This is a genomic window from Flavobacterium araucananum (genome assembly GCF_002222055.1).
GTDB lineage: Bacteria > Bacteroidota > Bacteroidia > Flavobacteriales > Flavobacteriaceae > Flavobacterium > Flavobacterium araucananum.
Window position 1 is genome coordinate 1 of record NZ_MUGS01000051.1, and the last position, 57,671, is coordinate 57,671.

Consider the following 57,671-nt stretch of genomic DNA (forward strand, 5'->3'; position numbering starts at 1 on the left):
AGCAGGTTAGGTTAAGGCAATTTAATTTTGATCGCAAATCTAAACTACTTAAAGGTTATAATGTTACGGTTTTACGTACTCCTATAACTTATCGTAAAAAACAAGTGCTTCTACGTAATATTTTACCTGATGAAATGTTTATATTTCTTCTTCTTTGATTTAGAGATAATCTTAAAATAAAAACTTTCTTAATAATTTACGTAATCTAATTTTTGTAAATCACTCATAAAATGGTTCGAGAATTGTCCAGCTAGGGCTACTAAGACAAAGCTTCAGAGAAATCTGGAGCTTTTTTCGTTTTAAAGCTTATTTCATCACAGCAAACACAGGTTCGAGTCTTCGCCGCGGCGAACTACAAAGACAAAGCTTCAAAGAAATCTGGAGCTTTTTTTGCTTTAAGCTAAAACTTAAAAAAGTCAGGAAGCTTTTTAAGTTTTACAATTTCTAAGAGACCAAAAAAAATGCGCAAAGATCACAGAGATATTTGTGCGTTTTTTTACGGGAACACTCTCAATGTCATTAAGTTAATCTTTAAAAAAATAAAATCCGTTTTTATCTGCGTCTTTACGAAGTAAATCTGTTTTATCCGCGTCAAAATTAGACGCTGATTTTACTGATTCGCTAAAGCGAAAACGCTGATAAAAACGGATTTTTCTAATTACTTTTTTGATTAAACTGTTAAGTAATTTTATAGATTTCCCCTTAACTTAATGACATTGGGAACACTCTGGAGAGCGAAGCTCTTACCAAATTGTTATTCTGTCTTTCTTGGGCAAAAACATTTTATTTCCAGGTTGTACCTTAAATGCCTCATAAAAAGGTGTAGTATTCATTAGAGGACCATTAACACGCCAGTTTGGTGGAGAATGTGGATTATTGTTAATCCACAAACGCAGGAATTCATCTTTCATTTTTACTCTCCATATTTTAGCAATAGATATAAAAAAGCGTTGGTCTGGAGTAAAACCGTCAATTTTTACATTCCCTTGTCCTTCCTTGGTCATTTTAAAAGCATCATAAGCAACTGCTATTCCTGCAATATCTGCTGTATTTTCGCCAACTGTCATTGCACCATTAATGTGCAGATCGCCTAAAACGGTATAGGTACTGTACAAATTGATAACCTGTTGTATTCTTGACTTAAACTGTGCGTAATCTTCTTTTGTCCACCAGTTTTTCAAGTTACCATCTTTGTCATATTGAGCCCCCTGATCATCAAAAGTATGGGTTATTTCGTGACCAATCACCATTCCAATACCTCCATAGTTCAGTGCATCATCTGCATTATTATCAAAATATGGGGGTTGCAAAATGCCTGCCGGAAAAACAATTTCGTTTGCTGTAGGGTTATTATATGCCGTAACTGTTGGGGGCGTAGTATACCATTCTGATTTATCTACTGGTTTGCCCAATTTTGCCAATTGAAATTGATATGCAACTGTAGCTGCCGAAACCATATTCTCAAAATAGGTATTCCTCGCTATATGTACCCTGCTGTAGTCTTTCCATTTATCGGGATATCCTATTTTCTTGGTCATGGCAAACAATTTTTCTTTGGCTTTTTGTTTCGTACCGGGACTCATCCATGCTAATTTATCTATTCTTTTGCCATAGGCTTTTTGCAGGTTATTTACGAGTATTAACATACGTTTTTTTGCATCTTCAGAAAAATATTTCTTTACATACAATTCCCCCAACGCTTCCCCTAAGTAATTATCAAGGACATTCGCCATTTTTTCGCCACGTGATTTTTGAACAGCTTGACCAGAAAGCACTTTGGTATACTCAAATGAGGCATCTGCAAAAGGTTTGCTTAAATCATCTGCATATCTTTCTATAGAATTTGCTTTCAGGTAAATTTTCCAATCATTAATAGAAATGGTTTTCAATAGCTTATTAAGAGCATCATAATAAGCCGGCTGACCTACATTGATAGAATCCGTTTTGGCACCTAAATTATTTAAAAAAGTACTCCAGTTAATGTTAGGATGTCTTTTTGCGAGATCTGTCACAGCCGTTTTATTATAATTTGCCTGCACATCGCGAAGTTCAACTTTTGTTTTATGCGCAACGGCGAGTTGTTTATCAATATCGTAAACCAAATTAGCATTCTTTTCAGCCTCCTGAGCATTGCTGCCTGTTTGTTGAAATAATGTAGAGAGGTATTTTTTGTACGATTTCTGTATAGCAACAGTTGATGAATCTGATTTGAAATAATAGTCCCTGTCAGGCAAACCTATACCGGTTTGATAGAGTTGGGCAATGTTCATACTGCTGTTTTTATCATCGGGTGATACTCCAAAAGCTATAATAGAAGGATTGCTTACTTTTACTTCATTAACTACAAAGTTCATTAAAGACGGTAAATCGCTAATTGCTTCAATTTTGGCAAGTAGGGGTTTGACAGGTGCATAACCGCGTTTGTCAATGGCTACAGTATCCATACCTGATGCATAAAAGTCTCCTACCTTTTGTGCTATACTTCCTGCTGCATTCTTGCTTTGCGAAATACTGTCTAATATCCCCTGCAGGCGCATTCGCTGTGGGTAATTCATAAACATATAGGTACCAACTCCGGCTTGAGATGGGGGTATTGATACAGAATCATACCATTTGCCATTTACATATTTAAAAAAATCATCGCCAGGTCGCAGTGTGGAATCTATTCCTGTGATCGCAATATTTTTTTTTGCTTGATGTTTTGAGCACGCTGTAAAAGCTAAGAGTACAATGAAGGGTATTAATGATTTTTTCATAATCTAGATTATTTCTATTAAAATGAACTGAAAAACGTTTGAAGGCAGATGTTTAAAAATGTATATATCTGGCATATACATTTTTAGCATAACAATATACGAATTCAGTTTTTAATTCTAAAATTTTTGTTAGAATGCTTACCGCTACCAAGACAAAAGCTTCAGAGAAATCCGGAGTTTTTTTGTTTCATTGTATCGTCCTGAAAAAAGTTGACTATTATTATACTTAGATTTATAAATAATAAAATTGGGAAACGTTAGAGGTGTATTTTGTAGCGCATAAATAGCGTTTTTATCCTTATAGAACTTAGAAAACATATTTCAATTATTCTTCTACCACATAATCAAAATTTCCTCCTGTCGGAATTTTTAAAATTCCTTTTTCATTCATTTCATTTGTAGATTGTGTATAAATGAAATGATACCACCAAATAAAAAACTCCTCAAAAGATATTTCTTTATTGTAGCCTAGTTTAGTATAAACTTTTTTACTGTATGCTCTTTCGCTTTCTAAAATTTCTAATAAGTCTGGCAAATAGTTTTTAGCCATTTCGTCAAACAAATTATTATCTGATTTAGAAATTATGTTCTGAAATGAATTTGCAATTAGATTTTGCCTGTTATTTCCATAAACACTTACATCTTTATTTTCTATTTTTTCAGATTGGTTTCCATAAATTCCGAAAGATTCTATTTCAGGATTTGTATTTTCACTAATTTTATAATAGTAATATTTTCCATGTCTTAAAGGCCTGTTATCTTGCTTAAGAAATTCTTTTTCGACATCATTAATTTGCCACGAATCCAACAAAACATCACTTAAAACCAGAAATGACCATTTTTGAAAAGATTGTGTTTTCGAAATCTCTGTTTTATCAAACTGTCCTTTTATTTCGCCTAACTTTTTAATTATAGATTTTGTTATTTTTGTCGAAATTGGTTTCGCATATTTATAAAGCAATTCCCCATCTTTTGCATCGGCAATAAAAATTGTTGGTTTATACTGGTTATTAACTTTATGAAGCCAATGTTTAGATTCTAATAAAGTAATTAGATTTAACATTTTTTGATCACTAAACTTAGTGAAACGCTGAAAATCAATTGGAGAGAACCCCTTATGGAGTGCAAATAAAAAGATATCCAAACTGTCTTTATTTGTTCTGAAATCAGGGAAATTATCATCCCGGGAAATTAGAGATTGTTCAATTTTTATTTTAAAAATCTGATCTATTTTATTTTGAGCATTCATACCTGTACCAAATAATAGAAAAATTATTAGGTTTAATTTTAATCTTTTCATTTCCCTTTATAGTTATAGTTACTGTTTATTCTAGCTAAAAAAAAGCCCAACCGAATAAACTCCGCCCTGTCTAATTAACTTTTTTTGTGCTAATATAGAGCTATTTTACTATAAATTATAAACTGATAAATCTGGGATTATAGATAATTATGTACTTTTTACCACAACTATATTTAAGATTACTTTTTTAGGTCCTCAAAATATTCGTTAACAACGGCTACTCAAATTTTTCTCGATTTGCATCATCTTTTAAATTTCTATAAAAAAACTACAACATTTGCTTCTTTTCTATCTTCAGTGAATTGGGATCATATATAAATCTTCAAAAACACAAGGCAAAAACCATAAGAAAAATCTTTTAAAATCATTTTTTTTCAATTTTATTAAAAATTATTCTTTTAATAAATGAAGAAAAACACAGTTCTTTATCTCTTATTTTTACACAAAATAACCAATTATTAATCAATCATATACATTTTATTAACGTAATTTTTTTATGATTCGTTAGTATTAAACAGGATCGTTTGAGAATAATTACAAAAAGTTTTTTCAAAAAAAATGTTGTGAGTTTTAAAATTATTTGCTTCTTTTGCACCCGCATTAGAAAAGTAGGCCCGTTCGTCTATCGGTTAGGACGCATGGTTTTCATCCATGTAAGAGCGGTTCGATTCCGCTACGGGCTACTAAAACAAAAGCTTCAGAGAAATCTGGAGCTTTTTTTGTAAAACAGAGTTTGATGTAGCTATCCCTCATTGGTTGATCTGTTTTACCAATTTATCTCCATTCAATCTATTTTATTAAAGTGAGCGATTGGCGTTATCACAAAAACGAGTAAACAAAAAAGACGACCTTTTTACGGTCGTCTTTTTTTGCTTTCCTTCTATTTTATAAAACTTATTATGATCGCTTAAAAATTACAATTTATACGTTTTATGATTATCTGAAATTGTTGACGTTTTTAAATTTATAAACAAACTCATTGGCTTGTTTATCGCCAGGCAAGTTGTATTTCATTACTATTTCATAGTTTCCGTATCGCATAAACAGGAAATTAGAGTTTTTAAAACGATTTGCAATTGCCTCTATACCCACATCTCCGTTTACATAACCATTAATAATCTGATTGTTTAGATCTACCCAATCTTGTTTGTAAAGTAATGGCATATTGTATTTAAACGGAAAATTCTCTTTTGTCCAGGGTTGGTTTACATTATTTTCTATACTGGTCATATAATATGCATTAAGCGGGATTGCTTTGGCCGGAATAACTCCCAGTTCGTTTGTATCTCTGTTGCTTATCGAATAATTGCCGTTTAAAGGGTAATCTTTGTACAAATACGGAAAAATATCTGTTGCATAATATGCATCATTTAGTTTCGATTGGGCTGTGATTATTGCCTTACTATCGCTGTACGTTACTCCGCTAAGCTCGACTATATCAAATGCTTCCTGGCTTGTAATGGTATTGGTTAAGTAAATAACATCTGAATACAATACTCCAAAATTATTACTCTGTGTGTTTATCGAATTCATTTTTGAGGCAAATGTTTTGTATTTACTTGTTGTAAATGAGTAGGATAAGCGCTCAATACTGCCTTCGGCTTTTGATAATGCATCGGCTTGATTTTCTTTTATTTGTATGTCATTACCACCATTATCAATTGTACTTGTTTTGGTTACGGCTGTCGCATTTCTTGACGGTGTTTGTTTTAAATTACTTACTATCGTAAAGTTATATTTCTTTTCCTGATCGATATTTGGCAAATCATAATACACTTCGTTTGAACCGGTGTTATAATTAAAAGCTGTTGCTTTGGCATTCGACATTCCGTCCTGATCTACTTTGATGCTTGTTTCCCAATTCGAATCTTCAAACAAATAATCCTGACCACGTTTAAGCTGTATATACCCTTTAGGATATTCTTCTTCAAGGAAATATTTTTGATCTACTACGGGATACGAATATTTGATATTGGTAAGCGGAATATAGGTAGGTGCTCCTCCTGTTGTAAATACTCTTTCTTCGTATTCTGTGGCTACTTTTCCGTCTACTTTTATGGGCTGAAATGAACCATTTATCATTTTCTGGAAACTTACCTCAACCTGAACTTTAAGTTCCTTATTTGGAGGCAAAATATCTGTTGAAACAAAATTTGCTCTGTCTTTTGTAGAACTCCATTCCAGAACTCCCGGAATTTCTTTTGTTCCGTCAAAAATCTTAAACTTTTCTAACATCACCTTATAAGTAACATCTCCTGTATCTTCAGGAATTACAAAGGCTTCATTTACTTTTGTTGAAAAAGCGGCTTGTGGTACAGCAAAAACATCTACATCTGTCGAGCTTTGTTTTGGCGTAACATCTGTTATTAATTTAAGCCCACCAAGTGGCGATCCGTTTTCGAATTGACATTCTTCTCCGAGTTCAAACTTAAAGCGGAATTTTCCTTTGATTAGTCCTCCAAGAATATTCATGTTTCCGCCTACATAACCGCGCATCCAAACGGGGTTTGGTAATTTTGCCTGCAATAAAACGGCAGCTCCTCCTGAAATAATTGGAACTTTTAATTTTAAGAATGACAGTTTGATTCTAATTCCTAATTCTCCTTGCAAATAAGCATACGATTGCCCGTTTGCATACCAGCCGTTTATACCCACGCGATCTCCGGTATTAGAACATCTGGCTTCCTGATAATCTTTAAGCATGATATCGAATCCCATTCCTGCCTGAAAACGGGCATAAAAAAGTAAGAAACTCAAATCTCCGGTGTCAAAATCTAAACTGGCCCCAAAGGCTAAACCTCCTCCATTTGCCAATGAATTTTCGTCACGCATATAATCTAATTCCTTGGCATCGACCCCTAAAATTTGTGCTACAATAGGCGGCGGCGGCGGACTTCCCGGTAATAGGGTTCCTGCCATAAAATAACTGGTTGTTTTTAGGTACATTCCTGCAACTCCAATTTTTATACCGCATCTGTCATCTGGTGTCCCCATGTACATGTACCAATCTTTTGGGTCTTTATGAAAAACTCCCCAAACGGCTCTTCCTCCTTCTCCTATCCCTGATAGAAAATTTCCGGGTGTATTAATGTATACATCTGTTGTAGCATGCATCGAATTGTTCTGGAAATCAAACTCTACTGCCGCAGCCATTTTTATACCTACTTTAGCTGATAAATCGCCGGGGATCGATTCTTTGGCTGCCGGAATATATTTACTGGCAAATGAGCCTTTAAGATCACTTTCCGTTACTCCCATAAAACTTTTCTTTGCCGTAATATTCGAAGTTACTTTACTCATTAAGTCTGTAACATTTTTAAGCCCTGGTATCGAAGCCATAACATTTGCTTTACCAAAAATAGCCAGTCTGTTGATTCCTCCTTTTGAGTTAAAAGCAATTTCAAATCCTGCTTCTCCATCACAAACACTTTCTGAACCAATATTAAAATAGATCAAAGCTTTTATTCCTAAGCTTATCTTTTCATCGGGTGTATAACTCAATCCTGAGGGAGAAAAATCGCCAATGGCTACATCCTCATTTCGATGCATTTTATAATAAGCTCCTCCTCCAAAACCGGTAATCATAAAAGGTGCGGGAACCGGTGGCCATTTTACAGCGGCATCAAAATACCAGTATCTAAAAGTAGTGCGCCCAAAAATAGCTTTTGCTTTTACGTTGACTACATCGACAACATCTACCTCCAGATCTGCATTGAATCCGTTACCATAAACGGGGTCTTTTTCCATTAAGATAAGACTTCCCTTAATTGTTAATCCGCTAAATTTACAATTAATACTAATGGCAGATAAATCCAGACCATCATACCTGCTGCGCTGCCTGTAGCCGTCATCATACATTTTACCTTTTATCCCTATTCGGGCTGTGGCTCCTGCTCCTACTGCATCCATCAAATTAATACCCAGATCAAAATCGATTCGGGAATTATCTCCGTTTATGGCAACATTTATGTTACCAATCGAAACCGGGAAATTACCAAAGGCAACTGTACCTTTATACCCCATATTTCGAACAGAAATTATAGGCGAAACGGTTTGCAGTTGCAGGTTTTCAAAAGAAATCCCTTTAAAATCGACTGTCTTTTTTCCTTCTACTTCTTTATCATCAGATGCTCCTTTATTGGTTCCAAAAGAAACGGTTCCGTTTAAATTTGCTTTGGGTAAAAACTTTCCATTTACCAATTTTAATTCAACAGAACTATTGGGTAATAATAAGGCTCTTGCTTTCCAGATATCAAAAGCAATAGAATCTTTTGTTACTACTATTAATTGCTGCTCCTCCATGGATATAAATCCATTATAGGCTAATCCTGCTCTGTTAGTCTGAGCCGGTTTAGCAGGTGTTGTGGCTGTTCCTGTTGCTGTTGTTGTAGCTGGTGTAGTTGTAGTTGGCGCAGCAGTTGTTGTTTCTTTTTTCTCTGTTGCTGCCTTGCTTATTGGCAATAGAATCTGACCGCTTAAATTTGCTTTTACAAAAGTATTGGCAGCAATCGTTACATCGATATGATCTAAAGAATAAGCCCACGATTTTTCCTGACTGGTTATACCTCTGTCAAGCGGAAAAACATTATCTGCGTAGAAAGTTCCCGAAACTCCAAATTTATCTATAATAAGGTTTTGAGCGCCTACATGAAGTCTTTCTTTACTTGAAGCCGTATCTGTGGTTTGAAATTCTTTTGGTAAACCAACATCAAAAGTCTGAACAAATACTCCTTTCCAGGATTCTACACTGGGCACCAAAAGTGCATTTTTTGCATAATATTCGGGAAAAACAACGGTAGGGTCATTTTTTAGATCACTTAAATCCAGCACTGCATTACTGACTAAAAACTGGAAGTTACCATCAAAATCTTTTCCGTTTCGTTTGTCTTTTAACACAAAAGGCTGTAAACTTACATTAATCAAAATATCGTTCCAACCACCTACTTTAAAGTTAAATTCTCCTCTAACCCTGTTAGGTATCTGAACCGTTTTGCCGTTATAATAGGTTTTAGGGATTGTTAGTTTTGCTTCGTCTACCGTTTTACTTACAGGATCAATTGGCAATATGAGGTTTCTGGAAAACTCTACTGCTCCTGAAATTTTCATTTCTTTAAAACCATCACAATCAATTGTTACATAGGTCAAATCTTTGACTTCTCCGGTTTCCATATTAAAGCCACCGTACAATGATACCTGCCATTTATTATCGCTAAACGGAATATCTACATTGCCTAATAAAACTAATTTGGCTTCGCCCATAATACCTCCCTGATGTGATAACTTTACATTATCTGCACCAAAAAACAACTGCATTGGCTGTCCGTTTTTATCTTTTTGCGGAATATCTACTCTACAAAAAACGGTCAAAGTGGTATACTCCGGCGAAAAAACAGCTTTTGTAATCCCAATAGAATATTGGATATTATTGACCGTATTACGAATCCCGATTGGTAACTCTACCAAATCCTGATTTGAGAATTTATCTACCCAGCGGTCAGAGGCTTCGATTTTTTGAATAGCGCTCGAAGCTGCTCCCAGCTCCTTTGGGGCGGCAATATCCTGCCCGTAAGAAAAAACAACCGAAAGCATGATAAATAATACCGATAAATGTATTTTGTAAAACTTTTTCATAAGCAAATAATCCTGGTTTTTTGTAAAATAAAGCATTGTAACTTCTTTAATATTTTATCCAAACTTTTTTTAACGATCCCCTACTCTCTTTTTTATTTTAAAGAGTACCTCTGTTATGATCCTTAATTATTTTTTAAATATTTAAATTCGACTTCATCGTCTTTAACATTTTTAAGGGCCAAATCGTGATAAAACGGAATCAGTTTGATTTTTAATTCTTCGACTACTTCTGTGTCTGTTTTTTTCTCTTTCATCATTTTAAAGAAGTGACTTAACTCTTGTTTATTAAAACTTGAAAGGTTCTGGTTTTGATGAATTTCATCTGCAGAAGTATTGGCAAGTATCGAAATCTCATTGATCATCCATCGGTGAACTAATAAAGGCTGTAGCTTTTTATTTTTTCGCTCGACTAGTTTCAAATACGAGTTATAACTTGTTTTATTGGTTACATCCTGCTCGTTTACGCCATGCAACTTATGTTTATTTACTCTTCCTAAAGCCATAACATAATCGTTTTCGAACCCTTCGTCTTTGCGAATCATTTCTTCTTTTAAGCTTTTTACGGTTTCAAGAATGTATTTATTGTATCGATCTAAGATGTCGTTGTTTAAGTCGTATGCTTTTAAATAGTTTAAAGCCTTTTCTTTAAAACTATCATCATCAGGAGTCAAAGTTGTCAGGGTCAATAAGTGCTGCAATTCGTCTGAATCTTCTTTTGGCATTGGTCGCAATGCCAGTTGAAGGTCTTGCAACTGCTTTATAATTTCATTTCTTGTTCCTTCGTAGGTCTTGTCTTTATGTTTTATTTTCAGGACAGGATCTGCTGCAATTTTTGTTTCTTTTTTAGGTTCTTTTTTAGCCGGCAATTTTATTTTGTCAAGCGAATAGGTATAATTTAATGTAGCCGTCAAATCGTTGAATTTACTGGCATTAGAACTACTTCTAAACATCGAAATAACACTCATATTAAAACTGTGTTGCTCCAGCAGCATATAACTGTTATTAAACTTAACTCCAAACACGGAACTTGAATTGGTGTTTGCCTGAGAATTATTATACAACACACCAAAATTGGTATTTAGCTTGTCTTTAAATAATTTTTTTGAGGCTCCAACTGAGGCTCCAACCGAAGAACTATTGTTTAGTGCCACTTCATTATTGGTATAATTAAGAGAGCTGTTCAGGGCAATTTTCATGCTCATAAAATTTACCGAGTGTGCCAAATTATAATTTTGCACGGTACTTGCCTGACCTCTTCGTATTACGCCGCCCTGCTCATTGGCCTGACCGGCAATACTGTAGTTAAAATTTAAATTTTGATTTCGTTTTTGTCCAAAAGCATACGACATATTAACATTGGCATTTTGTGATAATTGCCTGTAATTTAAGGTGTCAGATTGTACTACGTTTGGATTGTTTATAAGCTCAAACTGATCTAGTTTTTTATTGGTATAGGTAGAAAAATTAGAATAACTACCTGTTATATTAAATTGATCTGTTACGCGGTAATTCATATTTATAGATCCTACAACTCGCTTGGTATCTTGCTTTTTTGCTTTTGCCAAATCGTCTCTTTGATACCCTAAACTGGTCGATACGGTGATTTTGTCTTGATAAAAAGGACGTGAAAAACGTAATGCTATATTCTCTAAATCGTTATTAAAATATAAGGCACCCAAGGTATTGTAATTAGGATCTATGCGCTCATAGGTTAATCCTATGATACTCTTTTGAATGTTGTAATCAAAATTGACATTTAAGGCGTTCATGTAATTTGTACTTTCTTTGCTCGAAAATATTTTATCTCTCAGGGTTCCGCCGGAAAGTTTTTTGCTACGAACATCATCTGTTAGCACAGAAAGTGCATACTCTACATTAAAATTTAAATTTTTTATAACAGAGGTACTAAAGATCAAACTGTTTACAAAGTTCTCTTTTGGTGTTACTCCTTTATCATTTATCATGTTTAATGAGTTAACATCGTCTTTGGCATAAAAACCAATCCAGCCCAGTTTAAACCGTTGTTGCTCATAACCAATTTTTGCTCCATAACCGGAACGTTGATACACGGGAATTCCTCCCATTGCATTTTCTTCAGAAACTGCTTTAAGCAACTGTCCGCCCATTAAAGTTATTTTAAAAGGGCTTCTTGGCGTAAGTTCTAAACCAACTCCTTTAAACGGGAAACCGCTTAAGGTATAAGGAGAAAAAGTCATACTTACATTACCTATATAGGCTTTTACCCACTTGTATTTGGGCATAATACTTAATCTGTTAAAATCGAATGGTGCTGTATAACCCAAGTTTTCGCCCTGATTGGTAATGCTGTAAAACAACGGAACACTAAAATTAAAAGCGCTAATATTTAAATTCCCCGAAAGCAAATAGGTAAATGGCTCTCGTGAAGTTTGCGTATTCGAATTTGAATTATAGTAGATCATATTCGCATTAACGTTACCCGTAACTTTAAAATTTGGCTTATAAAAATTCTCTAAATCTACATCCTGAGCATATCCTTTCCTGCAAATACAACAGGCAAAAACAATACACAACCAAAGCAAGATTTTGTTATTTTCTATCTTCATTTATTGGTTATTGTTTTTGTACTTTGATATCGCATAAAATATAAGAACTTGCTCCGTTCTTTACCATATCCTTAATTTTGATGGCTCCCTTTCTTCCGTCTTGTGTTTTAAACAAAATAATTCTTGGATAGGTAAAGCCAAATTCCTGTGCTCCTGCTGCACTATAACTTATGTTTAAAGATTTTACAGGAGCATCGTTTATCATGGCATCAAACTGTGTTTCTGTAAAATTTAAACCACAATTACACAAATTTTGAGAGTTTACAAAAATGGTACTTTGCGCATTCTTTAGTCCCAAAAATCCGTAATTGTTTGCCTGATCCGGCGATATAAATCTGTTGTAGGTAAAATTGCTGTTTAGACCCTGAAAAACGATATCTATTAAGCTGCTATTCTCTTCGTTAATTTCATTGGCTTTGTAAACCTGCCTGGTTACGGTCGAGAACATTGCACCACTATTATTGTTGTTGTGCGCTGCATTTATTCCTAATTTAATATTGGTTAAAATACGCAGATTTGTATCGGGCAAAACTGTAATAGTCGTTTTATAACTTTGGCTCGTTTTATCATTAAACGCTTCTAATGTAACTTCATGAGTTCCGGCACTTGCAAAAACAACGGTAGGATTTTCGTCTGTTGACGTAACTGGATTCCCTCCCTCAAAACTCCATTTATAACTTGTTGCACTAATCGATTTATTGGTAAAATCAATGGTTACAGGGGCCTCATAATCATCATCTTCAAACTTGGGAACATACGAAAACAAAGACACCAAATATGGTGAAACTGTTATTGTTTTAGTTTGCTTTTCTGACTCAAAACCATTAGAAACAGTTAGTGTTATCGTGTGATCTCCGGGTGTGGTAAATACTACATTTGGTGGTGTTTTGCCGGTAAAGGTTGCAGGTGCGCCGTCTTGAAAGTCCCACTTAAAAGTTAATCCTTCACCAATAGTCGTATTTTTTAAAACTACTTCAACAGGCGAATAATTACTTTTTATGATTTCATGGGTAAACTGAATATTGATTCCTTCTTTTATTACTACAGTTTTACTGACCTCTTTACTTTCTCCATCTACATTTGTAGCGATCAGTTTAATGGTATAAGTACCTTGTTTACTATACAATATTTCACCGGGATTTTTTTGAGAAGAAGTCGTTGGACTACCGCCCTCAAACGTCCATTCGTATTTGTCTGCACCGGTAACATTATTATCAATTTTGATAATAACAGGTATTGATTCATCGCTGTTGGCATACGAAGTCGTAAAATCACCCTCTACGGCTATAGCGGTTTCCTGATAACAAGAGGTAATAACAATAAAAAATAATAAGAGTAAAGTTTTTTTCATTCAATTTATTTTAAAACATTACAGCTTTATATAAAGCCGTAATGTCTTTTTAATCTTTTTTTATTTACTTAATTTAGATTGAAAATCCGAAATTTTAACCAAATCATAGTCAAGAATTATGTACAGATCATTATCCTTAATTTTCATCATTGTAATGTTTTTATAGGAAGATTTTTTATGAACAGTTTCTTTCCCTACTAATAAGTCTCCATCTTTAAAAACTGACAAAGTATTGTTTTGAAGATTTAATTTAGCTATTCCTTTATTTTCGACTAAAACATATAATTCATTCTTAGGATCAAAAGCAATATCAAGATATTTGTTTGTACTGTTAGAAATTAAAGTACTTACTACCCACTCGTTATTTACATATTCTAATTTTCGAATATTAGAACTAACAAAAACGGGGTTTGCTCCTGTATATAAATTATCTATTACATACAAGATATTATTTTGCGAAACGATTTTAGACACAGATCCAAAACTGGCATTTAATCCGGTTCCGTCTTCTATCGCTTTTTTTTCTGATCCTGCAACCAAAACATCTGTACTTAATTCGGGCACAAAACGTTTGATTTGTCTGTTGTTATAATCAAATACAAAATAGGTATTGTCCTTGTTATCACCAATTGCTGAAAGTCGAATTTTGTTTGCAAACGGAGAACTTATTGGTTTCATGGTGTAAAAAGGATTCAACACTGTAAAATTATTTTCGAAACGAAATATTTTATCTCTGTCTGCTTCATTAGAAGGAGCAACCAATAATACAGTTCCCTCTTTTGTGATAGATAAAGCACTGGCATAAAAACTTGTAAAATCAAGAATCTTAAGTACTGATATTTTGCCTTCTAAATCAATTTTTTTTAATTTGACGGTGATATCTTCCTGACCAATTTTATAAACTATGTTATTGTTATCAATAACAAAATCATCTGCCAAAGAAACATCAGCTATATAATCGGCTTTGATTTCTCCCGCTATAACCACAGGATCCTTGGTGTTATCCCCTGAATCTGAACTACAGCTGTTCAACGTTAAAAAAAGTTGTACTACTGCTACTAATAGAATTCTCTTTTTCATTTTTATTCTTCTTTATATTTCTAACTTTTTTGTCCTTCAATTGGTTTGAGTATCCTTTATTTTCTTAATGCAAAATCGCATTAAAAAAATTTGCAAGCTATTATCACTCCAGGCTTTTTTTAAAACATTACAGCTTTTTAGGACTGTAATGCTTTGATATTAAATAGAATTTCTGATGCTCAAAAATTATAAATAACGTTTGATTATCTTGTCTGTAGAAAAAGCCCAAACAACATTGTTTTTATATGAAATATTTCCAATAGGCTGGTCGTGTGTATAGTCTAAAGTCCAAGCAGCACCGCCATTTGTAGTTTTGTAGATTTTATTATCCAAAATTGCCCAACCCGTATTGGCATCTTTAAAAGTAAACTTGGTAAACAGTTCACCGTCGTAAACCTGAGTCCAGGAATCTCCTCCATTGGTAGTTTTAAATAACTTGACATCCAGTAGGGTATTGTAGTAGTGATTGATTAAAAGAAAACCATTTTGGTTATCAACAAATGAAATCTCTCTTGCAAAATAACCTGCTGCTTCATTCACAAATGGATATTCTTTCCATCCGTCTGTTGTATTATTTTTGAATAAAATAAAAGGTCGGTCACCATTAAAACCGTCTTTGTCTTTAATATTTTTATAACCAATTGCCCACATGTGATTGTTATCAATTTTTGTTGATTGAAAAAGATTAGCTGTATCATCCCCCAATTCATAAACTTTTGTAAAGTCAAGGCCATTAGATGTTGTAAAAACCTTTCCTTTTTGTGTAACAACTGTTCCGTCCTTCATATTAGCATCTACATACATGCAGTAAAAAACTTCTTTATTATTATCGATATTGGCAAATGCATCATTGCTTACCCCTCCGCCGGGTGCAATTTTAGCAAGTCTGGTAAGTCCTAATGAACTACTCCATCCTTCATCATTTACAGTTGCATAAAACTCTGAATTATAACCAACACTGCTCCATTGACTCCACGTAATACCTCCGTCGACGGTTTTGGTACCTCCCACATATAATAGTTTATCGCTCATCATTTGAATATTAGCTTTTGCTCCATCACTTTTTAAACTGTTTTCCTGCGTTACCCAAGCTGTCAAAGAACGAACAGGAAGAATACCTATATTTCCGGTATAATTATTTTTAACTTCATTACTGGCCGTTTTGTTCTCTACCGTAAGTTCCAGTTTTGGCACTACTTTTACAGTAGCTGGCAATTTAAAGCTTATCTCTGTTGCTGTTGCCGAAACAATTGTTGCTGCGACACCATCAAAAGTTACTTTGATATCCCCTGCCTTATCCGAAAAATTTTCACCGTAAATACTTACTGTTTCTCCAGTTTCTCCAGCGTTTTTAGAATATGATGTAATTTTTGGTGTTTTTACCACAACAACTGGTGGCTCAGGAGTTGGTACCGGATCACTTCCTGAATCTGAACTACAGCTGTTCAACGTTAAAAAAAGTTGTAATACTGCTACTAATAGAATTCTCTTTTTCATTTTTTATTCTTCTTTTTATATTTCTAATTTTATTTTATTGTTGTTAGCAGTTATAAAGCACTGCTTTTTAAATCTTATTTTAAACATTATATGCAATTTTCCTCACCTTTTTTTATCATATCCAGGTGGCCAAACACCATATTTATCTTTGTACTGTTGTGGCGTTTCAGGTTCTCCCATGTTACCGTAGAATCCGGCAGGATCTGCATTTTTTACAAACTCATCCCATGCTTCTTTTTCTTCTTTTTTCTGCTCCTCACTTTTAGCATTTTCTTTTGCTTCCTCGATAGCTTTTTTGATTACTCGAACCTTATCTAAAATTTTCATTAGTAGGGGCAAATCATTTTCGCTTAAATGCACAGAAATATCTCTCCAATCAAATGTCTGCTTTGGATCTTCTAATGCCATTTCAACTAAAACATTAAATACCTCTTCCTTAACAACTTCAGGAAGTTCATTAATTGTTATACGTTTCATTTTACAATATTTCTATAAAGTCAACATAATATGCTTTCATTGTATCGATAGTTTTATATCGCGCTGCTATTATGAAGTTACAAAGCTTCAAGATACCGTTTACTTTTTATTTCAATGAACTTATTAATAGTGTTTTTCTTTTATCATAAAGATGCTCTCGTAAGCGTGAGTAAGATACTTCGCAGATTGGAAACTAATTTCATATAAATTTTACTATTCCAAAAGAAACATTTGTATGATCCAAAAAAAGTTAACGACTAGCACTTTCCAAAAGCAATTTTTTTCTAATAATTAATTATCTATATTTTAAACCTATACTTCCAATATATGAAGGCTCTCTTCCCATAGATATTTCTATTTTCAGTGTTTCACTAATTGGAAAATCTAAAGATTCTCGTGGCAAAAACCTATCAATTACATTACTTGGTGGTCTTTTAACCTTTATATCTGGAAAATATTTTTCTAAATCGTTCGAAAAAAAAGGAACTTCTATTTTTTTAGAGTAAATAAATATATCTCCTTTATAGTAAGGACTCGTTTTATATTGATAGGGATAAACGGAAATATCAGTAACTAAATTATTAAAAGAAGAAATTACGATATTTAAATATTCCGAAAATGTTATATATTTTCTTTCTTGATTGTAATCAGCTTCTTCAATAGAATATTTTAAAGAAGTAAATTCACACAACCAATCAATTATATTAATTCCAATTGTAAGAGGAACATCTTCCAGATAAACCTTATCATCTTTAAAAACTACCCAATTAATGCTATTTAATTTTTTCATAAGATTTTGTTACATCATTAAATTTATAATTGTATTTGTTCTTTAAAGGTTCAATAAATGTTCCGTCAGGTTTTTTCCAACCTATTGTAATTACTTCTATTTCTCGTTGGTAAAAACCACTTGCACTGAACAAAGTCTGTGGTTCTGTAAGTAATCTTATATCGTCTCCTCTAGAAAAAGCCTCTTCTAAAAATGGTAAATTATATCTATTCCAAAAAATTTCATTAGCTTCCGTAATAATTTGGGATTTAGTTGGGCTAGCAATTCCTTTAGTTTTTAATATATCAGACGCTTCAATTTCTAATTTTGAATAAGTAACATCATCAACATCTAAGATATTAATTCCTCCTTTATTTACTTTTCCTCGACCAAATGCTCCTTCTGGCAAATCATATTTTATCCATTTAGATCCGGGTCCATCTAATAAATCATCAAACTTCGCAATACAGGTAGTAGTTTTATCAGAATTTGTGATAATATCTTTTCCCCAACCATTATATTTAAAACTAATACTATTCTGAGATATTTCAGCTAAAACATCTGTTCCGCTTTTCGTATACACTTTAACAATATCTCCTACAATTTCCGTTTTATATCCTACCTTTAAAATTGCTTGATAAAATTCTGGAATATTACCTTTTGCTTCTGCAATTATGCCGAGAGTGGTTGTATTTATTACTCCTTTTAATCCTTTCCAAACATTCATCAACCCACCATTAAAATCAAAAGATTTCATTTTTGAGTAAAACGCTTTTGTACTTCGTACAAAATTTACTTTTTTCAAGTTGCTAGCTAAACTATAAACGTTGGCAACACCATCTGCAATCATTACTGAATTATAGAAAAACTCCCAAGAATTATAATATGATTCATACTTTTCTTTAAATGCAGGATCTTGATTCAGTTTCAGTCTATCATTTTTAATTAATTCATCTCCAGCGGCAACTACACCTCCAGCATAAGTTAGATATGCTAAATAAGAAGTACCACCTGTAAATGATGCTGTAATTACTGCTGACCCCATCGCAACTCCATTACCTAATGAACGTATGCTTTGATTTGTATCATCGTCTATGATAGCTTGTTGATAGGCTGCTGCCATAAATGCTGGTACAATATATTCAACTCCTTTCTCTATTCCTAAATTAAGGTAATTTCGAGAGGCTATCATAATTACAGGCTCAAATGGTTTTACATTTAGCTCATACCTTTCAGTAAAATCTTTTGGTTCTTCACCAGGGAGACTTATATAAACTCCATCTACTTTTTTAAGCAGTGTATGCTGAAAACTTATTAAATTACTGTCATAAATCTTTACAAAACTATTTCCTAAAATTTGAGGTTTGTACTTTGTATTATCTTTAATATCTATAAAATCAAAAGATCCACTACCATCATCGACAGTTCCTAAATAAACAGGATTAATACTCGCAACAGGATATTCAAAACTACTAAATCCATCAGGACCAATATCTAGAGTAGTAGCAATAGTAGGTGTAACTCCAAGATCTTTGTAATATTTAGAAACCCAAGCAGAAAGCCCCCTAAACAATGGTACAATTTCTGTCATTGTAGCATCGTTATTAGTAAGTGCTCCTCCTTTACTTTTATCAAATATATTTCTTATCCATTCAGAATTATTCTTCATAAAACCATCCTTCAACAGTTTCAATCTGTCTTTTTCCGGAGTTGTAAGAATCAAATTATCCAAAAAGAAAGTATCCCCTAAAGAAAGAGCAGTTTTACTAAACTCCCAATCGGCATCGTCTTTTGCTTTATTAATTAAATTATTAAGAATAACAATTCTTTGCTGAATGTTTATGTTTTCAAAAAGACAATCTTTATAATTTTCTTCTAATATTTTATTAGTTTCTTTTGATGTAAAACTTGGAGTAATGCTATTTATATCGCTTAATTCGAATTTCAATAATTCTACAATGTTATCGGCATTACAATTTAAAGGTGCCTTTGAACCAGATATAGCCCATCCTTTTTCTTTAGGATCATCTGTTGAATTAGAATTAAAATCTACACAATTTAAAACGTTAGCATTAATTTGATTCTTCTTAATAATAGAAAGTAATCCATTAGCTGTTTGATACTCACTAGCAATTTCACTAAATTTAAGATCTAGAATTCCAGCTGGACAATCGACATAATTGTAAAATAATCTAACTAAGGATTCTGCTTTTGGAGTAACTGTAGTAGGACTTAAAACTTTATCTTTTTTATCATTGGTTTTGTATACTTTTTCTTCATTATTCCAATAATAATATTTAATATTTTTAAACAGCTTTAGTTGCTTGTCATAATCATAAGTTGCAAATCCTGGACATGTTCCAGAAGGAATTGCAATATTAGTTTTATCAAAAATTAAAACAGTAGATTCCGTAATATTAACAATTCTATAATCCGGAGTTATCACATAATTTGCAAACTCCCCACTTGCCTGACTCTGAAAAGCATACAATTTAAATGCGGGATCATTAATTTGTTTCCAATCCTGATGATTCAATACCGTTCCTGTACTGTAATCCATTAATAAATCAGTACTTGATTCAGAAGTTTTGTAAGTCTCAAAAGGATGTTCGAGTTTGAAGATTCCGTGACCTAATTCGTGTGCAGGAGTTTTTTCTAATCCCGATTTAAACACATACCCAAACTGTCCGTTTAGGCGCATATATCCTTGTTGTCCTGTACTTGAAACTTTATCTGTTACAAATAGTACATAACTATTGTCTGTACCGGTATACAATGAATTTATACTTTGTTGCTCCGTGCTATACGTAGAAGTCAGGGTATTTTTCTCTGTCTTAATTGTACTTCCAGAAACGACACTGTCTATACTTAATATCCCCTCTTTCTTGAAGTTGACTTTAACCCCTACTTTATTATAAATAGATTGTGTACTGGCAATGACCTGATCAAGCTTCTTTTGCGAAACATCGTCTGTAGGTACCAAGGCAACATTTACCTCTTTTGGAGAAATATGCACCAACATAAAAGCTCCAATAACTTTCCACTTAACTCCTTGTTTTATGGTCGCCAATATTTGTTCTTCGGCATAACTCAGTGTTCCTTTTACCGTAAGTACAAATACTTTATCGGCTCTTGTAAACTCGATATTTGCACCGTTTTGGGTTTTAAAAACGATACTATCCAGTTTTATATTGGCATCTGTAAGGTTTACTGTAGCTATTACCGTATCTGAGTAACCGTTTAGAACGGCTTTGTAAGGCAGGGCAACATCGCCTACTTTTTTGTAAAGCTTTTGTAAAGCAGCAGGTGCTTTGTCCGGTATAACATCAAAAGCATATTTACTGCCGTTACCACTAAAAGCAATCGTAATTCCTTTTGCGGTAAATGCTGTAGCCTGTCCGCTTTTGTCTACACCATCCGTATTTTCCGGAGTTGGTTTTCCTCCTTTGGCAAATGCGGTCCCTTCATTACTCCCGTTTCCGTTACTGTCTACGTTATATACTTTAGGCGGGATCTTATTGCCCTTATCATCTACGCCACCACTATCTGTAATAACGGTATCTTTTCCTCCCGGGATCGTTACTTGTTGTCCATCTACACCATTGACAACAATATCGCCATTGGCATTGATCACGATGTCTTTTATTATAAACGGAACAGTTTCTTCGATTTGTCCGCCCTGTCCTTCGCCGGTAAAATCTTCTACATCAGTAACATTTTTCCAATCCGGATTGTAACTAGTTTCTACAACACCGCTAATCAATTGATAATCGGTATTGATTAAAATATTTTTGAATTGAACAGCAATTTTAGTATCGGCCAGGTAAGGCACGATGATATAACCATGTCCTGAATATGGGCTATGTTTTTCTTCTAACTCTAAAACTGTTACCGGAAAATCCCCTGCTTTAAAGGTTTCGCTTTGTATTAAGTTATCCAGTATCTTTTGATTCTGAATATTAATTTGCGGGATTATACCACAATTGTATGCCGGAACACCATTGGTTTGTGTAGGCGTTGTAAAAGTGCTGATTCCGGAATAGGTAAACGACTGAACACCATCTGTCTCGGGATCGCAACTGGATCCTACTCTAAATTGATAGGTAACGCCTGGTTCTAAATTAGTCAGTAAACTTTGTGTGTTTAAACTATTCGAAGAAAACCATTGTGCATTGCGAACGTCTTGTTTTTTGTACTGTACCTGATAACGGGTATGTTCCGGAATGCCTTCCCAGGTAATTTTTTCGCTTTTAGGTCCCTGCGCTTCACTTAATAAAAAGGTTGGAGCAGCACATGAAGCGGTATATTTAAAGGAATATATCTCACTATATCCATCATTTTTAAATACGGCATTCTCTGAAAGTCCTGTTGTCGAAATCGCTCTAACCCGCCATGCATAACGCATACCCGGAGTTAAGATTGGCATGCTTAAATTATACAACAAAGCGGTTCCAAAAAGTGTTTCTTCGTATAATAACGGAGACATCTGGAACGCAAATTGCGGATCTAATGTAGGATCGATAAGCTGTTTTAACTCGAACTTGTACGAGATGTTGGTGGCATTTATCTGGCGTGGTGTCCAGGTAAATAAAATATTAGGAAAATCTGTCGAAGCAATTTGTTCGTTTTTTTGCGGCGTGTTTAATAACGGTGGATCATTTAAGATCAGATATAAACTGGCACAACTTTTTTGCGAAATCTTCTGGTTGGTTACAAAATCATACAACTCAAAACAAAAATTGTACATTCCTTCCGGCAATCCATTGGCATATTGTGCGGGCGAAATCCCTTGTAGGTTCTCTAACCTGAAAAGTGCGGCAATATCTGTATTGGTCAGGGTTTGCAATTCTCCACCATTGATAAAAATTGGTCGTTGCCCTTGTATAAAATCGCTGCTTTGTACATTAAGACCGTTACCCTGTATGTACAATTTAAGGCGTACCTGTCTTTGTGCTATAGCAATATCTGTAGGGTTAATAAGCAACTGCATCTTAGTATCCATGCTTGTGGCATAGTCTGATATTTTGATACTATACGGGCTATTAAAAACAGGTGTTACCTGCACAGGATAAAGCTGAGCATAAACCTTTGAACCAAATCCTCCCAACCCCAGAAGAGAGAACAAAATGAATAATAGTATATTTTTGAAAAAGTTCTTCATTTTCTTAATAGATGATAATTTTTTTAACCAATGTTTGTTGTCCTGTTTCTAATACTAAAACATACATTCCGGATTCTAACGAAGTCTCAAAATCTATTTCGTACTTCTTCTTGCCTGATTCTTTTTTCTGAATCATTGTATTTTGTCCGGTTGTCGAGAACAGTCTTAAGTTTACATCACTATCGTTTTCTAAGGTTATATGTGCCTTAAAATTACCATTGCTCGGATTTGGCGTTACGATAAAATCAACAATAAATTGCGATGTTGTACCTCCTGCGCTAGGCAATGTGCTACGTTGTTCTACCGTTATATTTTTACTGTAGGTAGCATAACATTCTCCTTGTGTTTGTTGCAACCCTATTGAATAAACTCCTGTAGCATCAAATTTTAAAGTGATATATTTTTCTTTTTGTTCTACCACTTTTACTCCTTTAGGAATTACCCAATTGGTGCTTTCTCCAAAAGGACTGCTGGTATTAATCAAAATCACCTCTTCGTCTAAATACGCTTGTGAGCTTAACAAAAACTCTGAACTAATAGCTGTCTGGCTTGTTTTTATTACAATTTCATCTGTGCCAATACATCCTAACCCTGAAGTTACTTTTATACTATAAGTTCCTGCTTTCGATACATTTATTTTGGCTTCACTAGAGCTAAATCCGTTGGTAGAAGTCCAGGAGTATTTCGCTTTTGGATCTGCAATTGTAGCATCCAGGTCTAAATTTTGATCCTTGCATAACGTTCTGTCAGGACCCACATTTACAATAACCGGTTCCGGATCTTTTAAGACAAATCTCTTTTTATACACACAACAATCCGGGCAGGTAATCGCAACTTCATAATTGCCTGCTGTAAGATTGTTTAAATCTTTGGTAGTCGCACCTGTATTCCACACATAACTATAAGGTAAGTTTCCGCCTGTAACATTCAGTACGATCGAGGCATCATTGCCGTTGTAACAAGTAGGATTTTTGACTGTTTCTGTAGTAAAAATTCCGTTAGGATCACCAACAAAAATACTTCCCTGAATAACACATCCTTTTGCATCAGTAGCTATAACAAAGTAATTGTTTGTTGTAATATTTTTTATTTCGGCCGTTGTTTCGCCATTGGTCCACTCATAAGTGTAAGGCGGAGTTCCACCGGAAACATGTGCCATTGCCCAACCATCGTCTCCTGTTGTACAACCTACATCAAATTTGGTAAACGATAACTGCAATTTTGCCGGTTCCGGCATATAGTACGTTACATCTTTTTCTTCGACCAAAATATTATTAACATACGTACCCAGTTTTATTCCGTTGGCATCTTCAATATTCAACGCATAATTTCCGTCAGACAGGTATTCTGCTGTTTCATCATGATCGTTTAATGTAATCCAGGTATTCCCTTTTTGTTTTTTCCAGGTATAAAAATAAGGTAAGCCATTATTTTTATCTGCTTTTAACTGAATTCCTCCTTTGACATGCGCCACTAAAATTCCGTCATGCGATTCATCTCTTTGATTGTCCAGAGGATTAACATCGGTCTCATTTCCAAATTCATTACTCACATTACAAGAAATAGTACGAACTACCTCAAAAGTAACTTCAAGCGGATCCGGATCATCCAGGGCAGTAACAGAATTTGCTACTGTACAACTTGTTTTATTTTTTGCCGCATTATAATTAACATCACGAACCGTCAGGCTATACAATTCCTCGGGAACCCCGTTTAAAGTAATTGTATAAACGCCATCATTAAAATTGGTTGTGGTTGTAGTTTGTACGATTCCTTTACTGTTTTTCCATTCAAACCAATAGGTATTGTCCGGAAATATCGTTCCACCGGTAACTTCTACTACAATTTTTCCGTTGGTAGCTTTATAAAAACTCGGATTAAGAACTTCAGTATATTTTATGGCAAGTGGCGTTTTAGGTTCTAAAATAGTAACACTTGCCTGTGTTGTACATTCTTTAAAATCTGTAACATATACAACATAAGTACCTGCCTTTAGAACTGTATTTTCGTCAATTTTTACTTCATTCGACCATACATAGGTATAAGGAGGCGTCCCTCCGGCTGGAACTGCTGTTGCCCAACCATCATTTCCGCCATTACAAAAAACATCCCCATGATTTATCGTTACGGATAATTTTGGCGGTTCCTGCATCATTTGGGTAACATCGATTTCTTGTGTTAGCACATTATTGACATAAGTTCCTAACATGATGCCGTTTCTGTCCTTTATATTTAGAGCATAATTTCCATGAGAAAGATTCGAAGCTGTTTCGTTTGTAATAGTAGGCAAAGCTACCCAAGACCCATCTTGTTGCTGTTTTTTCCAATAAAAATAATATGGCAATCCGTTATTTACAGCGGATGCCAGCGGAGTTCCGCCAAAAACATGCGCGACCAAAATACCATCCTGCGATTCGTCACGCTGACCATCTTGTGGCGTTGTATCTGTAGCGTTGCCAAATTCATTACCTGTATTACAAGAAATAGAACGAACGATTTCGAAAACAACTTTCAAAGGATCAGGTTCATCTAATGTGATTTTTGACTCTAAAACCGAACAATTAATTGTTTGACTTGTAGCTTCGTTATAGTTTTTATCCTTAATCGTTAAAAAATAATCATCGGCAGGAACGCCATTAAGAGTAATCGTATAAATTCCATTTTCAAGTACAGCAGTTGCAGTCTGCACTGCTCCTTTTGAGTTCTTCCATTCGTAGTTATACAATTTTCCATTATTTTCTATTCCGTCAAATGCTGTCCCTCCCGTAATCTCTGCTACAATACGTCCGTTTGTCGCACCAGAAAAAGTAGGTGTAAAAATTTCTTTGTATGAAATTACTACAGGCGCTTGTGGTTCTGTTATTTTAATGCTGCCCGTTACAGAACATCCATTTTTATCAGAAACTGTAACAATGTAAGTACCCAAAATTAATTGAGATATTTTATTTGCATCAACGATTCCGCTGCCTGTATTAAACCAGACGTATTTATAATCGCCGGCTCCTCCTGTAACGGTTGCAGTAGCCCAACCATTATTGCCTTCATGACAAGAAACATTTCCGGAAGTAAATGATAATTCTAATTTTATGGGTTCTGCTATTTCTTTTGTTGCAGGAATTGCCGTTACGAGATCTGTAGCATTATAAGTTCCCTGAACGATTCCGTTAGCATCTACAATATTTAGCGAATAGTTCCCTTTTGCAAGACCGGTGGCAGTATCTGTTTTATAATCTGTCAATACCTCCCATGAACTGGTTACCGTATTGTATTTTGACCAAATAAACTTATAGGGCAATCCATTATTTGCTGTTCCTGTATACTTAACACCTCCAATTACTGTCGCTTTTAAAACTGCATCTGACAATTTATTTGCATTTCCGGTAATAGGATCGTGATTTTCTGTATTACAAGAAATTGCCTTCGTTTCTTCTAGTGTAATTACTATTTTCTGCGGTTGTGTTAATGTTTGAGATGATTCAATAACAGAACAACCTGCCTTATTTGCATTTGTTGCAGTATTATTATAATTTTTGTCTGTTACAGTTAGTTTGTATTCTCCTTGAGGAACATTTTCTAATGTAATATTATAGGTATTATCAGTCGTGTTATACTGACCTGTTGCCGGCAAAACAACTCCACTACTATTCTTCCATTCGTAAGTATAAGATCTATCATCATTAATAGTTCCGCCAGTTATTGCAGCTACGATTTTTCCGTTGGCTGCTCCATAAAAAGTTGGCTCATTTTTTAAGGTATAACTTAGAGCCAAAGGAAACAATGGCTGTGATATCGTTTTTTCTAAAACTTTATCAGCACCAAGTTTTATCTTTCCATCAACCAGGGTTTGTATTTTGGCAATACAGCCTTTCATATCCCTTACTTTAATCTTGTAGGTACCAGGTGGTAAGTTCTTGATAGTATGCGAATTGTTATTAGGGAAAGGAATCCAGGTTAATCCGTCGTCCAGCGAATAAGAATCATTGCCTGTTGCTGTGCGCGTTCCTCCGGTTGGTGCTATAGTTATAGTTCCGTCTTGTCCGCCATTACATTGTACATCTGTAGCACTTAATGTAAAATCTAATATAGGGGGCGATGCTATTGTAAAGGTTGTAAGGGCATATAGATCTGCCGGCGTTACAGAAGTATTCAATCCATCTTTGAACCCTAATAATTGCAGCGTATAAGTACCTGCACGTAAACCGGTAATCGTAAAATTTTTATTCGCATCAATTAATAAATCTCCATTATAATCACTGGGAGTACCGGTACCCACATCCAGTAAAGTATATCTTAATTGTTCCCCATTTAATAAAATCCTGCTAAAGCTAAGTTTTATGGATCCGTCCTGACTATCGCTACAAGTGGGCTGAATGGATGCAGATGTTAGGATTTGTGGTGCAGATAATCGTATAGAATAGCTTACCGGAGTACTAAGTCCGGCAGTTTCAGTACAAGGTTTTATTCTAAAATAAATATTTTTACCAATATTTAAATATGTTTTATCTTTTAAAATATCTACCGCATCGACTGTAATACTGGGTGCATTATTGTATTGAGGCAAATCTGTCCAGACAGTCGAAGTACCATTGGGCAGTAAAGTATACTGCCATCTGTAATAGTAAGCATCATAACCCGGAGTAGCTATAATTGTCTCTTTTCTATGGGTTGGTAAAATATCATCTACTACATCGGAGCGATTAACAGAAAATACAGGGTCAATTTTATAAGTAAATGTTATGTTTGACATTCTTGGAGAGTAGCTCCCGCTAAAACTGCCGGAAGGACAAAATGAGTCTACGCTTTTTGATACTGTACTATTTGCATCTGTTCCGGTCCTGAAATTCACAAAAGCATAACATTCTATAGAAACCGGTTTAGAGTTCCTATTAAAAGCAGCTATATCAAGATTCGCTTCTTTATCGCCATTATTACGAATATCTCTGGTATAAGCATCAGAGCTTGATCCGTCTTTATAACGAACCGTTATCCTAATATTAGAACTTGTTCTGTTTTTTACTCCGGCATTAATCGAATAGTTAAGATTCGAAATCTTAATTATATATTTCTGTTGCTGTGCAAAACCAAATCCTGAAACCAATAAAATAATCAATAAGTAAAAATTCTTCATAGGCTTAATATATAACTGTTAAGGTTTCTGTCTTTGCAGGACTATCGCTTTCTAAATTAGGAATCAAATGATATTCGTATTCCTGATTAATTTTTAAATTTTTATCTTCTAAAGTAAAAACAGTACCGTTTAATTCTTTCCATAAAGTTGGCGGCGTCCCTTTTACATTTTTGTAAATACTTAATCCTATAACTTTATTCTTATTCTTTATGTAATCCCAGCTGAGTACTATTTTTTTATTTTCTCTATCCGGTATCCCTTGCAAGAATGTAATTATTTTTACGGGAGTAAAATTTAATACATTTACTGTAATCACAGAATGATCCAACGACGACCAGTTGCTTTTGTCCTTTGCCAGAATAGCATACTGATACGTTTTTCTATTCTCTACCCTGTCATCTGTAAACTCCTGGATAGTGTCATTTATTTGTTTAATCTCCAGCCATTTTTCCTGTCCTTTTTCTCTTCTTCTTAAGCTATAGCCCACTACATCTTCACTGTAACTTCGGATCCATTTGAGATGTACTTTGCCATCTTTATTATCATAATCTTTGAAAATAGGTGCTGCTGGCGGGATTTTATCGGGTTTGTCTAAAACCAATATATCAGATAGATCTGAGATATTAAAACGCATATCTTCGGCAGCAAGTCTATAATAAACCTTGCTATTGGTCATTTTCAGACTTACACTATCCTTGTAATCATTTCCTACGTAGGATTGGTGGTAAATATCGACAAATTCTTCATCTGCATTATTTGCCTTCAAAATCCTGTATCCTCTTAAATCTTTTTCCTGATTGGGTTTCCATTTTAAGCGTACTACTCCAAGACTATCAATTACACCTTCGAGCCCTACTGGTTTTGCCGGAGGTATAGAATCTACAGGCTGAACCAACATACTCTGAGAAGTCAATCGCTGATTGTTTTTGCCTACTACTGAGATGGTAAAGTAATTGGACGGATATAGATTTTCTTTGTAATTGAGTTTTCTTTGGGATGGAGGAATAATTTTAGAAACAACTTTGTAAGGACCTTTGTCATTATCTGCTAAATTTATCTCATATCCCTGAATAAAACCTTCTGATGCTGCAGGATATTCCCACTCCAGATTAACTTCGTTTGAGTTTACAATATTATAATCTGTAAGTCTTGCCGCAGTAACGATAGCAGGTACTCCTGTTGCAGTAATGGGCTTTGTTACTTCTCCTTTTTCTCCAAATGAAGTTATACCATACAATCTGTATTGATAGACTTTATCGTTTACACTAAGCGTATCAATGTAATACATCGTTTTGGACGGATGTTCGTCTTTATCGTTTAAATTTACTAGAGGTGTTGTTGCTATTGGACTATAGTTGATGCCGTCTGAAGATTTCTCTACCATGTAGGAAGTATAAATTCTTTTGAAGGTTTCATAATCCCAGGAAAGCAGCACTTTTTTATCATCAGGAATGGCACTAAAATCTGTTGGAGCCGGCAGAACGGTATAGTCTTTCAAACCTATCATATAAGAGGATTCTTTAACCTTCGGACTTTCAAAAACACTTACCTGATAGGCATAAACTTCATTTTTCTTTACATTAGTATCTACATATCCCCAACCTGCTTTTACAGCTCCGCTAAAACTCATATCAGCAGCATACAAAGCAAAGGTATAACGCTGATCCAGCTCATCTGCCATATTTACAATTTTAGACAAATCGCCTTCTTTCGCCGCAGTTACCTCAAAACTTTCACCATAAATAGATTGCGCTATAATAGCGGCATTATTATCTTTTTGTACCAGGTCAAGCCAGGCGTCCAAAGGTTCTGCAACAAGTGGTTTTGGAGTAAGAATAATTTTTTCAGGCTTGGATAAAACAGTACCGTCCCGCAATATGGTGGTTCTGGTAACTATAAATCCTTTTTTATTTGCTTTTTGCCATTCGCTTGGAGAGTTAACAGCCCAGCGAATTAAAATTTTATCATTTTGAGCTCTGGCATTGACCATGACAGTAGCACGTTTAGTTTGAGAATACGATAACGATATAAAAAATAAGAGTATAAAAAGAACCTTGATTTTAGACATTAAGATGTAATTATTTCCATGTTAAAAAAAGCACAAAAATAGGACTTTATATGGACTGACAAACAATTAATTACAAATAAAAAAATATTTAACTAAGATTAAATTGGTTAATTTTTACATGACATCTATTTTAAAAAAAAAGACATTATAATACCTGAATTAAGTAAGAAAAATATTCAATCTGAGTAAATATTAACAATATTAATTTTCTTAACTATTAATTTGCGTTTTCGCTATTGATTTATAAAAAACAAAAAAGACTGTCCTACAAGAACAGTCTTTTTTGTTTGAACGAAGCAATTGACCTAAGCCTGAAACAAAGCTCCTTTATTATAATTAAATAACACCAGGTCATAAGGTACTAAAAGTGGCGCCACTTTCTCTGACGAAGCATTGAATGTTATGCCGTTATGTTTTCTAAAAAGATAGATTTCTTTTAGGCAATTTGACAAACTTTGGTGAATAGATGTTGTAAAAGTTGGTAATTGCTTATCACCTATCAATAAATCAATTTGGTAGTTAGAACTACTTTTAGACAAATTGTTTCCTATTATTTTTATTGTAAATGTTGTTGCTTTCCCGTGTTGTTCACCCTGATACTGTACTACCATAATTCTATTATTAAAAGGTTATATTATTTTTTATGTCAATTTGTTTATAATGCAAATTGAAGAATTAAAGTTATGAAAAAAAAGCAAATTGATAAAAATATGCACCTAAATTAAATGTTATTTTTTTTCTATTTCAATTCCGTGAATTTTAGAGATAAAAAACACACCAAATTTCGGTTTTTAAAACAATTAGCTAAATATATTCAATTAACTCTTTTTGATGATTGCAAAAGTTACTCATAAGCACGATTCATTTTTCTCCAACAGGGGCCTGTTTAAAGAAAGAATAAAGTTGTGCTTTTTTTCTTAAATTTGAACAACTAATCCTAAAAACCTAAACTCATGGAAATGCATTACTTACCTTTTTTTGCTTCGGCAATTATTACTCTTGTTACGGGTTTCATCTGGTACAACCCAAAAGTCTTTGGAACGATCTGGATGAGAGAAGCCGGTTTGACCCCGGAGGCTCTTAAGAGCGGAAATATGCTTAAAATATTTGGTTTAACGTATCTTTTTTCTGTAATGATAACAATCGTCATTTCGGCCTTGACAATTCATCAGTCCGGTGCTGTAGGAATGGTAGGCGGCCCGACATTAATAGCAAGTGCAAAACCATCTTTCGCTGCTTTTATGGCCGATTACGGAACTGCTTATCGCACCTTTAAACACGGCGCTCTTCATGGTTTTATTTCGGGTTTATTTTTTGCTTTCCCAATCCAGGCGATCAATGGTTTATTCGAAAGAAAATCCTGGAAATATATTTTTATAAATGCCGGATATTGGATTTTGACTCTTACCTTAATGGGCGGAATTATTTGTGCCTACGCATAATCATAGAAAATAGAAACCCGTTTAAAAATCGAAACTTAAGCGGGTTTTGTTTAATAATAACTTAAACCAGACGAGTTAATGTAAATATTACCTAATTTTGAAAAAATTAGCTCACACTTTTGAATACAACTTATTCTTTCGAAATCTACAAAAGCGCATCATTACTACCTTTAGAATGGAATTCGCTTGCTGTCGACAATATATTTTTGACCAGAGAATATCTGGAAGTACTTGAAAATTCCTGTCCGATAAACATGATTTGTCATTTTATTGGAATTTTCGATGAACAAAAACTTGTTGGAATCGTTTTAACGCAATTTTTATTTGCCGAGAAACTCGAATCCTTTGGTGAGCGTGATCAGTGTTTAAAAACTTCTGTTCGTAATTTTGCCCTTAAAAACTTTGCTTCGCACGTATTATTTGTGGGTAATAATATGCTTACCGGACAAAATGCTTTTGCCTTAGACAAAAATGCAAAAGAATCAAAGGCTATAAAAACACTTCACAAAGCCATTAATCAGCTCAAAAAAGATTTGAAAGCAAGTGGCAAAAAAGTACACATTACGAGTATAAAAGATTTTACAGCAACAGAAATTGAACCTCTGCAAGCTGAATTCAAAAGCAATTATACGTTTTCGACCCAGCCCAATATGATTTTTGAAATCAGCGAAAACTGGACAACAGAACAGGATTATATCGATGCTTTATCAAAAAAATATCGCGATCAGTATAAACGTGCCCGAAAAAAATCTGACGGAATCGCTAAGCAAAAAATGTCTCTGTCTGATATCAAACAGTACGAAGATGTTATTTATGATTTATATTTTCATGTCGCCAAAAATGCTCCCTTTAATACTTTTTTCCTGGCCCGAAACCATTTTAGCTTTTTTAAAGAAATTATGAAAGATGATTTTCTTTTTTATGGTTATTTCTTAAACGGAGAGCTTATAGGTTTTAACACGCTTATCAAAAATGGAAAAATAATGGATACCTATTTTTTGGGTTATGATGAAACAATTCAGCGAGAAAAAATGTTGTATTTAAACATGTTATACGACATGATTGCCTACTCTATCAATCAGGGTTTTTCTCAAATTGTTTTTGCCCGTACGGCACTCGAAATTAAAAGCTCAGTTGGAGCAAAACCAGTAAAAATGTATGGTTTAATTACACACAGCAATGCTTTGATCAACCATAATATTGCAAAACTATTCAACTATCTTGAACCAAAAACAGATTGGCAGGAACGAAGCCCTTTCAAGGCTAATTCTTAAATTAGCTCCGTAGGAGTGCACTATTTATAGAAATATTAAGTCCTAAATGTACAGCCTCACAGGGGCAAAATATTAAATAGTCAAAATAAAAAACTAAGGAATTGCAATTTTCATTTGTTTGTGCAAAATATGAATTTCTAAAGCGCTTTGAGCCCCGCAATATTCTCCATCAATCTGAAAATTTACCGGATAATCTGTTTTTATAGTAGCCTTATCTGTCGAAATAATCACAATATCATCAGAATCAATTGGCATATTACCAGTAATAATTTTGCCCAATAATAACAAATCAAGGCTTTTCAGGATCACGAGCTCAAATTTTCCATCATTCATCATACCGTGCGGATTGATAATAACGCCTGTCCCGTACTTTTGAGAATTTGCAATTACAATCATTCTTGCCAAATGTTCGATTGTTTCATTGTTTGCCGAAATAGTTGCAACAAAAGGCTCTTCAGATTCTTTTAATGCCGAATAAGCTTGCAAAGCATAGCCCCAGAAGCCACGTAAGTTGCTTTCTTCATAATTCTTAACTAAGTTCGCATTCACGCCGATATCACTTAAATGAATGCTTTTTTTGCCGTTAATACAAATCATATCCATTTCGATATAATGATTCAGGAAAGCAATTTTTAGATTCTCCTCGAGCGTAGCAGGCAAGTTTAGATCGACAGATAAACCATTTGCTGATCCGGCAGGCAAAATACCTATAATTACATCAAACTCTTCCATAGCTTCGGCAACCATTTTTATGGTTCCGTCTCCGCCCGCAACAACAATGCGTTCCGGTTGATATTGATTGTATAGGGCTTGCAGCTGTTTTTGATCACTTTTACCTGTAGTTTCATAAACTTCAAGATCAAAATTATTTGTGGTTGCAAACTCCTCTACAGCCTCAATTAAATCTGTTTTATCAAGGTCTCCGGAAATAGGGTTTACAACAAATATGATATTCTTTTTCAAAATTTTATTTTTAAAGTCAATTAAAATAATTAATTTACATCGTCCATCTATAAATATACGCAATTAATGAAACCAATTTTACAATTATATCGAGGTTATGCCAATGAAGAAGAATTAATTGTAATGGGACATGTTTTTAAAAGAACGTATGATTATGATTTTCAGAAGAAAAACTTTAAAAACGCCACTTCTATTATCAATCAGTTTAGAATAAAAACACTGCAGAATTTTGATATTTATCTAAAATGCGGCACTCAGGAAATTCATACCAAAACCCTGGATGATGGATATTTTAAATTTTGTATACCGCTCGAAAAAGAAACTTCTTTTGGATGGATGGAATATGAAGTCAGCATTAAGGATGAAAATGAAATCCTAACTGAAAAAGGCAGCTATATTAGACCTCATAAAGGAAAACTGGGAATCATATCGGATATTGATGATACTTTTTTGATTTCGCACACGCAGAACTTCTTTAAAAAAATATACATTCTCCTGTTTAAAAATGTAAATGATCGAAAAGTATTTACAGATGTTGTTCCGCATTATCAAGCTTTAAGCTCTGCAGGCAGAAATAATAAAGAAGAAGAAAATGCTTTTTTCTATGTTTCAAGCAGTGAATGGAACCTGTACCGATTTATTGTAAAGTTTACTAAAATACATAATCTGCCAAGAGCCGTAATTTTATTAAAAGATATTAAAAGAGGGATTACTGACTTTTTTATGAGCGGCCGGGGTAATCACGATCATAAATTCGATAAAATAAAACATGTTTTAGAATTTTATCCCAACCTTAAATATGTTTTATTAGGAGATGATTCGCAACACGATCCTGTTTTGTATGAGCGAATTTGCAAAATATTCCCTGTTACCGTAAAAGCAGTTTACATCAGGCAAACTGGCAAACACCAAAAAGAAGCGACTAAAAAAATCATGAAAAATCTCGAAAACTTAGAAGTTTCAGTTTGCTATTATAAAAATAGTAGCGAAGCCATTATGCATTCTAAAAGTATTGGACTTATTTAGGGTTCTATGGATTGCCCACGGATACCGCTGGTCTTAACTGGTTTTCGCTAATTTTTTTTTTGTATCGTTGGTAGGGACAAAGCAATATCTGTATTGTGATTACTGTGTGTTCAACGGATTAAAATCCATTCTTCGCAATCATAAACCCAATCTTGTCATCCCGAGGAACGAGGGATCTCCGCGAGTAGCTCTACAAAGATTGGCAATTTTGCTTGAGGAGTTTCTTGTGGAGATCCCTCGTTCCTCGGGATGACAAACGTTGCGAAAAATCCTAAGTGCGAAACAAAACAAATCTGAAACCTTTCATTCTGGCCTAGATTACTTCACTACATTTTTATTTTAATTGGAGTTCAGTGAATTTTATTTGAAGAGGAAAGCTGGAAATAGCTCCTAAAAACTAAAAAAACCTTTGTCAAAGTTCGAAACTTTGACAAAGGCATCTGTAAACTGTGACTGAGACTGAAAACTATACTAAGCGTTAAAATTATCAATCTCTTCCTGAACGATTTCCCAGTCCAGAAGCAATTGGTCTAAATCTTTTTTCTTTTTGTTGTAAGCCATAAAAAATGAAGCATCTTCGATATGTTTGTCATAATTTGAAGCCAGCAATTTATCATCATGCTGAATGTCTCGCTCTAATTGTTTAATTTGACTTTCGACTTTGCTCAATTTATTTTGCAATGCTTTCCCTTTTTTCTGGTCTTCGTAAGATGTTTTATTACTTTCCTTGGGAGCAGCTGCTTTTGCAACATCTTTTTTCTCGACTTCACGCATGTTTTCAAGATTGCGTTGTTCCAGGAAATAGTTAATATCTCCTAAATATTCTTTTATCTTTTGATCTTTGAATTCGTAAACAATATTCGACATTCCTTGCAGGAAATCTCTATCGTGAGAAACCAATAACAATGTTCCCCCAAATTTTTGAAGTGCCGCTTTCAAAACGTTTTTAGATTTAATATCCAAGTGATTCGTAGGCTCATCCATCAACAAAACGTTGATAGGCTGCAACAACAACTTGCAAAGTGCCAAACGGTTACGTTCACCCCCTGATAATACTTTTACTTTTTTCTCGACATCATCGCCACGAAATAAAAACGACCCCAACATATCACGAACCTTAGAGCGATTGGTGTCCATTGCAGCATCTTCCATAGTTTGAAGCAACGTGATTTCTCCATCAAGATATTCGGCCTGATTTTGGGCAAAATATCCTAATTGCACATTATGTCCCAATTTGATGGTTCCTTCATATTCGAATTCGTCAACAATCGCCTTGATAAAAGTCGATTTTCCCTGACCATTTTGTCCCACAAAAGCAATTTTGCTTCCACGTTCTACCAATAGATTAATCTCTTTCAGAATCGTTTTATCGCCGTATGATTTTGTTACATGATCAGCTTCTACAACTACTCTTCCCGGTTCTTTTGAAACTGGAAATGAGATATTCATTACTGAGTTGTCGTCTTCATCAACTTCAATTCTTTCTACTTTATCTAATTTTTTAATCAACGATTGCGCCATCGAAGCTTTTGAAGCTTTTGCACGGAATTTCTCAATTAATTTTTCTGTTTCTTCGATTTTCTTTGCCTGATTCTTCTGAGTTGCCAATTGCTTTTCACGAATTTCATGACGCAATTCTAAATATTGAGAATAGGGTTTATTAAAATCGTATGCTTTACCTAACGAGATCTCAATGGTACGGTTCGTAACATTATCCAGAAACATTTTATCGTGCGATACAATAACTACAACACCGGGATAATTACGCAGGAAATTTTCTAACCAAATAATACTCTCGATATCCAGGTGATTGGTAGGCTCATCCAGAAGCAAAATATCATTTGCCTGCAATAGTAGTTTAGCCAACTCGATACGCATTCTCCAACCTCCTGAAAATGTTTCAGTCTGATTGTCAAAAACTTCTCTTTTGAAACCCAATCCTAAAAGAATTTTCTCTGTATCTCCCACATAATTATAACCTCCTAAAAGTTCAAAACGATGTGTGTAATCAGATAAATCTTCGATGATCTGGCTGTATTCTTCGCTTTCATAATCAGTTCTGGTAACCAACTGATGATTGATTTGTTCTAATTTTTTCTCAACAATTTTAATATCTGTAAAAGCTTCATAAGCTTCTTCAAGAACGGTTCTTCCTTGTTCAAAATCGATATCCTGACGCAAGAACCCCATACGAACTTCTTTTTCGGTAGCAATTTGTCCGGAATCTGGTTTAAAATCTCCTGCAAGAATTTTAAGCATAGTCGATTTACCAGCACCATTTTTCCCAACAAGTCCAACCCGATCTCCTGCACCTAAACGAAAAGTTACCTCTTCGAATAAATAAGAACCTCCAAAAGAAACCGATAAATTATGTATATTAAGCATGTATTGTTATTTTATAACTAATTGATTGTGTAAATTTACACTCCCAAATCAATGGGTAATTTTAATTTTTTGCAAATGTTAAAAAAAGGATCGAAACTAAATAGTATTTTAACAGGAAGTTGTCCAAAATGTCAAAAAGAAAGTATGTATTCAGACAGAAATCCGCTTCATTTGACTAAAGTTCTAAAAATGAACGATCATTGTGGCCATTGTGGATTCAAATATCAAATTGAGCCTTCTTTTTTTTATGGTGCAATGTATGTAAGTTACGGTCTGAATGTTGCTGTAGGAATTGCAGCTTTTATTATTTCGTTTGTCTTTTTTAAAACCACAATCGAACAGTCGTTTATAGCGATAGTTGTTGCACTAATTTTATTATTTCCGTTTGTTCTGCGACTTTCAAGAAATTTATACATTAATATGTTTGTTTCTTACGATCCTAAGGCCGGTCAAAAGTAAGGGTCTTCAAATACTTTTTATGAAATCGCTGAATGTCAATTTCGCGATCTAACGGAATTTCATTTTCAATCGTATCGAACAACGCTTTTGCCATTGCAGGTCCCAACATTACACCTCGGGTTCCTAATCCGTTCAGGATATGAAGCGATTTACGTTCATGGTGCGTTCCTATCAAAGGTCTTCGATCTTTGACCGTTGGACGAACTCCGCCAAAATGCTTCACAATTTCAAACTCACAGGTAATAATTTCTTTAATTCGATCTGTCAATTCTTGTTTTCCTTCCTCGGTAGGCAAATCGGTTTTGTCCTGCCAATTGTATGTCGCACCCACTTTGAATAAATCATTGCCCATTGGTAAAATAAAAACACTTGTGTTTACAATAACATCCAAGTCCAGATCAGGCGCTTTTATGACAAACAATTCTCCTTTTGTACCATCTAATGGTAAATAATTAAAAAACGGATTTTTATGCAATCCAAAACCTTCTGCAAAAATAATATGTCGTGCCTGAATATTTTTATACTGAATTCCATAATCAAAAAACTCAACATAACTGCTATCAAAAAACTCCTCCAGTACTAAATTATTTTCTTTCAAATACGCTTTATAGCGGTCTAATAATAAAGCTGTATCAACATATCCTGTAGATAAAACTTCTCCGTAATCATAAGGGGAGTCAATGCTATTGTATTTTTTTGTGATTAATTTGGTTGATAAAAAAGGAGCAAGGTTTTTTTTATCAGATGCTGCAAACCAATTATTTTGCTCTTCTATAGAAAAAAACTTCCTTAAAATGGGCAACTGAAAGTTAAACCGGGTTTGTAACTTGTCTTCAATTAAATTGTAAAAATCATTCATTAGGACTAACTGTTCCTGAGCTTTCCAGACTTCGCTAAACCGTTTTAAAATAACCGGATTATAGAGACCTCCCGCTACTCTGGATGAATTTTGAGATTGGTTATCTACAACTAAAATAGTTTTGTTGTTTTTAAGGGCAACTTCAGCAAACGAAATCCCAGCCAATCCAGATCCTACAATTAAATAATCTAACATGATAAAAAAGTAATAAGTAAAAAAAAACTCCAACTACAAATGTAATAAGAGTTTTTGTTATAATGTAATTTAGCTACTTAGTAGTTCCACATATCTTCCTCGAAGTTACGAATCTTCTCTTTTACCCGCTCAGATTCTAACAACTGAGCTTGTGCATTGTCTTTTATGTAACTCTTAATCTCGCGGTCTCCGTATACATTTTCTTCTTTATAAATAACAGCATTAAAATGTCGTGAATTTAAAATCTGATCAAATGAAATTGGAACTGCTGAGTTTTTATCATTAAAAGATTTTGCTTCGTTTAATACAATACGTGCATTAGGAAAGAAAACCCAGAACAACTCAATATAATCCTTTTCGTCACTATTCATTGTGTAGACATCCGGAGTTACAGGACAAATCCCCAGCAAGCGATACTTTAATTCACTCTGGCGTTTGTCAAAATACCAATATCCTTTTATTTTATATTCAGTAACATCTGCTGCGGTCAAATCTTGTTTTAGTATAAATTCTGCCGGCACCGTTCGTGTTGCTCCAACAGTTTCCTCTACATACGTAACTACTTTCTTTTTGCCTTTACCTGTCACTACTTTTTTCTTTACAACATGTGTCCTGTAATCATCCGGATATTGATTAATCAATTCTCTACCGGCATCTGTTGTATCGATCCTGGATAATGCACCCTGAATATCTTTTAAAGATTTTTTGGTATTAAAATAACTGTCGCTATAAACTTCTGTTATTTTACCATTTCTAATCGCTCTGGTCAAAACGTCGTAAAGCGAGCGTCTGTCTGCACCAATATTTGCCGTATCAACAGGAAAATATAAAGGGAAGTTGATTTTTTCGTTTAAATCAATGATTTCCCATGTCGTTTTACCCATCAATACATCCCGATCATCTACATAACCATAGGCCAAAGGCTTATCATTATCAGAAATTAACTGTGCAGGACTCTTTTTCCCAATTTGCTCAGCTGTTTTTGCATTAAGTAAATTAGATTGTGCATGCGAAGCAAAACTTCCTGCCATAAAAACAATCACCATTAAAAAACTTTTTCCTCTCATCACAAATAATTTTAATAACAAACATAACGTATTAATATTTGTTTTATTGTTATTTTTCTTACATTTAAATAAAGTTTTTAAATTAAGACATAAAATTGAGGTTTGAGAATTAGAAATAACTCCTCTTAAAGTCAAATCAATACGTTATAATCAGACTGTTTTGAGCTACTTACTTCTTAACCAACCTTAATTATTATTTGTAACTATCTGCTTTATAATTGTTCGGGTATTAAGATTTTAGGCAGTGGGATCCTATATAGCTGGAGATTAACCTGGTTTTATTTTATAGAAATATAAATAACTAAGCTACATCAATCGCTCAAATTGGCAAATATTTTTTAGGCAGTAGATAAAAATAAAAAAACTCTTACTACAAATGTAGTAAGAGTTTTTATTATAATGTAATTTAGGTACTTAGTAGTTCCACATATCTTGTTCGAAGTTACGAATCTTCTCTTTTACTCTTTCAGATTCTAACAACTGATTTTGTGCATTATCTTTCATGTAATCTTTGATCTCACGATCTCCGTACAAGTTTTCTTCTTTGTAGATTACTGCATTAAAACGTCTTGAATTCAAGATCTGATCGAAAGAAATTGGAAGCGCTGAGTTACTGTCATTAAAAGCTTTTGCTTCGTGCAATGCTTCTCTTGAATTAGGGAAGAAAACCCAGAATAACTCAATATAATCCTTTTCGTCACTATTCATTGTATAAACATCCGGAGTTACAGGACAAATTCCCAGTAAACGATATTTCAGTTCACTCTGGCGTTTGTCAAAATACCAGTATCCTTTTATTTTATATTGTGTAACATCTGCTGCGGTTAAGTCTTGTTTCAGGATATATTCTGCAGGTACTGTTCTTGTTGCACCAACAGTTTCTTCTACATAAGAAACAACTTTCTTTTTTCCTTTACCTGTAACAACTTTTTTCTTCACAACGTGAGTTTTGTAGTCATCCGGGTATTGGTTAATTAATTCTCTACCTGCATCTGTTGTATCAATACGAGATAATGCACCTTGAATATCTTTCAAAGATTTTTTAGTATTGAAATAACTGTCGCTATACACTTCAGTTATTTTGCCGTTTTTAACAGCTTTCGTCAAAACGTCATAAAGAGAACGTCTATCAGAACCAATATTAGCCGTATCTACCGGAAAATATAAAGGAAAGTTGATTTTTTCATTTAAATCAATGATCTCCCACGTAGTTTTTCCCATCAATATATCTCTATCATCTACATAACCATAAGCTAAAGGCTTATCATTATCTGAGATAAGTTGCGCAGGAGTTTTAAGTCCTATCTGAGCAGGTGTTTTCGCATTTAGCAAATTAGATTGCGCATAAGAAGAAAAACCTCCAGCGATAGAAACAATAGCTATTAAAAAATTTCTTACTTTCATCGTGGTATCATTATAAGATATTGAACGTAGTTTTAACTACTTTTATTATTGTATTTCGTAAATTACCGGAGCAGTTCTTGGCAATAAATAACTACCAGCTCCAACAAGTTTAGTTTTAATTTCAGAAATAGTAACCTGGTCCCCTTTTCCAGCTCTTGAAAGTATCGTTTTACATTGTGCATTCAATTTGTTTCCAGAAACAACAACTGTAGGTTGTCCTGCAATTTTTAAATTAAATCCAACAACATCTAAACCAACTTCAAAATCAAAATCAAGTAATTTAGCACCAATAGTAGCAATCTCTAAGTTAGATTTAGGTCCTTTAACAACACCCATCTCACCTCTAATTGTACCTGTTGGTCCAGGAATACCTTTAATTCTAAATGTTTTCTTATCTGTAACTTTATCTCCGTTTGGCAATGTACCAGTTACAGAAATTGTAGCTTCAGTACCTGAACCCGGGCTCATGTTATATTTTCCTGGTTTACCCGCAGAAACTAATCCTGGAGCACTTGCAGCAATTTTGTTAGCATCAACACCAGCAAATGATACAGAGATTGGGTTAACAACACCTCTATAAACAACATTCATTTTATCTGCAGAAATTGTAGCAGAGTTTGGTCTTGGTACTACAACGTAAGTTCCTTTAAATTTAAGTGGAATGTTTTTACCGTCTTCTAAGAAAGTAAACTGACCATTAATATTTTGTTCACCTACACCACCAGCAGTTAAAGAGATAACAGCTTGTCCGTTTACAATTTGTCCCGGACCATCAAAAGAAGTTGGTTTTGTGTTTTCGTCATAACGACCTAAAACTACTTTACCAGTTACTTTTTCTCCCTGGAAATAAGCATTTTTATCCAAAACAACAATCGCCTGGTAGTTACTGTAAGATGCAGCAGCAACTGCCGCTTTTCCTAAAGCACTGTTGTAAACATCAGTTTCTGCTTTCTTTACGTCATTTTGCCAAGCCGAAAGTTTAGCAGCCGATGCAATTGCAGGAAAACCTTTAAAGTGATAAGCTAAGTATTTTTCTTTTATACCTTCTTTGTTTTTTACGTCAGAAACATCAAATTTTTTGTCAACCTCAGAGATAATACTTGCGTATTTTTTATCTGTTCCTAAAGCAGCTTTAAGATCTGCTTTGTATTTCTCGATTTTCGAGATAATTTCATTACCTTTTTTAGTGTAACCGTCTCCTGTAAACCAGTCGTCGATGTTATCACCTCTGTCCATAGACTCATAAGGTAACTTTCCAGTTTCTTTTTCTACTTCAAATCCTTTGATAGATTGCGCTTTTAAAGTCCCAATATAATCGTAAAATTCTTTCGAGATTGTTTCTACTTTATGAGCAGTAGATGCAGCAATAATAAACTCACCTTTTGCTTCAGCAGCTTTTTGATCTAAAGATGTTAATAATCCTTCGTTAGTTGTAACTGAAGAAGTGTTTGCTGCTTCGAATTTTTCATTCATCAAACCAAAAGCAGATATTACTTCTTTTGATACGTTCATTGCTAACATTGCGATGAAAACCAGATACATCAGGTTAATCATCTTCTGTCTAGGGGTTAATTTTCCTCCTGCCATTTTTTTATAATTAGTTCTTTATTAATAAATTTAATATAATAGTCAAAAACTAATTATCCTTTGTTACTCATTGCAGAAAGCATACCACCGTAAACACTGTTTAAAGAAGCAATGTTTGCAGTCATAGATTGCATTTGCTCTTTTAATTTAGAAGCATTTTCAGCAATTTCGCTGTTTGCTTGTGCGTTTCTTGAAGCACTTTCTAATTGTACTTTGTACAAGCTGTTTAATGATTCCATTTGCGCAGCAGCAAGAGACATTTCTTCAGCATATTTCTTTTGTCCTGCAATAGAATCTACTGTTGGAGAAATTGCTTTTGCAGCTCCTTCGAAATTTTTGATGCTGTTTCCTAAGCTTGACATTAACTCACCGTCAATTTTAGCTTCTTTCAACATTACATCTAATTTTTGAGATAATAAACCTTGGGCATCAGATGGAGCTTCAACTTTATCCGCTTTTTTTCTAGCTTGACCGTTAGCTAATTCTGGGTAAACAAGAGTCCAATCCAGTTCATCTTCAACTGGTTCAAAAGCAGAAAGTGCAAAGATTAACGCTTCAGTTAACAAACCAACTGATAACATCACAGTTCCTGTTAATGGTCCAATCTCAAAGTGAGTAATTTTGAATAGAGCTCCAACGATTACTACTGCCGCTCCCATACCATAAGCGAAATTCATTGCTTTTTTACTTAATAATGCCATAATACTTTTTTTTAGGTTTTAATTTAAAATAGATTTGATTTGGTTATTTGAATTTAATTATAACTTACTTTTCTTTTTTCCGCTTCCTGTTGTTTGAGTTCCCATGTAATCTTGTACAGTTCTGAAACCAATATAACTTCTAGCAGAATCTGCATATTCGTGATCACGAGTACTTACTTGTAGGAAATAAGCAACATCTTTCCAAGATCCTCCACGAACAACTTTTCTTTGGTTGTTTCCATCAATCACGTTTGGATTCATTGTAGAAACATACTCATATGCATTTGGATTATAAGCTGAATCTGTCCACTCTGAAACGTTTCCTGCCATATTATACAATCCGTAACCATTTACTTCGTATGACTTAGCTTCAACTGTATACAAAGCCTCATCTGCAGCATAATCTCCTCTGCTTGGTTTAAAGTTTGCTAAGAAACAACCTCTGTCACTTTTAGTATAAGGACCACCCCAAGGATAAGTAGCTGATTCCAGACCACCTCTTGCAGCATACTCCCATTCTGCCTCTGTTGGCAATCTGAATGCATTTACTAAATCACGTCCTTTTTTCTTAGACTTGATATAGCTGTTTTTATTTAATGTTCTCCAGGCACAAAATGCTTTAGCTTGTTTCCAGGTAACACCAACTACAGGATAATCTCCATAAGCTTTGTGCCAGAAATAATCATTGTGCATTGGCTCATTATAAGAGTAAGCAAAATCTTTGATCCAAACAGTCGTATCAGGATAAACACTAACTTGCTCTGTTTTTACGAAATCTTTTCTTTTTCCTACTTTAGCTTTTGCAGCAGCCTGAATATCCATCCAGGAATAACGGAATTTCAATTTATTTACATCAATTGTTCTTAAACCATTATATGATTCTTCAATTGGCAAATACATAGAATCCATTACTTCAGCATAATACTCATCCGGATATGCTTTTGTATCTTTTACTAACTTAACTTTTTTGTTTAGTTTTCTTCCAGCATAAGGATCATCTTTTGTCCCTACACTATAGTAGTTATCATACATATATTTGTCATAAGCGGTCATTTTGTCCGGCTCTGAATCATTAAATGCATAGTCTGAAATACTACCACCTTTTTTACCTTTATCACCAGTAGGTTTTTGTCCTGTTTCGTCAGCCAAAATAGCCAGACGAACTCTCATTGTAGAATCTTTTACCCACTCTACAAATTGACGGTACTCACTGTTTGTAATCTCTGTTTCATCCATATAAAAGGAACGAACCGTTACTGTTTTAGTCGGAGCATCCTCCACATTAGCTAAATCAGCATCTGATTTACCCATAATAAAAGATCCACCAGGAACCAATGTCATTCCATATGGTTTTTCAGGATGCCATTTCCCTCCTGTAACACCAACTAACTCTCCTTTGTCTCCTGACTTACCACAGCCAATTACCAGTGTTAACATTGCTGCAAATGCAATAAACTTCTTCATATAAATTTGGGATTATCTATTCATTATTATAAGTCCGTAAACGTATTTATTATTTATCTAAAAAACAATACTAGTTGCGAAATTTATTTTACCGTTCAAAAATAATGTTAAATAAAATAAAAAAAAAATATTTGATCGATAAACTAACACAAAAAATCGACGTAAAACGTTAAAATTTATAGTTTATATTTATTTTCTTACTAATATTATTTAACTATTTTTTTGAAATTTTAAAAAATTATGATTTTGGCTAAAATTTTGGGCTATAAAGCATTTTTTCGCTGTGCTTTCCACCACCTTTCTGGCAATTCTTGGTTACAAGCGCTCAAATATTCGTCATATGAACACGGTAATAACGTATTTCTTTTCAATTTATTGTGACCATTTGATTCAGATGGAATTTCGATCCACCAACGATCCGTTTTGTCACTTTTATAGAAAATTAATTCCTCTTCTTCAAGCGGAACAATATATTTTAAATACGTTGCCCGACTACCAAACGGGTATTCTTTTGATCGATAATGATAACCTTCTATAAAATACCACACAATCTGCGCAATAATTCCAGATTCCGGTGTCGTACTATTATGATTAAAAACCCCTAAACAAGAAACTTTATCACTAATTCCGGCATATCTCGCCAATGAGCATATTTCTTTTCCGTTAAAACCATTTGGTTCAAAAGAAACCATATTAGCAGATGCTGATGACTTTATTGAATTTAAATCGATACTTACCAAATCTGCATCTCTAAAAACAGGCTCTGCCAATGCAATTTTATTCGAAATCTCACCCAAACGATACGCATCAAAGAATAATTTCTCGATCAGATCTATCTCTTCCTGCGAATTGTAATAGGTTTGATATCCTATATTACAATAATTAAACAAATTATTAGGCTCGTCTATAATAATTTTAGTAAGGTAAGAATTAGCCGAAACTGTTTCGTTTTCTTTACCAAAATCAAACTTATTATCTACAGCAACCATATTAACCATTTGTTCCAAATCGTCATAAGCACGATATAATGCATAGGTCAAATCCTGCGAACCTCCCAGAACTATAGGAATAACTTTGTTCTTAATTAAGGCAGACGTTACCTTTTTTAAAGCAAAGTAAGTATCCTCTACAGAATCTCCCGGAAGAATATCTCCTAAATCTGCAATAGAAGCATCCCAGTTACCCGGAAACATGCCATATAATTTTTTACGAACTGCATTTAAGTTAACCTCATTAATCACACTGCTATTGCGACGATCTTCTAAAACGCCAATTATTGCAATTGTAATTTTGCTAATATCAGGAAACTGATCCTGAGTATGCAAAACAATTTTACTACCCAATTCCTGCGAAGACAATGAACTAATGAATTTTAAAATTCCGTCATTAACTGGTTCTAGAAAATCAAATTCCATTTATTACTTCTTTTTAGCAGCTGGTTTTTTAGCTGGAGCTTTTTTAGCGGTTGTTGCTTTTTTTGCTGGTGTCTTTTTTGCCGGTGTTTTTTTGGCAATCATTTCCTGAACTTCGGCCAATGTTAATTTTGTTGCATCAACATCTTTACTTAATTCAATTTTGATCTTACCTTTTGTAATAACAGAGCGACCCCAACGAGCTTTCTCAACCAAAATTCCTTCGTCTTCCCAATTGTGAAGCACTTTATCTATATTTTTCTGTAATTTATCTTCAATTAGTTCTTCAACTTCTTGTTGTGACAGATTATCAAAATTGTATTTTTTACTTACATTGATAAAAATACCGTTCCATTTGATAAACGGACCAAAACGTCCTACACCTTTTTGAACACCTTCGCCTTTGTAAACTGCAATTGGTGCATCTGCGATTGCTTTTTCATCAATTAACTCTTCTGCTCTTTCTTTAGAAAGGCTTAACGGATCTTCTCCTTTTGGCAAAGAAATAAAAACACTTCCGTGACGTACATAAGGACCATAACGACCATTACTAACCTCTACTTCTTCTCCTTTATATTCTCCTAAGTTTTTAGGCAATAAAAACAAATTCAATGCTTCTTCAAGCGTAATGTTTCCAATATTCTGATCAGACATTAAACTTGCAAACTTCTTGTCTTCATCATCCGCTTCTCCAATTTGAGCCATTGGACCAAATTTTCCTAAACGAACAGAAACCTGTCTTCCGTCAGCATCCTTACCAAGAATTCTTTCTCCGCTTTCACGTTCTGCATTTGCCTCAACCTCTTTTACATTTGGATGAAATTTATTGTAGAATTCCTGCATCATTACTGCCCAGTCGATATTTCCTTCGGCAATCTCATCAAAATCCTGTTCTACTTTTGCAGTAAAGTTATAATCAAGGATGTTTCCGAAGTTCTTTACTAAGAAATCCGTCACAATTGTGCCAATATCTGTAGGTACTAATTTCCCTTTGTCTGAACCTGTATTTTCTTTAAGCAACTTCTCTCCTACTTTACTTGCTTGCAAAGTAAGTTGTGTATAATTACGTTCCTGTCCTTCAAGAGTTCCTTTTTCAACATAATTTCTGTTGATAATTGTCGAAATAGTTGGTGCATACGTAGACGGACGTCCAATACCTAATTCTTCTAGTTTTTTTACCAACGAAGCTTCCGTATATCTTGCAGGCGGTCTTGAATATCTTTCGGTTGCTATAATATAATTGTTAACTAATTTTTCGTTTACTTTCAAGGCAGGCAACATTCCTTCTTGTTCTTCCTCATCATCATCATGACCTTCTAAATATACTTTCAGGAAACCTTCAAAAAGTAAAACTTCTCCGGAAGCAGTAAAAATTTCGCTGTGATTATTGGCTTCAATTTTTACGTTTGTTCTTTCTAATTGTGCATCACTCATTTGAGATGCCAATGTTCTTTTCCAGATCAAATCATACAAACGAGCCTGATCACGATCTATATTTACAGTATGACGCGACATATCAGTAGGACGAATTGCTTCGTGCGCCTCTTGTGCTCCTTTACTTTTATTGGCAAAAACTCTTGGTTTCGAGAATGCTGCACCGTATGATTTTATAATTTCCGCTTCAGCAGCATCCATAGCATCTTTAGAAAGATTTACACTATCCGTTCTCATATAAGTAATAAGTCCGGCTTCGTATAAACGTTGTGCCAGTTGCATGGTGATCCCAACTGGCAAATACAATTTTCTTGCTGCCTCTTGTTGCAAGGTCGAAGTTGTAAAAGGTGCTGTTGGAGATTTTTTGGTAGGTTTAGTTTCTAAATCGGCTACCTTATATTGTGATCCGATATTTTTATTTAAAAAATCTTCGGCTTCTTTTTTAGTATTGAAGTTCTTTGGTAATTTGGCTTTGAAAGTTTTTCCAGCCTCATTTACAAATTCTGCTACGATTGAGTAAGTCGCAACTGCATTAAAATTCTGAATTTCGCTCTCTCTCTCTACAATTAAACGAACCGAAACGGATTGTACACGACCGGCAGAAAGTCCGCCTTTAATTTTTCTCCATAAAACCGGAGACAACTCATACCCTACTAAACGGTCTAAAACACGACGTGCTTGTTGTGCGTTTACTAAATTATAATCAATTTCTCTTGGGTTTTCGATTGCTTTAAGAATCGCAGACTTTGTAATTTCGTGAAAAACAATTCGCTTGGTTTTTTTTATATCTAGTTTTAGTTCTTCCGCCAGATGCCAGGAAATGGCCTCACCCTCGCGGTCCTCATCACTTGCTAACCAAACCATTTCGGCATTCTTAGATAGTGTTTTCAATTTGCTTACCAAGGCTTTTTTATCTGGAGAAACTTCGTATTTAGGTTTAAAGCCATTCTCTACATCTACTCCTATTTCCTTTGATGGTAAGTCTGCTATATGTCCGTAACTCGACTCTACTTGAAAATCACTTCCCAGAAATTTCTCTATCGTTTTCGCCTTTGCAGGTGACTCCACTATTACTAAATTCTTTGCCATTGCTCTATTTTTCTGCAACAAAAGTATCTATTTTTTTTAAATATTAACCTTGCTAATTCATTTTTGAGGTATTTTAATATTATGTTTCTTAAAATTGCAGATTTATCTGTATTGCTACCTATTATATATATAGGTATAACTTTTAAAGGTTTATGACCCTAAAATGTTCTTTTTTACCACCAGTAGCTCCAGACTAAATTATTAGGAAAAGTATTTTAGATTTTGATTCCGTATTTTACATTGCCATCGAATATCTGCAAAAAGAGTAAATACTTTTTTTATTAAGCATCCCAATAAGCAAAATCTAAAATCAGCAATCCTTAAGCAACACTCTAAAATCTTAACTCTAAATTCTGAAATCTTTTCTCTGCCATCTTGTCACATTGACCGCATTTACATTATCTTTGCACTTTGAAATTATACAATGGAAAAGATTATTGAAGAAAGCAAGCAGGGCGAAAGTCTTGTCTTGGAAAATAAACCTGAGAATACTAAAAAACTTTTTATCGAAAGTTACGGTTGTGCAATGAATTTTTCTGATAGTGAAATCGTAGCTTCAATCTTATCGATAAACGGATACAATACTACCCAAACTCTTGAAGATGCCGATTTAGTTCTTGTAAATACCTGCTCGATTCGAGATAAGGCAGAACAAACTATTCGCAAACGTCTGGAAAAATATAATGCGGTAAAACGTATTAACCCAAAAATGAAAGTGGGCGTTTTGGGCTGTATGGCCGAGCGTTTGAAAAGTCAGTTTTTGGAAGAAGAAAAAATAGTCGATCTTGTTGTTGGACCTGATGCTTACAAAGATTTGCCTAATTTACTGGCAGAAGTAGAAGACGGTCGTGATGCCATAAATGTTGTTTTATCAAAAGAGGAAACATACGGAGATATTTCGCCGGTTCGTTTGATGAGTAATGGGATTACGGCGCTGGTTTCGATAACTCGTGGTTGCGATAATATGTGTACTTTTTGCGTAGTACCATTTACTCGTGGTCGTGAGCGTAGTCGTGAACCTCAAAGTATCATAAAAGAAATTCAGGATTTGTGGGACAAAGGCTTTAAGGAGATTACACTTTTAGGTCAAAACGTAGACAGTTACCTTTGGTACGGTGGTGGTTTGAAAAAAGATTTTGTAAACGCTTCTGATATGCAAAAAGCTACAGCAGTTGATTTTGATCAATTGCTTGAAATGGTTGCTGTTGGTTTTCCTAAAATGCGTATTCGGTTTTCGACTTCTAATCCGCAGGATATGCATGAAAGTGTTTTACATGTTATTGCAAAACATCCTAATATTTGCAAACACATTCACTTACCCGTACAATCCGGAAGTAACAGAATTTTGAAAGAAATGAATCGTTTGCACACTCGTGAAGAATATATGACCCTGATTGATAAAATCAGAACAATTATACCAAATGCTTCGATTTCGCAAGATATGATCGCCGGATTCCCTACAGAAACTGAACAAGATCATCAGGATACAATGAGCTTAATGGAATATGTAAAATATAATTTTGGTTATATGTATTCATATTCTGAGCGTCCGGGAACTTTGGCGGGAAGAAAAATGGAAGATGATGTTGCCGAAGAAACGAAAGCCAGAAGATTGCAGGAAATTGTCGATTTGCAACAAAAACACGCCTGGTTCCGCAGTGAGGAATTCGTGGGACAAATTGTTGAAGTTTTAGTCGAAAAAGTGTCTAAAAAATCAACCGAGGAATTCTCAGGAAGAAACTCACAAAGTATCACAGTAGTTTTCCCGAAAGAAAATTATAAAATTGGAGATTTTGTAAACGTAAAAATCACAAGTTGCACCAGCGGAACTTTAAAAGGTGAAGCGGTAGGGTATTCTGAAATGAATTAGAGTTTTTTTTTGCCACGAATTTCACTAATTTGAACTAATTTTCCTTCAAATACTTTATAAATCGATAAGTTTGCTTTAAAAAAAAGCAATTATGGAATTATATAGAAAAGATGAATATTATAAAATTGTAGGCATTTGTATGGAAATCCACAGAATACTTGGTGGAGGACTTCTTGAAATTGTTTATAAAGATGCATTAGAATATGAATTTAAAAAACATAATATTCCTTTTGAACGTGAAAAAGAATATAACATTCAATACAAAGACATTGTTTTAGCACATAAATTCTATGCTGATTTTGTTATTTACGATGAAATTATTTTAGAAATAAAAGCATCAAAAGACATTGTAGATGAGCATACAGCTCAAACGATTAATTATTTAAAACTATCTAATAGTGATTTGGGAATTATTATTAACTTTAATAAAAAGTCACTACAACATAAAAGAGTTATTCATTAGCCCGATTTAATAAAATTTGTGAAAATTAGTGAAATTCGTGGCAAAAGATTAAGATATATAAATGGAAACAGTTCAAGCAATAAAACAGCGATTTGAAATTATTGGAAATGATCCGAAATTAAATCGCGCCATCGAAAAAGCCATTCAGGTTGCTCCTACTGATATATCAGTAATGGTAACGGGAGAAAGTGGTGTTGGTAAAGAAAATATTCCAAGAATTATTCATTCGCTTTCGCACAGAAAGCATGGTAAATATATTGCTGTAAACTGTGGTGCAATTCCGGAAGGAACCATTGACAGTGAGCTTTTTGGTCACGAAAAAGGCGCTTTTACAGGTGCTACCAGTACGCGTGAAGGTTATTTTGAAGTAGCCGATGGTGGAACTATATTTCTGGATGAAGTGGGCGAATTGCCCTTAACAACCCAGGTTCGCTTGCTTCGTGTGCTTGAAAATGGTGAGTTTATAAAAGTAGGTTCTTCTCAGGTTCAAAAAACCAATGTAAGAATCGTAGCCGCAACAAACGTAAACTTGTTCAATGCCATTGAAAAAGGAAAATTCCGTGAGGATTTATACTATCGTTTAACTACTGTCGAAATTACTTTGCCACCGTTGCGCGAAAGAAACGAAGACATCCATTTATTGTTTAGAAAATTTGTAGCTGATTTTGCGCATAAATACAAAATGCCACCGTTAAAGTTAGACGATGATGCAGTAGTGCTTTTGCAAAAATTCAGATGGAACGGAAACATTCGTCAGTTGCGAAATGTAGCGGAACAAATCTCCGTTCTGGAAACCAATCGTGATATTACACTGGCAACCTTACAATCGTATTTACCTACTGAAGGAACCAATTTACCTTCTGTAATTAGCGATAAGAAAAAAGAAAATGATTTTAGCACTGAAAGAGATATCTTGTACAAAGTGCTTTTTGATATGAAAAGTGATCTGAATGATTTGAAGAAACTTACCTTAGAATTGATGAAAAATGGTACCTCAAAAGTACAGGACATTAATCCTAATTTGATTCAGAAAATATATGGCTCGCAAGAAAACGAAAGCGAAATAGACTTTGAAGAAGAACCAAGAACAGCTGTCATGACGCCAACAACGCGCGAAGACAACTACCAGATGCAAGATGATAATTATTTGTTTGCAGAAACAATCGAAGAGGAAGAAGTTTTGCGTTTAGAACAAAAAGAAATCGAAATGATTAAAAAATCATTAGAAAAAAACAAAGGAAAACGAAAAGCTGCTGCCGACGAATTAGGCATTTCGGAACGTACTTTATATCGAAAAATTAAACAATTTGACCTTTAAATAGAAAAATCCTAATTGCTATATTTGAAAAAAAATGAAGTTTCGATTTCAAAAGACCTGCAATTGTCAGGAATTAGAATTTGAAATTTATTACTACAACTGATTTTATGAAAAAAATATATTCTTTGCTTGCCTTAATGAGCCTCTTTATGTTAAGTGGTTGCTCTGTCTATAACTTTACAGGAACTGGAAAAATTGACGCTAAAACTTTTCAGGTTAACTTTTTTCAGAATAATGCCGATTTGATCGAACCTGGAATTGACAGAACGTTTACATTAGCCTTACAAGATTTAATTCAGAATCAAACCAATCTAAACTTAGTTAGCAATAGTGGCGACTTAGTTTATGAAGGAGAGATTGTAGACTACAGAACAACTCCAATGACGGCAACTGCAGATCAGCAAGCTGCTCAAAACCGATTGACGATTCGTATTAATGTCAGGTTTACAAACAAAAAGAAAGAAACTGATAATTTTGAGAAAACATTCGAATTTTATTATGATTTTCCAGGAACAGGATTACCAACGGGTGCCATTTTAAATACAGCACTTCAGACTATTTTCGAAAGAATCACGCAGGATATTTTTAATGATTCTTTAGCCAAATGGTAGTTTTTTTGTTTAATCGGCAAATCGTTGAGTCGTTCAATCGATAAAAACGATTAAACAAATTTTCGATTAAACAAATAAACAAAAATAACGATTAAACAAAAAAATAAGAAATGAATGTAACTGATTATACCTACTTAATGAATAAACCCGATGCGATTACAGAAAAGCAAGCGGATGCATTAGGAAGTGTTTTGAATGAATTTCCGTATTTTCAAAGTGCGCGGGCATTGCGATTAAAAGGTCTTTACAGTCAAAACAGTTTTAAGTATAATTATGCTCTAAAAGTTACAGCAGCTCACACGGGTGATCGCGCCGTTTTGTTTGATTTTATTACTTCTGAAAGTTTTACTTCTATACAAAACGAATATTACGATCAAAAACTGAAAGATCTTTTAGAAATTAACGTTTTTGACAGCGAAATTGTTTCTATTCAGGACTTCAAAAAAACACCCGAAGTACGAATTGATCCAATTGAACAATCGATTCTGAATTCTATAAGAGAAGCGACAAACGTAACTTTTGAAGAAACGGTAAAAAAAATAGAAGAACCTAAAATTGAAACAATTACGGAGCAATCTATTTTAGATACTTTTAAAGAAGTTACACCAACTACTTTTCAGGAACCTGTAAAAACAGAAGAACCTAAAATTGAAATAATTACAGAGCAATCTATTTTAGATACCTTTAAAGAAGTTACACCAACTACTTTTCAAGAACCTGCAAAAACAGAAGAATCAAAAATCAAATCAATTGCCGAAGAATCTATTTTAAACTCTATTATAGAAGCAACAAATATTGTTTTTGAAGAACCTGCAAAAATTGAAGAACAAAAAATTGAGCCAATTATTGAGTCCTCTATTTTAGATTCTTTTAAAGAAGTTACAACAACTACTTTTGAGGAACCTGTAAAAACTGAAGAACAAAAAATTGAGCCAATTATTGAGTCCTCTATTTTAGATTCTTTTAAAGAAGTTACAACAACAACTTTTGAAGAACCCGTAAAAATCGAGGAACCACAAATTGAGACAATTGCCGATGAACCTGTTTTAGCTCCTGTAGAAGAAATTACACCAGCTGTTTTTGATGAACCTGCAAAAATCGAAGAACAACAGATTGAGGCAATTGCCGAGGAACCTGTTGTAACTCCTGTAGAAGAAATTACACCAGCTGTTCTTGAAGAACCTGCGAAAATTGAAGAGCAACAGATTGAGGCAATTGCCGAGGAACCTGTTGTAACTCCTGTAGAAGAAATTACACCCGCTATTCTTGAAGAACCTGTAAAAATCGAAGAGACAAAAGAGGAGCCAATCGCCGAAGAACGTGTTGTAATTGCTGTTAAAAAAGCAACTTTAGCCTTCTTTGAAGAAATAGTCGACGATGAAATTCCAGAGGTAAGGGTTGATCCTATCGAGCAATCTATATTAAACTCTATAAAAGAAGCCACAACTGTAGTTTTTGAAGAACCAAAAATAAGCGAGGAACCTCAAGAAGTTGAAATTCCGGAAATTGTAAAAGTTGCCGAAGAAAATCTGGAAATAGGAAAACCGTTGGATTTTTCTTTTAATGAAAAACATTCTTTCCAGGAATGGCTGCAATTATCCAGAACAGAACCTATTGACAGAACCGAGGAAGGTCCCGAAGAAGCAAAACAAACAGAACATAACGCTGAACCGGTAGCTGAGATTGAAATCGTTGACGAAGACAAAAAGAAAAAAGCAGAAATAATCGATAAATTTATCGAAACAAACCCAAAAATCTCTCCCATCAAGCAAACTGCGATAATTCCGGCAGTGCAATTTGACCTTAACAAAGAGGACAATTCGTATTTAATGACAGAGACTTTGGCAAGAGTATATTTAGAACAAAAAAAATATACAAAAGCAATACAAGCATATGAAATATTAATTTTGAAATATCCAGAAAAAATTAGTTTCTTTGCAGACCGTATTTCGGATATAAAGATTTTACAACAAAATAACAATAATAATTAAGCAATGAGCACATTTTCAATTTTTTTAGTTTTAATCACAATAGTATGTTTTCTATTGATCGTAGTAATTATGGTTCAAAACCCTAAAGGAGGCGGATTGTCGTCTACTATTAGTGGAACTCAAATGTTAGGTGGAGTACAAAAAACAACAGACTTTTTAGATAAAAGTACCTGGACATTAGCTACTATTTTGATTGCTTTAATCTTGCTTTCAAGCCTAAGCTTTACAGGATCATTAAGTGATACTGATTCTAAAATTATCGAAAAAACTGAAGCTCCTGCAAATACGCCAGCTGCTCCTGTTCAACAAACACCTGCTCCGGCAACTCCAGCAGCGAAATAATAATTTTGAAATAAATATAAAATGCCAGCCTGTCAAAGCTGGCATTTTTTTTAGGAAATAATGTCAGTTTTAAGAGCATGGCACAATTTCTGAAAGTTCTTTGAACATAAAAAAAGTATAAACTATTAATAATATAAAATCATGACTTTAAACATTAAACCGCTTTCAGACCGCGTACTTATTGAGCCTGTTGCAGCTGAGACTAAAACTGCGTCAGGGATTTTTATTCCAGATACTGCCAAAGAAAAACCACAAAAAGGAACTGTTGTTGCAGTAGGAAATGGTTCTAAAGATCACACTATGACCGTAAAAGTTGGCGATACTGTTCTATATGGCAAATATGCAGGAACAGAATTAAAACTTGAAGGAACTGATTATTTGATTATGCGCGAAGATGATATCTTAGCGATTATCTAAAAAAACATAGGTCTCAAGAATTAAGTATCAGGGAAACCTGAAACAACTCAAACTTTAAACAAAAAATAAAAAAATGGCAAAAGATATAAAATTTGATATTGAAGCACGTGACGGATTAAAACGTGGTGTTGATGCATTAGCAAATGCTGTAAAAGTAACTTTAGGACCAAAAGGTCGTAATGTAATTATTGGTAAATCATTTGGTGGACCAACTGTTACTAAAGATGGTGTTTCTGTTGCAAAAGAAATCGAATTAAAAGACCCATTAGAAAACATGGGCGCGCAAATGGTTAAAGAAGTAGCTTCTAAAACTAATGATTTAGCGGGTGACGGAACTACAACGGCTACAGTTTTAGCTCAGGCAATCGTAAAAGAAGGTTTGAAAAACGTTGCTGCAGGTGCAAATCCAATGGACTTGAAACGTGGTATCGATAAAGCTGTTGAAGCTATCGTTGCTGACCTTGCAAAACAAGCTAAAGTTGTTGGAAGTGATTCTGACAAAATCAAACAAATTGCTTCTATCTCTGCAAATAACGACGAAGTGATTGGAAAACTAATCGCTACTGCTTTTGCAAAAGTAGGTAAAGAAGGAGTTATTACTGTTGAAGAAGCTAAAGGAACGGACACTTTTGTAGATGTTGTTGAAGGAATGCAATTCGACAGAGGATATCTTTCTCCTTATTTCGTAACAAATCCAGAAAAAATGGAAGTTGAATTAGACTCTCCATATATCTTATTATACGACAAAAAAGTATCTTCTTTAAAAGAGTTATTACCTGTTTTAGAGCCAGTTGCTCAATCAGGAAAACCATTATTGATTATTGCTGAAGACGTTGACGGAGAAGCTCTTTCGACTCTTGTAGTAAACAAATTAAGAGGTGCTCTTAAAATTGCTGCTGTAAAAGCTCCTGGTTTTGGAGACAGAAGAAAAGCAATGCTAGAAGATATCGCAATCTTAACTGGTGGAACTGTAATTTCTGAAGAAAGAGGTTATACCTTAGAAAACACTACTATCGAAATGTTAGGAACTGCAAAAAGAGTTTCGATCGATAAAGACAACACTACAATTGTAAGTGGTGCAGGTGAAGCTGATATTATCAAAAACAGAGTAAACCAAATTAAAGGTCAGATGGAAGCTACTACCTCTGATTATGATAAAGAAAAATTGCAAGAGCGTTTGGCTAAATTAGCTGGTGGTGTTGCTGTTCTTTATGTTGGTGCTGCATCTGAAGTTGAAATGAAAGAGAAAAAAGACAGAGTTGATGATGCTTTACACGCTACTCGTGCTGCTGTTGAAGAAGGAATTGTTGCTGGTGGTGGTGTTGCTTTATTAAGAGCAAAAGCTGCATTAGCAGGAATTAAAGCTGATAATGCTGACGAAGCAACCGGAATTCAGATTGTTTCTCGTGCTGTTGAATCTCCATTAAGAACTATTGTTGAAAATGCAGGTCTTGAAGGTTCTGTAGTTGTAGCAAAAGTGGGTGAAGGTTCTGGTGATTTTGGTTACAATGCCAAAACTGATGAATATGTAGACATGCTAAAAGCCGGAATTATCGATCCTAAAAAAGTGACTCGTGTAGCGTTAGAAAATGCTGCATCTGTTGCCGGAATGATCCTTACTACAGAATGTGCATTAATTGATATTAAAGAAGAAAACGCTGGCGGAATGCCAATGGGTGGCGGTATGCCGGGAATGATGTAATCGTTCTTAACTTCTTACTTATAAACGCCAGATTTGATCTGGCGTTTTTTTTGCCACAGATTTCACAGATTAAAAAGATTTTTTCGCCACGAATTTCACGAATTATTTTTTCTAATCTTTACGAATATTTTTTTAGTCACAAACTAAAAAGGTTTTCACAGATTAATCTATTTAATCCTTTTAATCCTTTTAATCTGTGGCAAACTCTTCTCATATAAAGCATTCGTGAAAATTCGTGAAATTCGTGGCAAACTTCTTTTATTTAAGATTGTTTAACATTCTCTTTTTCATTAAAAAATCGTTTATAAGTAAATTTGCAGTTCTATTAAAATTGCAAAATGAGAAAATTCACAACTCACCTATTACTTTTTACCTTCTTACTTCTTAGCATTA

At 34.2% G+C, this 57,671-nt stretch carries 36 protein-coding genes and 1 tRNA gene (1 of these 37 running past the window's edge); 14 read left to right on the forward strand and 23 right to left on the reverse strand.

All coding sequences use genetic code 11. The annotated features are described in order from the left end of the window. Positions 1-743: 743 nt before the first annotated feature. Together B0A64_RS19250 and B0A64_RS19255 are read right to left on the reverse strand one after the other, a co-directional pair. Positions 744-2,756, reverse strand: coding sequence for a M13 family metallopeptidase (locus tag B0A64_RS19250; RefSeq protein ID WP_089481120.1), 2,013 nt, complete (start codon positions 2,754-2,756; stop codon positions 744-746). 325 nt (positions 2,757-3,081) lie between these two features. After that, positions 3,082-4,056: a hypothetical protein gene (locus tag B0A64_RS19255; RefSeq protein ID WP_089481121.1), complete on the reverse strand. Its 975-nt coding sequence runs from the start codon at positions 4,054-4,056 to the stop codon at positions 3,082-3,084. A gap of 611 nt (positions 4,057-4,667) precedes the next feature. On the opposite strand from B0A64_RS19255, the gene B0A64_RS19260 reads away from it, so the two are divergent. Next, positions 4,668-4,739: transfer RNA gene (locus tag B0A64_RS19260), tRNA-Glu, on the forward strand. 253 nt (positions 4,740-4,992) lie between these two features. On the opposite strand, the gene B0A64_RS25270 is transcribed toward B0A64_RS19260, so the two are convergent. From B0A64_RS25270 to B0A64_RS19315, 11 genes are all read right to left on the reverse strand, one after another. Further along, positions 4,993-9,687 (reverse strand): hypothetical protein, encoded by a 4,695-nt coding sequence (locus tag B0A64_RS25270; RefSeq protein WP_244285451.1) that lies wholly within the window; start codon positions 9,685-9,687, stop codon positions 4,993-4,995. Positions 9,688-9,809: 122 nt separating this feature from the next. Continuing rightward, the gene (locus B0A64_RS19270) at positions 9,810-12,272 is read right to left on the reverse strand and encodes a TonB-dependent receptor (RefSeq protein ID WP_208863557.1); all 2,463 of its coding nucleotides are present in this window, start codon (positions 12,270-12,272) and stop codon (positions 9,810-9,812) included. A gap of 7 nt (positions 12,273-12,279) precedes the next feature. Beyond that, positions 12,280-13,623 carry a PKD domain-containing protein gene (locus tag B0A64_RS19275; RefSeq protein ID WP_089481122.1) on the reverse strand — a complete coding sequence of 448 codons (1,344 nt, stop codon included), beginning with the start codon at positions 13,621-13,623 and terminating at the stop codon, positions 12,280-12,282. 60 nt (positions 13,624-13,683) lie between these two features. After that, positions 13,684-14,703 carry a hypothetical protein gene (locus B0A64_RS19280; RefSeq protein WP_089481123.1) on the reverse strand — a complete coding sequence of 340 codons (1,020 nt, stop codon included), beginning with the start codon at positions 14,701-14,703 and terminating at the stop codon, positions 13,684-13,686. A gap of 186 nt (positions 14,704-14,889) precedes the next feature. After that, complete coding sequence (locus B0A64_RS19285; RefSeq protein ID WP_089481124.1) at positions 14,890-16,200, reverse strand: IPT/TIG domain-containing protein; 1,311 nt, start codon at positions 16,198-16,200, stop codon at positions 14,890-14,892. A gap of 102 nt (positions 16,201-16,302) precedes the next feature. Then, positions 16,303-16,677 carry a hypothetical protein gene (locus B0A64_RS19290; protein ID WP_089481125.1) on the reverse strand — a complete coding sequence of 125 codons (375 nt, stop codon included), beginning with the start codon at positions 16,675-16,677 and terminating at the stop codon, positions 16,303-16,305. A gap of 295 nt (positions 16,678-16,972) precedes the next feature. After that, a complete protein-coding gene (locus B0A64_RS19295) occupies positions 16,973-17,467 on the reverse strand; it encodes a hypothetical protein (protein ID WP_089481126.1) in 495 nt (164 codons plus the stop codon). Beyond that, positions 17,451-22,607, reverse strand: a complete 5,157-nt coding sequence (locus B0A64_RS19300) for a fibronectin type III domain-containing protein (protein WP_123875937.1) — start codon at positions 22,605-22,607, stop codon at positions 17,451-17,453. Before B0A64_RS19300 ends, B0A64_RS19295 begins: the two co-directional genes overlap by 17 nt. A gap of 4 nt (positions 22,608-22,611) precedes the next feature. Continuing rightward, entirely contained in the window at positions 22,612-27,735 is a 5,124-nt protein-coding gene (locus tag B0A64_RS19305) for a T9SS type A sorting domain-containing protein (RefSeq protein ID WP_089481128.1), read from the reverse strand. A 4-nt stretch (positions 27,736-27,739) separates the two neighbouring features. Then, positions 27,740-29,803 (reverse strand): fibronectin type III domain-containing protein, encoded by a 2,064-nt coding sequence (locus B0A64_RS19310; RefSeq protein ID WP_089481129.1) that lies wholly within the window; start codon positions 29,801-29,803, stop codon positions 27,740-27,742. 305 nt (positions 29,804-30,108) lie between these two features. Continuing rightward, positions 30,109-30,414 (reverse strand): hypothetical protein, encoded by a 306-nt coding sequence (locus tag B0A64_RS19315; protein ID WP_089481130.1) that lies wholly within the window; start codon positions 30,412-30,414, stop codon positions 30,109-30,111. 342 nt (positions 30,415-30,756) lie between these two features. Between B0A64_RS19315 and B0A64_RS19320 the strand changes: the two genes are divergently transcribed. Continuing rightward, on the forward strand, positions 30,757-31,245 hold the full coding sequence (locus B0A64_RS19320; protein WP_089481131.1) for a DUF1761 domain-containing protein: 489 nt from the start codon (positions 30,757-30,759) through the stop codon (positions 31,243-31,245). 119 nt (positions 31,246-31,364) lie between these two features. Beyond that, entirely contained in the window at positions 31,365-32,519 is a 1,155-nt protein-coding gene (locus tag B0A64_RS19325) for a peptidogalycan biosysnthesis protein (RefSeq protein WP_089481132.1), read from the forward strand. Between the two features lie 93 nt (positions 32,520-32,612). Here B0A64_RS19325 and B0A64_RS19330 read toward each other — a convergent pair whose 3' ends face one another. Further along, positions 32,613-33,482 (reverse strand): diacylglycerol/lipid kinase family protein, encoded by an 870-nt coding sequence (locus B0A64_RS19330; protein ID WP_089481133.1) that lies wholly within the window; start codon positions 33,480-33,482, stop codon positions 32,613-32,615. Between the two features lie 66 nt (positions 33,483-33,548). Here B0A64_RS19330 and B0A64_RS19335 point away from each other — a divergent pair, with 66 nt between their 5' ends. Beyond that, a complete protein-coding gene (locus tag B0A64_RS19335; RefSeq protein ID WP_089481134.1) occupies positions 33,549-34,508 on the forward strand; it encodes an App1 family protein in 960 nt (319 codons plus the stop codon). A gap of 471 nt (positions 34,509-34,979) precedes the next feature. Here B0A64_RS19335 and B0A64_RS19340 read toward each other — a convergent pair whose 3' ends face one another. Continuing rightward, complete coding sequence (locus B0A64_RS19340) at positions 34,980-36,893, reverse strand: ABC-F family ATP-binding cassette domain-containing protein (RefSeq protein ID WP_089481135.1); 1,914 nt, start codon at positions 36,891-36,893, stop codon at positions 34,980-34,982. A 75-nt stretch (positions 36,894-36,968) separates the two neighbouring features. Between B0A64_RS19340 and B0A64_RS19345 the strand changes: the two genes are divergently transcribed. Further along, positions 36,969-37,352 carry a DUF983 domain-containing protein gene (locus tag B0A64_RS19345; protein WP_089481242.1) on the forward strand — a complete coding sequence of 128 codons (384 nt, stop codon included), beginning with the start codon at positions 36,969-36,971 and terminating at the stop codon, positions 37,350-37,352. On the opposite strand, the gene B0A64_RS19350 is transcribed toward B0A64_RS19345, so the two are convergent. From B0A64_RS19350 to topA, 8 genes are all read right to left on the reverse strand, one after another. Then, complete coding sequence (locus tag B0A64_RS19350; protein WP_089481136.1) at positions 37,333-38,406, reverse strand: NAD(P)/FAD-dependent oxidoreductase; 1,074 nt, start codon at positions 38,404-38,406, stop codon at positions 37,333-37,335. The genes B0A64_RS19345 and B0A64_RS19350 overlap by 20 nt on opposite strands. 77 nt (positions 38,407-38,483) lie before the next feature. Beyond that, positions 38,484-39,473: a type IX secretion system ring subunit PorN/GldN gene (porN, locus tag B0A64_RS19355; protein ID WP_089481137.1), complete on the reverse strand. Its 990-nt coding sequence runs from the start codon at positions 39,471-39,473 to the stop codon at positions 38,484-38,486. A 414-nt stretch (positions 39,474-39,887) separates the two neighbouring features. Further along, positions 39,888-40,877, reverse strand: a complete 990-nt coding sequence (porN, locus tag B0A64_RS19360; protein WP_089481138.1) for a type IX secretion system ring subunit PorN/GldN — start codon at positions 40,875-40,877, stop codon at positions 39,888-39,890. A 45-nt stretch (positions 40,878-40,922) separates the two neighbouring features. Then, a complete protein-coding gene (gene porM, locus B0A64_RS19365) occupies positions 40,923-42,464 on the reverse strand; it encodes a type IX secretion system motor protein PorM/GldM (protein WP_089481139.1) in 1,542 nt (513 codons plus the stop codon). Positions 42,465-42,517: 53 nt separating this feature from the next. Then, positions 42,518-43,165 carry a type IX secretion system motor protein PorL/GldL gene (gene porL, locus B0A64_RS19370; RefSeq protein WP_089481140.1) on the reverse strand — a complete coding sequence of 216 codons (648 nt, stop codon included), beginning with the start codon at positions 43,163-43,165 and terminating at the stop codon, positions 42,518-42,520. Positions 43,166-43,222: 57 nt separating this feature from the next. Then, positions 43,223-44,629, reverse strand: a complete 1,407-nt coding sequence (gene porK, locus B0A64_RS19375; RefSeq protein ID WP_089481141.1) for a T9SS ring complex lipoprotein PorK/GldK — start codon at positions 44,627-44,629, stop codon at positions 43,223-43,225. A gap of 263 nt (positions 44,630-44,892) precedes the next feature. Continuing rightward, positions 44,893-46,044, reverse strand: a complete 1,152-nt coding sequence (locus tag B0A64_RS19380; protein ID WP_089481142.1) for a formimidoylglutamase — start codon at positions 46,042-46,044, stop codon at positions 44,893-44,895. Between the two features lie 3 nt (positions 46,045-46,047). Further along, entirely contained in the window at positions 46,048-48,564 is a 2,517-nt protein-coding gene (gene topA, locus B0A64_RS19385) for a type I DNA topoisomerase (protein WP_089481143.1), read from the reverse strand. Between the two features lie 424 nt (positions 48,565-48,988). Here topA and miaB point away from each other — a divergent pair, with 424 nt between their 5' ends. The 9 genes from miaB to B0A64_RS19430 form a co-directional block, all read left to right on the forward strand. Next, the gene (gene miaB / locus B0A64_RS19390) at positions 48,989-50,434 is read left to right on the forward strand and encodes a tRNA (N6-isopentenyl adenosine(37)-C2)-methylthiotransferase MiaB (protein WP_089481144.1); all 1,446 of its coding nucleotides are present in this window, start codon (positions 48,989-48,991) and stop codon (positions 50,432-50,434) included. A 91-nt stretch (positions 50,435-50,525) separates the two neighbouring features. Beyond that, positions 50,526-50,897, forward strand: coding sequence for a GxxExxY protein (locus B0A64_RS19395; RefSeq protein ID WP_089481145.1), 372 nt, complete (start codon positions 50,526-50,528; stop codon positions 50,895-50,897). A 61-nt stretch (positions 50,898-50,958) separates the two neighbouring features. Continuing rightward, on the forward strand, positions 50,959-52,215 hold the full coding sequence (locus B0A64_RS19400; protein WP_089481146.1) for a sigma-54 interaction domain-containing protein: 1,257 nt from the start codon (positions 50,959-50,961) through the stop codon (positions 52,213-52,215). 107 nt (positions 52,216-52,322) lie between these two features. Continuing rightward, complete coding sequence (locus tag B0A64_RS19405; protein WP_089481147.1) at positions 52,323-52,826, forward strand: LptE family protein; 504 nt, start codon at positions 52,323-52,325, stop codon at positions 52,824-52,826. Positions 52,827-52,936: 110 nt separating this feature from the next. After that, entirely contained in the window at positions 52,937-54,817 is a 1,881-nt protein-coding gene (locus B0A64_RS19410; protein ID WP_089481148.1) for a tetratricopeptide repeat protein, read from the forward strand. 3 nt (positions 54,818-54,820) lie between these two features. Further along, positions 54,821-55,159 carry a preprotein translocase subunit SecG gene (gene secG / locus B0A64_RS19415; RefSeq protein WP_041517492.1) on the forward strand — a complete coding sequence of 113 codons (339 nt, stop codon included), beginning with the start codon at positions 54,821-54,823 and terminating at the stop codon, positions 55,157-55,159. A 141-nt stretch (positions 55,160-55,300) separates the two neighbouring features. Next, on the forward strand, positions 55,301-55,576 hold the full coding sequence (locus B0A64_RS19420) for a co-chaperone GroES (protein WP_007806577.1): 276 nt from the start codon (positions 55,301-55,303) through the stop codon (positions 55,574-55,576). A 73-nt stretch (positions 55,577-55,649) separates the two neighbouring features. Then, on the forward strand, positions 55,650-57,278 hold the full coding sequence (gene groL, locus B0A64_RS19425; RefSeq protein WP_089481149.1) for a chaperonin GroEL: 1,629 nt from the start codon (positions 55,650-55,652) through the stop codon (positions 57,276-57,278). A 338-nt stretch (positions 57,279-57,616) separates the two neighbouring features. Next, on the forward strand, positions 57,617-57,671 hold the start of the coding sequence (locus B0A64_RS19430; protein WP_089481150.1) for an alkaline phosphatase family protein. Its footprint extends 1,148 nt past the window's final position; the window shows 55 of its 1,203 coding nt (coding positions 1-55); the start codon lies at positions 57,617-57,619; its stop codon lies off the right edge, out of view.

Bases quoted from the DNA above. Each gene is read 5' to 3' on its own strand.
- porK (WP_089481141.1), bottom strand. From the start codon at position 44,629: ATGAAGAAGTTTATTGCATTTGCAGCAATGTTAACACTGGTAATTGGC.
- B0A64_RS19405 (WP_089481147.1), top strand. From the start codon at position 52,323: ATGAAAAAAATATATTCTTTGCTTGCCTTAATGAGCCTCTTTATGTTA.
- B0A64_RS19280 (WP_089481123.1), bottom strand. From the start codon at position 14,703: ATGAAAAAGAGAATTCTATTAGTAGCAGTAGTACAACTTTTTTTAACG.
- B0A64_RS19395 (WP_089481145.1), top strand. From the start codon at position 50,526: ATGGAATTATATAGAAAAGATGAATATTATAAAATTGTAGGCATTTGT.
- B0A64_RS19290 (WP_089481125.1), bottom strand. From the start codon at position 16,677: ATGAAACGTATAACAATTAATGAACTTCCTGAAGTTGTTAAGGAAGAG.
- porL (WP_089481140.1), bottom strand. From the start codon at position 43,165: ATGGCATTATTAAGTAAAAAAGCAATGAATTTCGCTTATGGTATGGGA.
- B0A64_RS19380 (WP_089481142.1), bottom strand. From the start codon at position 46,044: ATGGAATTTGATTTTCTAGAACCAGTTAATGACGGAATTTTAAAATTC.
- B0A64_RS19410 (WP_089481148.1), top strand. From the start codon at position 52,937: ATGAATGTAACTGATTATACCTACTTAATGAATAAACCCGATGCGATT.
- B0A64_RS19420 (WP_007806577.1), top strand. From the start codon at position 55,301: ATGACTTTAAACATTAAACCGCTTTCAGACCGCGTACTTATTGAGCCT.
- B0A64_RS19255 (WP_089481121.1), bottom strand. From the start codon at position 4,056: ATGAAAAGATTAAAATTAAACCTAATAATTTTTCTATTATTTGGTACA.
- B0A64_RS19270 (WP_208863557.1), bottom strand. From the start codon at position 12,272: ATGAAGATAGAAAATAACAAAATCTTGCTTTGGTTGTGTATTGTTTTT.
- B0A64_RS19275 (WP_089481122.1), bottom strand. From the start codon at position 13,623: ATGAAAAAAACTTTACTCTTATTATTTTTTATTGTTATTACCTCTTGT.
- B0A64_RS19295 (WP_089481126.1), bottom strand. From the start codon at position 17,467: ATGAAAAAATTAAATAGCATTAATTGGGTAGTTTTTAAAGATGATAAG.
- B0A64_RS19320 (WP_089481131.1), top strand. From the start codon at position 30,757: ATGGAAATGCATTACTTACCTTTTTTTGCTTCGGCAATTATTACTCTT.
- B0A64_RS19345 (WP_089481242.1), top strand. From the start codon at position 36,969: ATGTTAAAAAAAGGATCGAAACTAAATAGTATTTTAACAGGAAGTTGT.
- B0A64_RS19400 (WP_089481146.1), top strand. From the start codon at position 50,959: ATGGAAACAGTTCAAGCAATAAAACAGCGATTTGAAATTATTGGAAAT.
- miaB (WP_089481144.1), top strand. From the start codon at position 48,989: ATGGAAAAGATTATTGAAGAAAGCAAGCAGGGCGAAAGTCTTGTCTTG.
- porN (WP_089481138.1), bottom strand. From the start codon at position 40,877: ATGAAAGTAAGAAATTTTTTAATAGCTATTGTTTCTATCGCTGGAGGT.
- B0A64_RS19285 (WP_089481124.1), bottom strand. From the start codon at position 16,200: ATGAAAAAGAGAATTCTATTAGTAGCAGTATTACAACTTTTTTTAACG.
- topA (WP_089481143.1), bottom strand. From the start codon at position 48,564: ATGGCAAAGAATTTAGTAATAGTGGAGTCACCTGCAAAGGCGAAAACG.
- porM (WP_089481139.1), bottom strand. From the start codon at position 42,464: ATGGCAGGAGGAAAATTAACCCCTAGACAGAAGATGATTAACCTGATG.
- B0A64_RS19315 (WP_089481130.1), bottom strand. From the start codon at position 30,414: ATGGTAGTACAGTATCAGGGTGAACAACACGGGAAAGCAACAACATTT.
- B0A64_RS25270 (WP_244285451.1), bottom strand. From the start codon at position 9,687: ATGAAAAAGTTTTACAAAATACATTTATCGGTATTATTTATCATGCTT.
- B0A64_RS19250 (WP_089481120.1), bottom strand. From the start codon at position 2,756: ATGAAAAAATCATTAATACCCTTCATTGTACTCTTAGCTTTTACAGCG.
- B0A64_RS19300 (WP_123875937.1), bottom strand. From the start codon at position 22,607: ATGAAGAACTTTTTCAAAAATATACTATTATTCATTTTGTTCTCTCTT.
- B0A64_RS19335 (WP_089481134.1), top strand. From the start codon at position 33,549: ATGAAACCAATTTTACAATTATATCGAGGTTATGCCAATGAAGAAGAA.
- groL (WP_089481149.1), top strand. From the start codon at position 55,650: ATGGCAAAAGATATAAAATTTGATATTGAAGCACGTGACGGATTAAAA.
- B0A64_RS19305 (WP_089481128.1), bottom strand. From the start codon at position 27,735: ATGAAGAATTTTTACTTATTGATTATTTTATTGGTTTCAGGATTTGGT.
- secG (WP_041517492.1), top strand. From the start codon at position 54,821: ATGAGCACATTTTCAATTTTTTTAGTTTTAATCACAATAGTATGTTTT.
- B0A64_RS19310 (WP_089481129.1), bottom strand. From the start codon at position 29,803: ATGTCTAAAATCAAGGTTCTTTTTATACTCTTATTTTTTATATCGTTA.
- B0A64_RS19340 (WP_089481135.1), bottom strand. From the start codon at position 36,893: ATGCTTAATATACATAATTTATCGGTTTCTTTTGGAGGTTCTTATTTA.
- porN (WP_089481137.1), bottom strand. From the start codon at position 39,473: ATGAGAGGAAAAAGTTTTTTAATGGTGATTGTTTTTATGGCAGGAAGT.
- B0A64_RS19350 (WP_089481136.1), bottom strand. From the start codon at position 38,406: ATGTTAGATTATTTAATTGTAGGATCTGGATTGGCTGGGATTTCGTTT.